The organism is Chitinophaga sp. 9-1-y (assembly GCF_059511905.2).
Genome location: NZ_CM197955.1, coordinates 690696 through 748366, shown reverse-complemented (window position 1 = coordinate 748366; position 57671 = coordinate 690696). Strand labels below are relative to the sequence as shown.

Annotated in this window: 36 protein-coding genes (2 of these 36 cut by a window edge); 8 read left to right on the top strand and 28 right to left on the bottom strand. The window is 43.2% G+C overall.

The features are described from left to right. Positions 1 to 447, bottom strand: partial view of a response regulator gene (locus AC5ZC7_RS03000; protein WP_496163051.1) — the 5' portion only. Its footprint begins 270 nt before the window's first position; the window shows 447 of its 717 coding nt (coding positions 1-447); its start codon is at positions 445 to 447; its stop codon lies beyond the left edge, outside the window. Continuing rightward, positions 440 to 1483, bottom strand: a complete 1044-nt coding sequence (locus AC5ZC7_RS02995; protein WP_496163050.1) for a histidine kinase — start codon at positions 1481 to 1483, stop codon at positions 440 to 442. The genes AC5ZC7_RS03000 and AC5ZC7_RS02995 overlap by 8 nt, the downstream gene beginning before the upstream one ends. 157 nt (positions 1484 to 1640) lie before the next feature. Between AC5ZC7_RS02995 and AC5ZC7_RS02990 the strand changes: the two genes are divergently transcribed. The 3 genes from AC5ZC7_RS02990 (at position 1641) to AC5ZC7_RS02980 (ending at position 5640) form a co-directional block, all read left to right on the top strand. Beyond that, the gene (locus AC5ZC7_RS02990; protein ID WP_496163049.1) at positions 1641 to 3836 is read left to right on the top strand and encodes a TonB-dependent receptor domain-containing protein; all 2196 of its coding nucleotides are present in this window, start codon (positions 1641 to 1643) and stop codon (positions 3834 to 3836) included. Positions 3837 to 4267: 431 nt separating this feature from the next. Next, positions 4268 to 4822: a helix-turn-helix domain-containing protein gene (locus AC5ZC7_RS02985; RefSeq protein WP_496163135.1), complete on the top strand. Its 555-nt coding sequence runs from the start codon at positions 4268 to 4270 to the stop codon at positions 4820 to 4822. Further along, positions 4738 to 5640 carry an IS3 family transposase gene (locus tag AC5ZC7_RS02980; protein WP_496163136.1) on the top strand — a complete coding sequence of 301 codons (903 nt, stop codon included), beginning with the start codon at positions 4738 to 4740 and terminating at the stop codon, positions 5638 to 5640. Before AC5ZC7_RS02985 ends, AC5ZC7_RS02980 begins: the two co-directional genes overlap by 85 nt. 301 nt (positions 5641 to 5941) lie before the next feature. Here the strand turns inward: AC5ZC7_RS02980 and AC5ZC7_RS02975 are convergent, their stop codons facing one another. The 6 genes from AC5ZC7_RS02975 to AC5ZC7_RS02950 all read right to left on the bottom strand — a co-directional run bounded on the left by AC5ZC7_RS02975 (position 5942) and on the right by AC5ZC7_RS02950 (position 18773). Further along, positions 5942 to 7336, bottom strand: a complete 1395-nt coding sequence (locus AC5ZC7_RS02975) for a sialate O-acetylesterase (protein WP_496159646.1) — start codon at positions 7334 to 7336, stop codon at positions 5942 to 5944. An 89-nt stretch (positions 7337 to 7425) separates the two neighbouring features. Continuing rightward, the gene (locus AC5ZC7_RS02970; RefSeq protein ID WP_496159647.1) at positions 7426 to 9357 is read right to left on the bottom strand and encodes a glycoside hydrolase family 97 N-terminal domain-containing protein; all 1932 of its coding nucleotides are present in this window, start codon (positions 9355 to 9357) and stop codon (positions 7426 to 7428) included. Between the two features lie 24 nt (positions 9358 to 9381). Next, positions 9382 to 10836 (bottom strand): cellulase family glycosylhydrolase, encoded by a 1455-nt coding sequence (locus AC5ZC7_RS02965; RefSeq protein ID WP_496159648.1) that lies wholly within the window; start codon positions 10834 to 10836, stop codon positions 9382 to 9384. A 331-nt stretch (positions 10837 to 11167) separates the two neighbouring features. Further along, a complete protein-coding gene (locus tag AC5ZC7_RS02960; protein WP_496159649.1) occupies positions 11168 to 12760 on the bottom strand; it encodes a RagB/SusD family nutrient uptake outer membrane protein in 1593 nt (530 codons plus the stop codon). 17 nt (positions 12761 to 12777) lie between these two features. Beyond that, complete coding sequence (locus AC5ZC7_RS02955) at positions 12778 to 15900, bottom strand: SusC/RagA family TonB-linked outer membrane protein (protein WP_496159650.1); 3123 nt, start codon at positions 15898 to 15900, stop codon at positions 12778 to 12780. 20 nt (positions 15901 to 15920) lie between these two features. Further along, positions 15921 to 18773, bottom strand: coding sequence for a TIM-barrel domain-containing protein (locus AC5ZC7_RS02950; RefSeq protein ID WP_496159651.1), 2853 nt, complete (start codon positions 18771 to 18773; stop codon positions 15921 to 15923). Between the two features lie 638 nt (positions 18774 to 19411). Between AC5ZC7_RS02950 and AC5ZC7_RS02945 the strand changes: the two genes are divergently transcribed. After that, positions 19412 to 22684, top strand: a complete 3273-nt coding sequence (locus AC5ZC7_RS02945) for a T9SS type A sorting domain-containing protein (RefSeq protein ID WP_496159652.1) — start codon at positions 19412 to 19414, stop codon at positions 22682 to 22684. A 158-nt stretch (positions 22685 to 22842) separates the two neighbouring features. Here the strand turns inward: AC5ZC7_RS02945 and AC5ZC7_RS02940 are convergent, their stop codons facing one another. From AC5ZC7_RS02940 to AC5ZC7_RS02900, 9 genes are all read right to left on the bottom strand, one after another. After that, a complete protein-coding gene (locus AC5ZC7_RS02940; RefSeq protein WP_496159653.1) occupies positions 22843 to 23187 on the bottom strand; it encodes a hypothetical protein in 345 nt (114 codons plus the stop codon). A gap of 274 nt (positions 23188 to 23461) precedes the next feature. Next, positions 23462 to 24643 (bottom strand): redoxin domain-containing protein, encoded by a 1182-nt coding sequence (locus AC5ZC7_RS02935; RefSeq protein WP_496159654.1) that lies wholly within the window; start codon positions 24641 to 24643, stop codon positions 23462 to 23464. A gap of 43 nt (positions 24644 to 24686) precedes the next feature. Beyond that, positions 24687 to 26114 (bottom strand): PKD-like family lipoprotein, encoded by a 1428-nt coding sequence (locus AC5ZC7_RS02930; protein WP_496159655.1) that lies wholly within the window; start codon positions 26112 to 26114, stop codon positions 24687 to 24689. 20 nt (positions 26115 to 26134) lie between these two features. Further along, a complete protein-coding gene (locus tag AC5ZC7_RS02925) occupies positions 26135 to 26839 on the bottom strand; it encodes a DUF4843 domain-containing protein (protein ID WP_496159656.1) in 705 nt (234 codons plus the stop codon). A 13-nt stretch (positions 26840 to 26852) separates the two neighbouring features. Next, entirely contained in the window at positions 26853 to 28268 is a 1416-nt protein-coding gene (locus AC5ZC7_RS02920) for a RagB/SusD family nutrient uptake outer membrane protein (protein ID WP_496159657.1), read from the bottom strand. A 10-nt stretch (positions 28269 to 28278) separates the two neighbouring features. Beyond that, positions 28279 to 31779, bottom strand: a complete 3501-nt coding sequence (locus AC5ZC7_RS02915) for a SusC/RagA family TonB-linked outer membrane protein (protein WP_496159658.1) — start codon at positions 31777 to 31779, stop codon at positions 28279 to 28281. 138 nt (positions 31780 to 31917) lie between these two features. Beyond that, a complete protein-coding gene (locus AC5ZC7_RS02910; RefSeq protein WP_496159659.1) occupies positions 31918 to 33087 on the bottom strand; it encodes a FecR domain-containing protein in 1170 nt (389 codons plus the stop codon). Positions 33088 to 33172: 85 nt separating this feature from the next. Then, complete coding sequence (locus AC5ZC7_RS02905) at positions 33173 to 33793, bottom strand: sigma-70 family RNA polymerase sigma factor (protein WP_496159660.1); 621 nt, start codon at positions 33791 to 33793, stop codon at positions 33173 to 33175. 291 nt (positions 33794 to 34084) lie between these two features. Further along, positions 34085 to 34591, bottom strand: coding sequence for a hypothetical protein (locus AC5ZC7_RS02900; protein WP_496159661.1), 507 nt, complete (start codon positions 34589 to 34591; stop codon positions 34085 to 34087). 732 nt (positions 34592 to 35323) lie between these two features. Between AC5ZC7_RS02900 and AC5ZC7_RS02895 the strand changes: the two genes are divergently transcribed. After that, on the top strand, positions 35324 to 38611 hold the full coding sequence (locus AC5ZC7_RS02895; RefSeq protein WP_496159662.1) for a T9SS type A sorting domain-containing protein: 3288 nt from the start codon (positions 35324 to 35326) through the stop codon (positions 38609 to 38611). A 94-nt stretch (positions 38612 to 38705) separates the two neighbouring features. Here AC5ZC7_RS02895 and AC5ZC7_RS02890 read toward each other — a convergent pair whose 3' ends face one another. From AC5ZC7_RS02890 to AC5ZC7_RS02855, 8 genes are all read right to left on the bottom strand, one after another. Further along, the gene (locus AC5ZC7_RS02890; protein WP_496159663.1) at positions 38706 to 39854 is read right to left on the bottom strand and encodes a redoxin domain-containing protein; all 1149 of its coding nucleotides are present in this window, start codon (positions 39852 to 39854) and stop codon (positions 38706 to 38708) included. Between the two features lie 93 nt (positions 39855 to 39947). Further along, on the bottom strand, positions 39948 to 40865 hold the full coding sequence (locus AC5ZC7_RS02885) for a redoxin domain-containing protein (protein WP_496159664.1): 918 nt from the start codon (positions 40863 to 40865) through the stop codon (positions 39948 to 39950). A gap of 72 nt (positions 40866 to 40937) precedes the next feature. Next, entirely contained in the window at positions 40938 to 42224 is a 1287-nt protein-coding gene (locus tag AC5ZC7_RS02880) for a redoxin domain-containing protein (protein ID WP_496159665.1), read from the bottom strand. A gap of 108 nt (positions 42225 to 42332) precedes the next feature. Continuing rightward, positions 42333 to 43790 carry a RagB/SusD family nutrient uptake outer membrane protein gene (locus tag AC5ZC7_RS02875; RefSeq protein WP_496159666.1) on the bottom strand — a complete coding sequence of 486 codons (1458 nt, stop codon included), beginning with the start codon at positions 43788 to 43790 and terminating at the stop codon, positions 42333 to 42335. Positions 43791 to 43805: 15 nt separating this feature from the next. Then, positions 43806 to 47363, bottom strand: coding sequence for a SusC/RagA family TonB-linked outer membrane protein (locus AC5ZC7_RS02870; protein WP_496159667.1), 3558 nt, complete (start codon positions 47361 to 47363; stop codon positions 43806 to 43808). A 262-nt stretch (positions 47364 to 47625) separates the two neighbouring features. Further along, entirely contained in the window at positions 47626 to 48831 is a 1206-nt protein-coding gene (locus AC5ZC7_RS02865) for a FecR domain-containing protein (RefSeq protein ID WP_496159668.1), read from the bottom strand. 90 nt (positions 48832 to 48921) lie between these two features. Next, the gene (locus AC5ZC7_RS02860; RefSeq protein WP_168739755.1) at positions 48922 to 49521 is read right to left on the bottom strand and encodes an RNA polymerase sigma factor; all 600 of its coding nucleotides are present in this window, start codon (positions 49519 to 49521) and stop codon (positions 48922 to 48924) included. A gap of 440 nt (positions 49522 to 49961) precedes the next feature. Then, positions 49962 to 50759: a nitrilase-related carbon-nitrogen hydrolase gene (locus AC5ZC7_RS02855; protein ID WP_496159669.1), complete on the bottom strand. Its 798-nt coding sequence runs from the start codon at positions 50757 to 50759 to the stop codon at positions 49962 to 49964. Positions 50760 to 50915: 156 nt separating this feature from the next. Between AC5ZC7_RS02855 and AC5ZC7_RS02850 the strand changes: the two genes are divergently transcribed. The 3 genes from AC5ZC7_RS02850 (at position 50916) to AC5ZC7_RS02840 (ending at position 53346) form a co-directional block, all read left to right on the top strand. Continuing rightward, complete coding sequence (locus AC5ZC7_RS02850; RefSeq protein ID WP_496159670.1) at positions 50916 to 51755, top strand: helix-turn-helix domain-containing protein; 840 nt, start codon at positions 50916 to 50918, stop codon at positions 51753 to 51755. Between the two features lie 128 nt (positions 51756 to 51883). Continuing rightward, positions 51884 to 52399, top strand: a complete 516-nt coding sequence (locus AC5ZC7_RS02845; protein WP_496159671.1) for a DUF2911 domain-containing protein — start codon at positions 51884 to 51886, stop codon at positions 52397 to 52399. A gap of 614 nt (positions 52400 to 53013) precedes the next feature. Next, a complete protein-coding gene (locus AC5ZC7_RS02840; RefSeq protein WP_496159672.1) occupies positions 53014 to 53346 on the top strand; it encodes a hypothetical protein in 333 nt (110 codons plus the stop codon). A 336-nt stretch (positions 53347 to 53682) separates the two neighbouring features. Here the strand turns inward: AC5ZC7_RS02840 and AC5ZC7_RS02835 are convergent, their stop codons facing one another. The 3 genes from AC5ZC7_RS02835 to AC5ZC7_RS02825 all read right to left on the bottom strand — a co-directional run. Continuing rightward, positions 53683 to 54450 carry a hypothetical protein gene (locus AC5ZC7_RS02835; protein WP_496159673.1) on the bottom strand — a complete coding sequence of 256 codons (768 nt, stop codon included), beginning with the start codon at positions 54448 to 54450 and terminating at the stop codon, positions 53683 to 53685. A 136-nt stretch (positions 54451 to 54586) separates the two neighbouring features. Beyond that, a complete protein-coding gene (locus AC5ZC7_RS02830; RefSeq protein WP_496159674.1) occupies positions 54587 to 57262 on the bottom strand; it encodes a DEAD/DEAH box helicase family protein in 2676 nt (891 codons plus the stop codon). Positions 57263 to 57280: 18 nt separating this feature from the next. Then, a protein-coding gene (locus AC5ZC7_RS02825) for a DNA methyltransferase (protein ID WP_496159675.1) crosses the window boundary here: on the bottom strand, positions 57281 to 57671 show its end. The gene runs 1268 nt beyond the window's last position; the window shows 391 of its 1659 coding nt (coding positions 1269-1659); the start codon falls outside the window, past its right edge — the gene reads right to left on this strand; its stop codon occupies positions 57281 to 57283.

The following is a 57671-nucleotide window of genomic DNA, read 5'->3' as shown; positions in this document are numbered from 1 at the left end:
AATGATCTCACCTTCCACCTTCAGCATCAGGCTACCTGCCATTGCCCCCAGAACGGTGTTCAATGCTGAGGTTACAGGTTTCGGGCGGATTCTGGAAATGACGGTATCAATAGCTACCATGAAGCGTTGCAGATTAAAAGGCTTTACCAGGTAGTCCGCTACACGATACTTATATCCTTCCAACGCGTACTCCCGGTAAGCAGTGGTTAAAATTACCAATGGTGGATCCGACAAGGTTTCCAACATCTCCAGGCCGCTGAGTCCCGGCATATTGATATCAAGGAAAATCAAATCTACCCGGTCTTTGTAAATGTGCGCCATCGCCTCCATAGCCGTATAGAAAGCACCGGTAAGTTCAAGGTATGGAAACTGGCCTATGTACTGTTTCAGCACCAGGTGGGCTCCTTCTTCATCATCTACTATGATACACTTTAAAGCATCAGCCATGTTCAGTTGCATTTAATTTGAGTTTAAGCATCGCATGGTATTCCTGTTCTCCAGTTGTGCAAACCAAACTATACTGGTATTGGTACAACATTTCCAGGCGTTCCCTGATATTGATCAACCCGAGGCCAGTAGATTTTTGCATTAGAACTGCGTCGGGCAAAGAATTCCTTACCTCCACCACCAGCGTATTATTGAGAAACTGAATGCTAATATCGACGAACCACTTGCGGCTGATGGTCATACTGTGCTTAAAGGCATTCTCCACAAGGTTGATCAGGATCAGAGGGGCTACCCTACAACCGGCAGGCATCGTATCAATTTCCGGAAAACTACAATGAATTTCGCATCTTTTGCCGATACGCTCCCGTTCCATTGCTACATAGTTATCAATAAACTTCAACTCCTCCCGGATAGGAACCGCTGGCCTGCTGCCACTCTCCAGCTGATAGCGCATCAGTTCCGAAAGTTTCAGAATCAGATCAGACGCACGGCCTGGCTCAGTAAGGCTAACTCCATAGAGGTTATTAAGCATATTGAAAAAGAAATGCGGGTTCAATTGGGCGTGCAGATACTTTAAATTCATTTCATTGAGCTTAAGCTGCACCTCACTCCTTTTCTGTAACTCGTTCGAGTACCGGCGCAACAGGAACATAGAAAGAATTGTGCCTGTACTGATTATGCATAGTACAAAGTGATACACAATACTCATAAGTATAGACATGTCGGCCTCCTGATATAACTGCGGCGAAATCCAGTAGTAGTCCAATGCCAGCAACAGCAATGCACCCAGCAGCGTGGATGCTATAAAACTCAAAATGCACCAGGCATACCTCCTGGCCAGCAGTAATGGAAAAATAAACTGAAGATTGAGTTGTGCCTGTACATATAGTACAACGAAAAATGTCAGGCCCTGCAAGAACGCCATGAAGGTATCTAACCTGATCCATTCGTGCAGCATCGTCAGCACAAACATCGCCAAAAATATCACCACTTCCTGAAAAAGACGGCTTCGGTACCAATTCGTCTTACTCTTCATCTACGCTAAGTTTAATTAAAGAAAGGTCTAACATAAATATATAAATTTCAAAATGGGATGATAAACTTCGTTTATCAGTTTTTTTGCCAATTTGGTCATTTACATTTTCTTCCCGGATCAAGGGGACGTTTTTTTGCAGACATATCAATTTTGAAACATGTCTCCATCAATTCTGTTAAGATTTTCAATTATTATCCTGACCGTTTTAAGTATCCGTCTTCAGGCACAACAACCGGCTGTACCTACAACCGACAGTACCATCATCAACAGGAACGATACGCTGAAGGGCATTACAGTTACCAGAAAGAAGAAACTCATAGTTACCAGGGGCGACAAGCTTGTATATAATGCCACCGCGGATATCAGTAATAAGGCCGGTTCCGCAGCAGATTTATTGAAAAAGGTGCCAATGCTGACGGTTAGCCCCAGCGGGGAGGTAAAAATGCGGGGAGATGCTAACATAAAAGTCCTGTTAAATGGCCTTCCATCTGGCTTCCTTGCTAAAAATCTTAAGGAGGCACTAAGAATCATACCGGCAAACAGCATTGCATCCATTGAAGTTATTACTTCGCCTTCGGCAAAATACGAAGCAGAAGGTGCCGCTGGCATCATCAATATTATAACGAAAAAAAAGATCAGTGGCTCCAGCGGCGAATTCACACTCAGTGGCGGCAACTTGGAACAATCTGCCAGTGCCTCCCTCAGCAATGTGAAGGGCAAAACAGAATTAAACCTAAACGTGAATGCAAGCAATCAGCGGGAAAGAATAACTTCCGTACTCAACCGAACCTCCCTGTTGAATGGGCAGCCTATTGGAGAGCTGCTTCAAAAAAGCGACAATACCAAATATGATCGTGGCATTTTCGGGGACCTGGGCCTTACTTACCGGATTGATTCCCTCCAAAAAATCAATTCTACCCTGACATTCTGGAACGGCGTCTGGCCTTCCAACAATTCACTTTACAATTTTTACCAGGATGCCAAAGGCACTTCTGCCTACAATCAGAAGAGCAACGAAGCCAATCGCTCCGGATACTATGAATTTTCTACTGTTTATCAAAAGCGGTTCCGCCGGAAAGGCCAGGAACTGCAGACACTGGGCTCTGTGAGCTTCAGCAACGATCGCTCAAGCTACACCACTCGGCAGTTTACATTAGCGGGCGAACCCTACTTTCTCGAAATAGGACCCAATAACAGCAAGTCCTGGGAGCTGAACATGCAGGCAGACTATGCGCATCCATTGAACCGTTCCGGTAAAAGTATATTTGAAACAGGTATTAAATTCAGCAGAATGAACGCCATAAACTTCTATGGCGCGTGGAATAATGAAAAGAAACCCGGCAGCGACGACCTTACTGAAATTCCTTCCAGGACAGATGAGATGAAGTACTTTCAAAATATTTATGCAGCATATGCAAGCGTGAAAATTGAAACCAGGAACAAATGGACAATCCGGGCCGGCTTAAGATACGAGGGGACCAAACTCGGAAGCGACTTCCAACGATTATCTTCAACTTTCCGATCTACTTTTTCCAGCCTGGTTCCCAGCATATTGCTGTCCAAAAACCTCAATGAACAACATGACTTAAAATTTGCCTACACCCAACGTATAAGGCGTCCCTGGATATGGGATCTAAATCCCTTCATAAATGCCAGCGATCCGCGCAACCTTACATCGGGCAATGCATCACTGCGTCCGGAAATTACCAGAACATGGGAATTAGGGCATACCTACAATGCTACATCAGGGCTATCTCTCGTTAACAGCATCTATTTCAGTGCCAACAGCAATGCGATTGAAATGCTGACAACCGTCGACAGCACTGGTATTTCCAGAACATCTCCCAGTAACATCGCCTCAAACAAACGGTTGGGCGCAAATTTAAATGCTGCCATGGAACTTGGCGATCTCACGATTAATGGTGGTCTGGAATTGTACCAGGTATGGTTCAGCAGCAATGCTTTACAAGTCAAAAACAACGCAGGATTTTATTCGCTAAACCTGAACCTCTCCTATACGCTACCAAACGATTTCACACTGCAGGCCTCAGGCGACTATAGTAATGGTTTTATAACTCTCCAGGGCCGAAATTCATCTGCCTGGTCGTATAGCTTCACTGCCCAGAAAGAATTTATGAATAAAAAGGCTTGTATTATGGTCGGCGCATCCAACCTCTTCCACAGAAGCCTCCTGCAGCACATGAACGCTACTGCGCCAAGCTTCCGGAGTACCACATCAAGCCAATATTTTAACCGGAACCTTCACATTACCTTCAGTTGGAAATTTGGAACGCTCAAAGCACATGACAACGACGAAGAAAAGCGAATGTTGCCGCTCAGAGGCAGGCATTAAGAATTCCTTATTTATCTGCGACGAATAATTCCCACCTTATAATGGTTTTAAGTATCTGGAGGGACTTAAAACTGCGGGGTGTTGGTTTTAAACTCGACAGCCCGATTCAATACCTGGAATGTATTCTTGAAGCCGACAAAAGTTATATTCAACATTTTGAATTGCTGTACTATTTTAATAGCCCCTTCGCGGATTAACATCCGAAGAATCTGTTGGAAATGTTCCCTCTCAACAGGAAATAACACCGGTCCTTGCATCTGTCCAATTTTCATACTCTTGCTTTCCATAATTTTCTGAATTCATCATCAAATATGGTTTTGTTGGCAAGAAAAAACAGGTTAAGTATACTTGTTTTTGAAAATAAGACATAAAAAAAGCTGGATGACTTGAAGTGCCCCCTAAAAGTTAGACACTTTTAGGGGGCATTTTTTATGAATAAAAGAATCAAATACAGTTATCAACAAAAAATATGTGCAGTACAGTCGGTGATCTCTGGTAAGGATTCTCTGGCTTCTGCAGCACGTAAAATTGGAGGAAACGACAAGAGTATTCAGCGCTGGGTAAATCTTTACAATCAGTTTGGGAAGAAGGGGTTGTTGCTTCGCTCTGGCAGCTATGAGGGCGAATTTAAAGTTCGGGTTATAAAATATATGCTAAAAAAGCACCTATCTTTATTGCAGACATCAGCACTCTTTGGTATTGCTAACGACAGTGTAGTAGGCCGTTGGTTAAAGATATATGAAAGCCAGGGAGTAGGCGGTTTACTGATGGAAAACAGAGGTAGAAAAAAGTCAGCAATGCCTAATAAGAAAAAAAAGACCACTAGAATAGCGTCTAACCCCGAAGCGGAAAAGCTTGCTGCCTTGCAGGCAGAGAACGAGTATTTGCGCACAGAGCTTGCATTTTTAAAAAAGTTAGACGCCTTAATTCAGCAGGAAAAAGCTGCCAAAGCACAAGCCAGGCAGCAAAAGCCATCCAGGAATTAAGGCGGTCCTACGATCAGGAAATATTGCTAAAAGTAGCGGGGATGGCACGGAGTACTTTTTACTATTACTTGAAAAAATCGGTACAACCTGATAAGGATAATCACGTTAAAACGTCAATAATAGCTATTTATCGTCAACATAAGGGTAGATATGGTTATCGCCGAATAACGGATGCTCTAAAGAGCAGTGGGATGCAAATCAACCATAAACGTGTTGCCAGACTAATGAAAGAGTGCGGTCTAAAAAGCCTTGTTAGAAGGAAGAAGTACAAATCTTATAAAGGGCAGCAAGGAAAAATTGCCCGGAATCTGCTGAATAGAGATTTTAACGCCCGGAAGCCTAATCAAAAGTGGGTGACCGATGTAACGGAGTTCAGTGTGTCAGGTAAAAAGTTGTATTTATCGCCAATTATGGACCTTTACAATGGTGAGATAATCAGCTACACCCTATCGAAACGGGCAACGTTCCATCAGACTATGGATATGCTTGAAATGGCGCTAAAAAAGTTGCCTGAAAAATCCAGACCGATCCTCCATTCTGATCAAGGATGGCAATATCAAATGAAAGGGTATCAACAAAGGCTGCGAAAAAGAAGAATAAGGCAAAGCATGTCAAGAAGAGGCAATTGCCTGGATAATGCAGCTATGGAAAGCTTCTTCGCCATTCTGAAATCTGAAATGTTCCATCTGAAAAAATTTACATCAATCGAAACGCTTAAAAAGAATATTGTCAATTATATTCACTATTACAATAACGACAGAATCAAACAAAAACTTAACGGCTTGAGCCCAGTACAATACCGAACTCAAGCCGCTTAATCAAAAAAGCTGTCTAAACTTTTGGGTTCACTTCAACTTCATCCAGCTTTTTTAAATTCACTCTGCTTAATTTGTACCAGGAGTCTTCTTTGTCTCTTCAAATTACCAGCGTATCAATATCTTCATCTCTTGTTCATTTAAAATGATCACCCTTTTCCAGCCAAACATATATCTATCCTGAAGAGATCCCATAGCATAACTCTTTTAATACTACATCTAATCTGATAAGAATATGTATCGCTCTCTTCTTCACCCCGACTTTGAAAACAAGCTTTCAGCTTTTCCCAATTTCTATTTTCATTTACTGTGCAACTGGCCAGCTATCAGTACGGAAAGCACCAACAGGCAAGCCTTCAGAAGAAAAAATATTACCGATAGCAGCGTTGGAGAAACCGTATCTTATCGATTGTGGTTTCTCTACGTTTTTACTCCAAACGATCAATGCATCTTTTTCCACCTTTGCGGATGCTTCATAGAAAACATGATCCGCTCCGGCTATATATAGCGCAACTGGTGCTTTACCATTAATCCGGAGAGAGGTAGGAACGTTGACGAAACGGAGCACTGCTTTATTTTTGCTGATGCTCATTTCTTTGAATACCGGACTTTTCCAGGTAAACCCTGTTTTGTCATAGTTCTCCCCCAGGGCCCAGGCGGCCAGCCTGTTACCAACTGTTCTCTTATCCTGTGGGTGAATATCTTTCACATTTTCTGTAATGTCAGATACTACAACCATACCGGTTCCAGGAAGGACGCTGCTGCGTGCCTGCGCCTCCCGAAGGAGTGCAGCCTGATATTCCTTTTCGTAGGTAAATGGTGCTATCTGAACATAGTAAAAGGGCAGCGGCTTATGCCACGCCTCACGCCATGCCTGTATCATGCCGGTGAACAATGGCGTGTAAGTATCGGCGGTGTTCACATTGGCTTCTCCCTGGTACCAGATAACTCCCTTTATGTTAAAATGGATAAGAGGAGCTATCATCGCATTGTAGGCATAACCTGGTTTATGCGGCCACCAGGCGGCCGGGGCCAGCTTCGCAGCGGCTGCAGAGAGTTGCTGTTGATCGGCTACAAGATGCTCCGGCGCCCATACTTCTGCTGGTGTTCCTCCCCAACTGGCATTGATCAGTCCAACAGGTACTCCCAACGATTTCTGAAGTCGTGCTCCGAAAAAGTATCCCACTGCACTGAAGGGCTTCAGGCTATTGCTGTCGCATACTTCCCAGCTTCCCGGACAATCGTCCTGGGGATATGGCGCGGTAGTTTTGGGTATGTTAAAGAACCTGATGTTATTGTTACTGCAAACAGGCAATTCGGCTGCTATCTGCCGGATACCGTTATAGTAGCTGTATTCCATGTTGGACTGCCCTGAGCATAGCCATACCTCGCCGACCAGGATATTTTTCAGTACAATCTCATTGGATCCTTTCAGTCTTATTTCATACGGTCCTCCTGCTGCAGGTGTATGTACTTTTAAAGCCCACTTCGCATCTCCACTGGTGGTGACGGTCGCTGTTTTGTTATCCCAGCCCGTAAATACCGTAATCTTTTCTGAAGGGCTTGCCCATCCCCAGATAGTTACACTGTCATTTTGTTGTAGCACCATGTTGTTGCCCACGAGTGCCGGTAACCTGATGGCGGCCTGAAGTACCGCAGGCAACAGCAGCACAAGGCCGTAAAGAAGAAGTTTTTTCATAATCGCGTTTAATACGTTGGGGAGTTAAATATAACATCCGTACCTGATAAATGGAAATGTAACGGCAGTGGGTGACTTCATCACCATTCTTATAATATTGGTTTAGCTGCCGCCACAAATCCACCACGGCGAAGCACATCAACTTCTACTGTGCTGGATTTATCGACCACTAAATATTTTATAGTAAATGCTTTGTCGTGTTTTCCATCACTAATTAATGTCAGTGTATACTTAATTCCTTCCGGTAAAAAACTGAAACTGATCTTCTCTTTCTTTTCATGCATTTCAGCATTAATGCCACCAATAAACCATGTATTGTTCTTACGACGCGCCAGCATCACATCTTTACTTGGATAACCAGCCAGTAGCCGTGTATCATCCCATGCAGCCGGCACTTCCCGTATGAATGCTTTGGCGGCATCTGGTAATTGGCGATAGCCCTCCGGGCGGTCCGCAAAATGCTGAATGCCGGATTCAAATACAACACTCAGCGCCAGTTCGTGCCCATATGAGGTGACATGTGGATATTGGGAATTGGTAAAAGTAACTGGTGTATAATCCATTGACCCAACTACATTACGAGTAAAAGGCAGAATGGCATTGTGTGACGGCATAGCCAATGTCGAATTGGGATCATAGTTATACCACTCCGCTCCACGTACGGCTTCGTACGTCATCAGGTTCGGATAGGTTCTTGCCCAGCCTCTCGGTACCAGGCAACCGTGGAAGTAAACCATTATTTCAAATTCAGCAGCATCTTTAAGTATATCGAGATAATATTTGATCATATCCTGCTTCTCGCTTTCAAAAAAATCAACTTTTATCCCTTTTACACCCAATTTCTTCAATTTTGTAAATTCTTCCACTCGTTTTTCATGCGTCAACATCCTGTCCCGGGGTGTCGCGCCTACATCTGTATGAGGGCCTCCCGAATTGTACCACATCAATGGCTTCACACCTTTTGAATGAATGTATTGAAGGGCATCTTCCAGGTTTCCTCCATTACTCATAGCATCCCATTCCCAGTCGAGCAAGGTATAAGGCCAGTTCATTTCAGCGGCCAGGTCAGCAAACTCACATACCACTTTATAATCCATGGTACCATGATTATGGGACCAATAATTCCAGGAAGCAATGCCAGGTTTAATCCAGTCGGTATGCTGTACAACAGATGGGGAGGCAACATCGTCTGTTAATGTAGATGCCACCACATCCGCAAGCGAACCTGCCATGATTACGCGCCAGGGAGATTGCCAGGGCAGCGTGATAGTTGGCTGCGAGGCTCCCAGCCCTTTTCCGTCCCGCTGATCGGGGAAGGTCAATTTATAAATTGATTCATCGTTTGTGTTACTGAGTTTAGTACCACAATAGGTTCCTGTTACATCGGCTTCATGTAACAGGAACCAGCAGGAATTATCTTTTAATTTAAAAAGCGCCGGGTAGCCCCATTGCTGTTTTTGAATGCTGCTGTCGCTCATGGAAGTATAAAATTCTTCATTGGGTGTATTCCACTTTTCCATCCAACGGCTTGTTTCATTGGGAATAGCATAAGCAGTCAGTTCATCCTTTACTACAAATGTTCCTGATTTTTCGGGGAACTCATACCGGAAAGCAATACCATCGTTGTAAGCCCTGATAACAACATTCATTTTGGCTTTGGAAGGATTTTCAAAAGAAACAATGACTTCATTTCCGTTATTGGTACAAACCGATCTCTTTCCATGCAGCAAGGTGTATTGTTCATGGATCTCCCGGGATTTGCCTGCGTTAATGAACTTCAGTTCCTTTGAAAATTCCTGATCGCTGCGTACCAGTCCGATATCAATACGCGGAATCACTTCCACCATCTTTCCCTGGTTGTTGTAAAATGCTTTGAGATACCATCCTCCTGCACCATTATCCTTTGCAGATAATAAAGCAATCTTTATCCGTTGATCCGGCGATTGCACGGTTACCTTTTGGGCAAACGATGACAACGCATAAAAAGAAAAAAAGAAGAAAAAGCCAATCGAAAATTTCATATTTACCATGTTTGTACTGAATTGTTAATTACCGCCAGCTCTGAGTGCATCCATTGTGCGTTGGTCACGCACGGTATTATTACGCCTGTCAAGCGCTCCGCCGGTATCCCAATAGAAGGGTTTAGCGCCATTGGCAATTGCCTGTCTGGTTACATAGGTCAGCCAGTAATCCACTGCATCGTTGTGAGTTGCCAGATCTTTAGGTACATACCTGCTGTTATCGCGCCGGTAAGTGCCATATTCGCCTAATATCACCGGGATTTGTTTATCGGTAAATTTGGTTTTCACCAGGCGGAAGGACTTGTCTACGTCGCTTTCCTCGCCCCAGGTGGCATTTCGTTCCGGCTCAATGGTGGAATGATGGCCGGCGCCCCAGTAATAAAACATTTTGCCCCAGGATGCGTCGCCATCCATCAGGATACAAAACTGGGGAGGAGAGTAATAATGCACCTCTACCATCATACGGTCTTTCACTTTATCCTCAGGAAGTGTATTCATCCAGTCACTACTTTTTTCAATATTCGTTGACGGTCCCTGTACTACCAATACGCGGTAGTTGTTACGACCGCCGGTAGACCGTACTGCCTTGACGAAGGTTTGATGATAGCTGGCCAGCACCTCCATTTGTTCCTGATTTTCTACGGCGGGTTCGTTAGCGCTGGCAAACATCAGGTGCTCATCAAAGTCGCGCATGCGGGTAGCAATTTGTTCCCAGAATGCTTTTTGTTTTGCATTGACGGAATCCTGTTTAGCTTTAGTGATATTATTCTCCAGCCAGCCGCCGTCCCAGTGAATATTCAGTAAAACGTACATATCGTTATTTACGCAGTATTGCACCACTTGTTTTACGCGGTTAAGCCAGTCATCCTGGATCTTAGCAGTAGCCTTATCTGAAAACTGATCCCAGGCACAGGGGAGCCGGATCGCATTAAATCCCTGCTGCTTTACAGCCTTGATATAGCTTTCAGTGATCAAAGGATTTCCCCAGGCGGTTTCCCCGCCAATAGCTTCTAAAGTATTCCCGATATTCCAGCCAAGTTTGAATTTGGCAGCGAGTTGCACAGCATTGCTTCCCATGCCGCTCGCATCTGCCGGCGCGGGTGATATATTGTAACCCGGATATAAGCTACTGGCCTGCTTTATGTTAACCCTGCGTACCTGGCTGCTTCCGGCGTTAATTATTAACACTGCTGACCGGCTTGCACCCGTAGAATTGGATATGGCGCTTACATGAACAATCACCTTTCCACTCCCACCTGCTGCCTGACTTATCTGCAACCAGCCAGAAGTAGGATTACTCATATTCCAGTCGACGTTACTGGTAACAGCAATGTCGACGTTGCCCCCTTCTGACTCGAAAATGATTTCCGATGAAGATACTGACAGATCTGGTGCAGCAGCACTTTTCTTACTACAATAAGCAGCTGTAACTGCAAAAACGAGCAGGCTAACAATTGTATAACCTCTGTTAATTTTCATATACAATTAATTGGGTTAAAATTTACTAAGACTATTTAATCTTCACTACCCTGATATTATTACATAATGCCTTGCAACCCTGAGGCTGAAGGCGAGCCGGAATAGTTTTCAGTCTGAATATTTACTTCCCCATTTGCCCCTTTCCAGGATTCATAATACGCTACGTAATTAAAGGAATAACCTTTTATAAAATAATGTCCTGTCACCGAAAATCAGGAAAGCCGGGAACACGGTGTTTGCATTCATCCAACAGCTACAAATTCCTTCCACCCGGCTTTCCTGATTATATTATTAGAATGGATGATTTAAATTAAAAGAAAAGACAAGTAGCTTACCATCCTGCATTTTGTTTCAATACATTGTTAGACAACGTAATTTGCGTGTTGGGTACTTGTACCAGGCCTTTTGTCTCCACCACTTTGGATGCCAGAATAGTTTTAGTGGTATTTACACCTCCATTTTGAACGGTTGTTGATTCAGCAATAGCTGCGGCAGCCACATTTATTCCCTGGCGAAGCAAATCCCAGTAGCGGATCCCTTCTGCTGCGAATTCCAGTTTTCTTTCGTTCATAATATTTGCCTGATTTACCGGAACCTGAACAAAAGCGGCGCCCAATGCTCTTTTACGAACATCATCAAAATATTTCTGTGCATTCCCGGCGCCTAATTCAGCTGCCATTAACAATACATCTGCATAACGAATAGACACATAGTCCTGGAACTGACTGATCATAAAGCTTGTACCTCCCATCTTTTCTGCCAAACTTCTCCCGGCTTCATCTGCCATAGGGCTATATTTTTTAATCGTGTAGCCGGTATATTCTCTCTGATCTTTTATATTCTGAAAATTGAGTTTCTCATCGTTTATGGAAATAATAGAAGCGCTTCTGCGGGTATCGTTCGGGGCAAAGGCATCCCAGAGCTTTGGGCTCACTGTTGCAGCTCCCCAGCCCATTCCATAAGGATAAATACTTTGAATCCGGATGCCATACATTACCATCCAGGTGTTTCCATCCACATTTCCATTCCAGTCACTGGTATAGGTATATTTGATGGCAAATACCGTTTCTTTATTATCCTCGCCGACATAATTATTCAGCGAAGCGGCCGGCCATAAGTTGGCAAATTTGTCGACCAAACCAAAGCCACCATTAGTAATAACATCTTCCAGGTAAGCCAGGGCCTGTGCTTTTGATACCGCTCCTACCAGGTCTGGTTTGTTATAATAACCGGTGTAGTAAAGGAATACGCGACCCAGCAATGCCTCAGCAGCCCATTTGGTTACCCGTCCACGGGTGGACGGATCCTGGCTGCCATAACTGGTAGCCGCCAGATTAGCAACAGCAAACTTCAGATCATCGCTAATCAGCTTATAAACATCATCCGGATTAGCCTGTGGCACATTATCAGTAGTAGGCTTAGTAATTAACGGAACATTCCCCCATAACCTTACCATATCAAAGTAGCAATAGGCACGGATAAATCTTGTTTCCGCTTCGTAGGTGTTACGCAAACCGGGATTCCCGCCCCAATTCACCCCATCCAGGTGCGACAACAACATGTTGGCCCGGTAAATCGCTTTATAATAAAGGCTCCACGAATCACCAAACAAATCCTGATCTGAAGGAGAACGGAGCTTGTCAAATTCATCCATCATCTGAATGCCAAATCCATCGGCATTGCCTCCACCACCAAACGCTTCATCAGACATAATAGTAGCGGCCACCGGCAGAGCAAACCCACCAGACCAAATCCGCTGTAATCCATCATAAACACCCACCTGTGCTTTCCAGGCGTCATTTGGTGTTTTATAAAAATTCTGTTCTGTAGCAGAAGTTACATCTTCTGTATCCAGAAAGCTTTTCTTACAGGCTGCCAATGATAGCAGGGCTGCAACCAGTATATAAGATTTTAAGTTTTTCATCGCCAATTCATTTTAAATTAAAAACGGATGTTTGCGCCTACCAAAAAAGTTCTCGGCCGTGGATAATACCCTACATCCACACCGGATGAAAAGCCTTCATTGTACCCTACCTCAGGGTCCATGCCTTTATATTTGGTGAAGATGAAAGCATTTTGTACAGAGGCATATACTCTCACTTTGCCCAGGTAACTTTTCTTCGCCAGGCGGGCAAAATCATAGCCTAAAGTAATATTGTTGATACGAAGAAATTTGCCGTCGTAAACGTACAGGTCGGAGAACTGGGCCCAGTTGACACCATCTTCTGTTACTCTCGGAATTCTATTGGATGTGCCTGCGCCATGCCAGCGATCGAGGATCTCAGTGGAGTAGTTGGCAAAACCACCGGGGCTTCTCCATGACTGCACCAGTTGATTACCTGATACACCGGATGCCTGTACGGAGAAATCAAAACCTTTCCAGCCCAGGGTGATGTTAAAACCAAAGGTAAAATCAGGATTAGGATCTCCGATCTTTGTTTTGTCAGCAGCGTCAATAACACCGTCGCCATTTAAGTCAACATAACGAACATCTCCAGGTTTTGCATTAGGCTGAATAGGCGCGCCCGTTTTACCTTTATAAGCCTGTACATCCTCTGCTGTCTGGAAAAGGCCGGCTGTTTTATATCCCCAGAAGTAGCCAACAGGTTCTCCGTTTGCTGCCCGGTAAAACTCGCCTGCATTGGCATACAGCGAATTGGTGCTTCCATGAATGATATGATCGTTGGTTGGTATGTTTCCTATCCTGTTTCTGTTATACGCGCCATTTACCCCAATGGAGTAATTAAAATCTTTACCAATACTGTTGCTATAGCTAAGCCCCAGTTCAACGCCTGTATTTTTTACATCACCGCCATTAATAAGTGGTGCATCTGCTCCGGCTGTAGCCAGGATGGGGACTCTGATCAACCAGTCTTTCGTTTTTTTAACGTAATAGTCGAAAGTCACATTCAGACGCTGTAACACCGTAGCGTCAAAGCCGATATTGGTCTGTTCCGAAGTTTCCCATTTTACATTAGGATTGGCAATACGGCTTGGGAAAGCTCCCTGTGTATTTACCCCTTCAACAGGTCCGAATATATAACTGGCATTGGCAAAACTGATAGGGGATAAAAACTGGTAAGCATCTACATTCTGATTACCTACTTGTCCCCAGCTACCACGTACCTTGAGGAAATCAAGCCAATGCACTCCCTGCATAAAGTTCTCCCTGGAAACTACCCATCCTGCTGATACCGAAGGGAAATATCCCCAGCGCTTATCTGGTGCAAATCTCGATGATCCATCTCCTCTGAAAGTGATATTCAATAAATACTTCTCCTGGAAATCATATTGAAGCCTTCCGAAGTAAGACATCAAAGCACTTTCGGTGGGGCCTCCGCCAACGCTCATATAAGGTGCTCCCCTGTTCACATTCTGGGCAACAGATAAGTAAGCATGCTGCATATCGGCAATACGCAGATCCCAGTTACTGCCGTTCATGGCCACCGTTTGCTGTTTCAGCGCAGAACTACCTGCCATTACGCTGAAATGATGATCTGCGTGCACATTGAAATCATAACTGAGTAAATTATCAAACTGGATAGTCCGTCCATTACCCATAGACTGCGTCACCTTGGCCGTGTCATTAAAAGAATAGATAGACAGGTGATACACCGGTGTATAGCCATGACTTTGGTTTGAATAATAATTTAAACCGAGGCTTGACCGGAACTTTAGCCCTTTAATGGGTTCCACCTGTATATACACATCGCCAAACAAACCCTGGCTACTGTTCCGGTTCCTCGTGGTATAATCCATAACGGCATAGGGATTGGCTTCTCCATTATTCCAGGACTGGTCAGGCTTTCCCGGATACCAGCCTTTTTTGTCGCTGCTGAAATAATTACCAGCAGAGTCATACATCGGCAGGAAAGGACTGACGCCAAAGGCGCTGCGTAAAGTATTGTTGTATTGCCCATCTACCAAAATACCATGACTGTTCTGATAATTGAACGTAAGATGTTCTCCTATCTTAACAATATTCTCATATAAATTATGTTCAGAATTTATTCTGAAATTGTAACGGTCGAAATAAGAAATATCGGAGCCGCCAACAATACCACCCTGGCTGGTATATCCAAGAGACATGGAATAAGTAGAATTAGCTCCTCCTCCCTGTACGCCCAGTACATAGTTTTGAGTGGGGACGTTACTTTTGAACATCTGATCCATCCAGTTGGTATTTACCGGCAGGTTGTTGACTACGTCGTTGCTGAAGTAGGGCGCCTTACCGGAATTGGTAGCTGCTTCATTGATAATGGTAGCATACTCTTTTGCGTTCAGCAACTTTGCTTTACGTGCTACGTTCTGCGTACCATAGAAAGCATCGAGGGTTACCTGTGGCTTCTGATTCACTTTTCCTGTTCTGGTAGTAACCAGTATAACGCCATTTGCTGCCTGAGAGCCGTAAATAGCAGCGGAAGCTGCATCTTTCAGGATATCTATTGACGCAATGTCTGCCGGGTTCAGGTAAGAAATATCACTGGTTTGAACACCATCCACAATATACAGCGGGGAAAAATTACCTATGGTACCTTTACCACGAATAATCACATTCATACCGGCGCCGGGTTGTCCGGAGTAAGTAGTAATTTGTACACCTGGAGCCTGTCCCTGTAATGCCTGCAGTGCGTTGGTGGTATTTTGTTTCTGAATATCAGCGCCTTTCACCTGCACATTGGCGCCGGTGACAAGCTTTTTCTTCTGTACTCCATATCCAATCACCACCACATTTTCCAATTGACTTTCTGCATCCTGCAATTGAATTTTCAATTCATTAGAAGTTACTTTCACTTCTTTAGGGATAAAACCTACCGAAGAAATAACAAGTACATCACCGGTGGATGCCGTAATAGTAAACCTTCCTGCTTCATCTGCAATTGTGGAAGTATGGGAACCTTTTACCGTGACTGACGCAGCCGAAACCGGGAGCGATGTGATCAGACTGGTAATGGTACCACTCACCTTCGCAGTTTGTGCAAAAGTGTTTTTGCTAAGGGTTAAAGTTAAAATAGTACCCCATAGCATCAATATTCGCAAGCGAATAATTCTGGTTGAGTTCATACGTGTGAATTTAAAATTGGCTACTTTTTAATATTTAGATGTTTTCCTTCATAAATCACTTCTTTGTCGCATGTGGCATCAAGATCCAGGCCCCTGGTTACATTGGGTGATATCATATTGATACGAAACGTTCTTTTCTGTAACATGCTGTTAAATGAGCCTTTCCTGTCTCCTATCGTAAGGGTTCCTGTTGCTTCGTTATATTTTATAGGAATGACAGAGAATGCACCTTTTTCATAATTGTAATTGGCGCCCTCATCTTCGTAAAGGTTAAAAGAGGCGTCTGCACCGGTATAAATATTTAAGGTAATGGTATCGGGTTGTTTTTCTGTAGTGTATTGTAATTCAGGGCCGAAGGGAAGTATAGATCCGGCTTTTACAAATAAGGGTATACGTTCGTAGGGAGCAGCCGCCATCATTTTTTGACCACCGGCATACCACTTTCCCGTGTAAAGATCATACCAACCGGCACTCTCCGGCAAATACAGGGCACGTTGGGTTTGTCTGTATTCATAAACCGGGTTTACAAGGATGGCAGGACCAAACATATATTGATCCGCGATATTTAACACTGCGGAATCTTTTGGAAAGTCCATAGCTAGACCACGCATGATAGTATAATCATTATGGTAAGCTGATCCTGCCAGTGAATAGATGTAAGGGAGCAACCGGTAGCGCAGTTTATCATAGTAAAGAAAACTTTTGTAAGCAGGATGATCCTCCGGTGCGGTATTAAATATTTCGCGGTACGGGAATTGCCCATGGGAACGGAACAAAGGAACAAAGGCGCCAAACTGTGACCAACGGGTCATTAGCTCCCTCCATTCCTCCAGGCTTTCGCTATCCGGGTTTTCAAATTTTCCCGGCACCACAAAACCACCAATATCCATCGTCCAGTAAGGGAGTCCGGACATAGAGAAATTCACACCTGCCGTTATCTGCGCTTTCATATCAACCCAGGTGGAACCAATATCACCACTCCATATAGCCGCAGCATAACGCTGTGACCCCGCAAAGCCGGAGCGTGTGAGCAGGAAAACCCTTTTATCGGGGTCTGTAGAACGCTGTCCTTCATAAATTCCTTTTGCATTCTGCAATGGATACGCATTCAGAAATTCAGCTGCGCTACCTAAAGCAGTAGGCGTCATCTGGAGTTTTCTTTTCTCCGGGCTTACATTAGAAAGGATGTCCGGCTCACTGGCATCCATCCACCATGCGTCAATTCCTTTACTATAGATTTTTTTGTTGATCAGATCCCAGAAACCTTTCCGGGCAGATTTATTGAAGGCGTCATAAAACGTAGAGATATATCCTTTGCCTATCCAATCTCTTTGCTGATCGGCAATATTTCTTTTATAGAGCCATCCATTTTTATCAAACTCTTTATAGGCCGATATGCCGTCGTAAAATTTCGGCCACACCGATATCATGATCTGGGTATTGTATTTTTTATGCAACACGTCAATCATACTATCGGGAGAAGGGAAACGTCTTTCGTCGAACTCCTGGCTACCCCATTCAGCTTCTTTCCAATAGCTCCAGTCAAGCACAATATTGTCGATAGGAATTTTTCTTTTGCGGAATTCATCAACAGTGGAAACAATATCCTGCTGCGTCTTGTATCTTTCCCTGCTTTGCCAGAAGCCCAATGCCCATTTGGGCACAATAGGCGCTTTGCCGGTAAGCGTTCTGTAGCCGGAGATCACTTCATCCATATTATCGCCATACACAAAATAATAGTCTACCTGTTTGCCGGCTTCTGAGCAAAAGCCAAAGGAGTTTTGCTGTTCCTCATTCAATGGTTCCTGCCATTTCAAAGAAAGATAAGATTCACCTTCAGGTTTCCATTCCATCTTCACAGGTACTTTAACACCTTTTTCAAAATCAAAGGGAATAACTGCTGACGCGGGATTCCACGCTTTTCTCCAGCGATCCAATACCAATTTTCCATTCAGCCACACTTTTAGTGAACCACCATACACGAAACGGAGTTGGTGAATACCTACCAGGCTGCTGGAAAGCATTCCTTCCCAGGTAACCATCCCAGTGGCGGGTGTAAATTCTGCTGGAAGCTGGAGCTTCGACTGTCCCAGGAACTCCATATTAATACTTGCTTCTGGCCGTTCGATACTTACTTCCTGTGGTTGATGCCAGTTATTGGCATAGGAAGCGGTTAGCCATCCCGGCTCCCCCTTCTTTGAAAAAAGTTGCAGGGAAGACAGTGGCTGAAGCGGCCGAATGTCACCAGCCCGCGTAAGGGAATAGTTATCCCACAGAATACCATAGTTTTTATTGGAAATCAGAAAGGGAATAGCTACTTCGGTATTGTTCTGAAAGAAAGTAACCTGGTGCCCCCTGTAATTCATAACACCGTCCTGGTGCTGACCGAGTCCATACCAGGCATCGCCTTTGGGCGCCTCAAATGATTGTGTTAATGTATAATATCTTGTGCCATCAAAAACTACGGGTTGAAAATTCCGTCCGAAAGACTGCTTTTCTGCCAGTATTTTTTTGCCGTTCAGATCTGTGAAAGTGACCACGCCGGTTTGGCGGTTGACGGTGGCAATTAACTTTTTTGTTTTCAGTACCAGATTTTCCTTCGATGGAATGACTTCCCAGGTAAGCCCGGGTTTTTTCTGATAAACGGTAACGAGGCTGTTTCCCGGCATTATTTCTTTACCCGGAGCAGCAATCACCCTTATAATATTATCCGCTATTACTTCTAGTTTAACAGCATGTGAAGAACCCGTAAATACAGAATCGGTAAAAAGTAATACTCCGTCTGGCAATTTAAAATAAACGGGCGGCGTCGCCAACGAATCATTCATCAAGCCCCAAGTCAGCAGGCTAAGCAGCAACAATCTCAGTTTCATATACGTGGATTAGATGCCATAAAACTATAGCTATACTGGCAATGGGGAGGAACCCAAATGATTCAATATAGGGGCCCAAATGTTACAAACAGGCAGATCCAATGCCGTTTTTGCTGTAGGTAACTCATTCCACATTTCCATTTTGAATATTCTATGTGTATTCTGAAAGGGGGTAACCTGGGCGCTTCCTTAAAGAGCTTAGTGAATACTTTCGGGTTAATAAAACCAACCTGATAGGCCATCTCTTACAACTGAGCGGCTCTTTTCAAACGAACGGAGCGGATAAAGTCTGATGGCAATTTGCTGGTAAGGAACAGGTTTTTAAAAATAACGGGAGGGGTAAAAATCCAGTTCGGCATGGCTGTATCATATAAGCAGTTTACCTGGAAGCGCTTACAAAAGACACGAGTTGTAACATTTCAACCCATAATCTGTAACATTTAAATACCCTTTTTTTTAGCACATCATGGTAACTTCATCCTATTGAGATAAGAGAAAGATTCCTGTTATGAAAATACTCCTGCTGTGCTGCCCTTCCTGGATAGCCTGTGTGTAATGTTATGTCGCCAGAGCTTTCAGTACAACCCGTCTTTTAATGTTGCATTCCCGTTTTGATTTACTTAAACCATCTACGCTTTATGAAAACAAAGTTACCTCTAATGCTATCGTTTGTTGCCGCCCATTTTATGTCGGCGAAAGTACGGTCACAAGTCCTGCAAAAGACGCTGACCCTTTTCTGTTTACTTTCTCCTGCCATTGTATTTCAGCCACACCTGGTGAAGGCCCAAACCGGTTATGTCTGGAAAAATGCCCCCGTTGGCGGCGGGGGATTTGTAACAGGCATCGTTACCCACAAAACCACCGGCGACAGGTATTGCCGAACGGACGTAGGTGGCGCTTACCGCTGGGACGGGGCAAACAATAAATGGATTCAACTACTCGATTGGATTAATGAATCGGAAAATGGATTTATTGGTGTGGAAGCCCTGGCGCTGGATCCGCAAAATGCCAATAATGTTTATATGCTCTGCGGAACTTCCTATATAAACGGTGGCAGAACGGCGATATTAAAATCTACAGACAAAGGAAATACTTTCACTTATACAGATGTAACGGCTAAATTTAAAGCGCACGGGAATGGCAATGGACGCGGCAACGGAGAACGACTGGCAGTAGATCCCAAAAACAGTAATATATTATTCTGTGGAACGAGGGCTAACGGACTTTGGAAAAGTACGGATGGTGGCGTAACCTGGAATCTCGCCTGGAACGGCGTAACTACTACTACCAATGAAAACGGAATATGCTTTGTCGTTTTCGATCCTTCTGGCAGTGTAGCAGGCGGAGCAAGCCAAACCATCTACATAGGCGTCTCACGCACAGGAAGCGCGAATATCTATAAGAGCACCAATGGCGGCGCCACCTTTACCGACATCTCCGCAACCACGAACTTTATGCCGCACCGGGCGGCACTCCAGGGAACTACGATGTATGTTACCTATTCTGATGATGCCGGTCCGCAGTCCAGCGGAGGAAATGGGAAGGTATATAAGCTCAACACCGCTACCGGCGTGTGGACCAACGTTACCCCCGTTTCTTCGAAAGATTATGCCTATGGAGGAGTAAGTATAGATCCTACTAATGTTAACCGGGTCATCGTTTCTTCCTGCGGCTTGTATTGGAACAACCAGTTCGGTACCGGCTGGGGAGACTTTGTTTTTCTCTCTACTGATGGTGGATCCACCTGGGCACTTAAGAACGGCACGAACGCTACGTATGATAGCAATGGCATTCCATGGACTAACGGTGGCGCCGTTAACTGGATGGACTGTATCGAGTTTGATCAGTCTAATCTGTCGAAAGTACGGGTCATTGGCGGAGGTGGTGTATATACCTGCTCCGACATTACCGCCACAAATCCTTCCTGGAAATATGATGTAATCGGCCTTGAAGAAACGGCGTTCCTTGACGGCATCAGCATTCCCGGAGGACCATTTATTTCCTCCTTTGGAGATGTAACAGGCTTTGTACATGAACCGCTGACTTCTTATCCCTCAAAAAAGCTTTCTCCTTCAGACGGAAACAACCAGAGCATTGCCTATGCAGCAGGTAACACCAACAAAGTAGTAAGAGCTTCCAACGGAGGAAACGTTGTTTACTATTCGAACGACAAAGGCGCTACATGGACGGGAGCTGCAACCAATAAGGGTGCGCAGGGAAAAGTTGCTGTCAGCGCAGACGGAGGTACCATACTGCATTGCCCAGGAGGTTCTACCACGACTTACTATACCACGAACAACGGCGGCAGCTGGTCTGCCTGCTCCGGTGTATCTCTCGGAGATGCTGCGCCGGTAGCCGATCAGGTAAACTCGAACTATTTTTATATCTATTCTCCCTCCAATGGGCAGCTGCTAAGAAGCTCCAATAAAGGCGTCAGTTTTTCTGTAGCAGGCACGCCGGGTGCGTCAACTGCGAACTATCCGTGGGAACCAGCCCAGATCCGGACAGCGCCGGGCTTTGAAGGGCATGTATGGGTACCCCTGGGCAGCAATGGGTTAAAATATTCAACTAACTATGGAGCTGCCTATACGACTATTGCCAATGTAAGTTATTGTAAAACGATTGGCATAGGAAAAGCCGTGTCCGGATCTAACTATCCTACGGTGTTCATTTGGGGAACCGTATCCGGCGTCACCGGTCTTTTCAGATCAACCGATCAGGGAGTTACCTGGACCAGGTTGAATGATAATGCTCATCAGTTTGCAGGTGCTCCGCTGCTGATTGGAGACATGAATGTTGCAGGAAGAGTATATATGAGTGCCGGCGGAGGAAGAGGTATCATTTACTGGGAACCTGCTGCCTGTACACCTACAGCTATCACCCCCTATATACAGGTTAATGGCGGAACATGGCAGCAAACAGCCAATGCCACTGTAACTGCCGGGAACAGCATACAGTTTGGCCCTCAGCCTACACAGGGAGGGTCCTGGAGCTGGAGCGGACCCAATAATTTCAGTGCGACCACCCGTGAAATATACCTCTCAAATGTCCAGGCCAACCAAACAGGGAACTATGTAGCCACCTATACCAATAGCGGAGGATGCCAAAGCACACAAACATTTAATATCAGCCTTACAACCGGTACTATATTGAGAGAAGTCTGGACAGGCATTAGTGGTACTACCATCAGCAGCCTCACCTCCAACAGTAACTATCCTAACAATCCTACCAGCAGAGACCAGCTCACCAGCCTGGAAGGCCCAACAAACCAGGCGGATAATTATGGCGCCAGGATACGCGGATATATACATCCCCCTGCCACCGGAAGCTACACATTCTGGATTGCAGGAGATGACAACACAGAGTTATACCTGAGCTCCAGCGACAACCCCGCCAGCAGCTCCAGAATAGCCTATGTGAATGACTGGACCGACTCCAGGCAATGGAATAAATACGGCACACAGCAGTCTTCTGCCATCAACCTGACTGCGGGTCAGAAATATTACATAGAAGTACTTCACAAGGAAGGCAGCGGTGGTGATAATGTAGCGGTAAGCTGGCAAGGCCCGGGCATTTCCCAACAAGTCATCAGTGGTAATTATCTTTCTACGTTTGTTCCCGGCGCAGGCACCGCATCATTTGCCAAAATAGCATCGGACGCCGGTATGAGTGAGGATGCTGTTAGCTTGTATCCGAACCCTTCAACAGCAGGAAAGTTTACCATTCTTCTTCCGAAAATTTCAGAAAATACGGTGGTAAGAATTTTTGATAACCAGGGTAGAATGGTTTATCAAAAGAAAGTTCGGGGCGGTAATCAGATAGTGATTGATTCGGGACTTAAAACAGGGTTCTATATTGTTATGATCGATTTGAAAACAGGCAGTGTCACGAAGAAGCTGATTGTTCAATAATACGCATACCATCGCGCATCAAACATCCTGACTTGACAGGACAAATGAGATTTACGCTCCTTTGTCCTGTTTTTGTTTTAGGAAAAACCATTGCCTGGCACTTGAAACTACTCTAAAAGTCATGAAGAGCTCCAACCTGGTATCCAACAAAATGATGGCTATTTATTAAGCGATTCCCAATCAAAATTATCTTTTGCCCATTGCGCTGCAGAAGTTGTTTCAATTCCATGTTGAAAATTAAAAGTCTTCTCAAGCTCCCAGGAAACACCTCGTCCTGCTCCGAATATTGAACGATACTTTTTAACAAAATTGGTGGGATCGTTTTTAAGATCATCCTGTATCTCCGTTATGTTAGAGAGTGTGCGCTTAAACTTTTGTCCTGATAATGATTCAGCGATATCAGCTAATTGTCCATATGTAATGGTATCTCCTCCGATATAAACGATTGCATTCTCTATCACCGGTTCTGCAAAAAAATAATAACGTTCAGGGAAGAACGACAAGACACCATATTATCATCAAGAATCAATAGTGAATTTAATGGCAAATGAGTAAATATTAAATATATCTGCGTTAAACAGCACACCGGCTGCTATTTTGAAATACGTTGCTTTGAATAAAGTGTTATTAAGCCCGTCTTTTGATATACGCATAATTACCTGTGAGAAAGAACTTTTCTCACAGGTAATATTTGACCAAACTTTCCGGCCCGGCAGTTCTAACCGGGTACCTGATGTTATTCAATTTTGCCCTTAACAGGGCTTTGGGACATCATATTTAGTTAAAAATATTTTCCAACTCTTTATACAATTGCTCTCCACGTAAACCCTTGGCTATAATTTTTCCACTGGGGTCAATCAAGAAATTTTCCGGAATTGACTGGATCATATATTTGCTACCGGCTTCATTTTTCCAGCCCTTCAAATCGGAAACCTGTAACCAGGGTAGCTTGTCTGCCTTCACCGCCTTCAACCATGCTGCCCGGTCTTCATCCAATGATACGGATAATATTTCAAGGCCTTTTTTATTAAAAGTGTTGTAGGCTTTGAGCACATTGGGATTTTCAGCACGGCAAGGGCCACACCAGGACGCCCAGAAATCCAACAGCACATATTTGCCGGCATAATCGGACAGTTTAATGACCTTGCCATCAACACCAGGTTGACTAAAATCAATTGCCTGTATACCGGGTCCAATTTGTAACCGCTTTCTTTGATCAGCTATTGCGCTGATAATATTTTTTGCCAGGAAAGATGATTGAAGTTGTTTATCGAACTTCTTCAATTTATTCTCCAGTTCCGTCAGCCCGCCTTCTTCACGGGGTATGTAGTCACTTAAAAGGTACAGATTAACAAAACTGGCAGGATGCGTACTTGTGTATTCTTCCATATAATCAGTATACTTTACCATCGCTGCTGTTCCTTCCTTTTCGAGGGCGGCAAGTTTCGCGGTATCATTTTTTTTCATGGCTACTTCATACTGCCTCCTTATTTCTGTTCTTCCTGAAATGTTGTTCGCATTTTCAAATAACCCGGCATATTCATCCTGTACTGCAGATCCTTTTATTTGCGGATCCTTTACTGAATTTTCATCCGGGCTGTATTTGCCGGTAACAGAGATATTTGAATTTTCAAGAAACATCGTTAGGACAACAGGGAAATTACGTTCTCCGGGCTTACAGAAAATATAGGCCATGGAAGGTTCATCAACATTTCCCGTGAATATAAAACGGCCATCAGTTAGTTTGGCGGAATCCGTTGTGTAGGCACCGTTACGCACTATTCCTGAAAGGTAAACATACCCTGCTGTAAAGTTCTTCCCTTTAGCATATCCGGCCTTACTCACCAGGCCTTCAATATTACCGGTTAAGGTATATTTTGCATTTTTTACCTGCTGTCCGGACGCGGTCAGGGAAAATAATATAAAACCAAGGAAAAAAAATAGTCTATTGCTATTCATACTTTTAGTTAATAATAGAAAGTGAAAAAAATTATTGCCTATCTCAGTTGGCTGATCTGTAGCTGAGATTTATAATCTCACCAAACCCGGTGAATTTCTTAACATAGGTGTGATTGATAATATCTCCCAGATTATCCAGGTCGAAATAATATACTTCCCCCGCAGTTCCTGTGTTAGTAGCCACCACAATTCTTTTACTGGTGATGGACAACATTTTCAGGTCTTTTATTTTTACGCCATCGGGAAACGTGTATACCATTTTCGAAGAATTCGCCAGTATATCATAGAGATAAATTTTATTACCTGCAGCATAATAAAGATGCTTTACAACCCCGGAAGCAGCAAAAGCGGAGGCTTTCTCTATGTCCGGACTATTGCCGATCTGCTGGCTTAATTCCGGGATTGCCCCTTTAAGCGAGTACAGGTAGCGGATACCGGCATCATCCTGCATAACAAAGTAGATTTCATCAGATGAAATTACAGACTGCGTTCCATAGTCCCAGCCAATCATCTTCTTTCCAACATCAGCCATATTGAAAACAGCGCCCGGACTCGCAGATACAGGACTCAACATTCTGTCGCCCAGCGGAACAGACATAAATCGCCTGTACTTATTATCATAAAATAAGGTGACAGCAGTGGCGGAGTTTATCACCACCGGGAAAAGGGTATAATCACCTGTTAATCTTTCAGAATAAGGCTTCAACACATCCTGGGGATAAAACAAAGGTCCGATGCCTGCATACAGTCCTCCGTCAGCGACAATATACTGATCGTAAGGTATTTTACTCATGGCATACGCGCATGAAGCAGAAAATTGCTTCGGCTCCGGAAAAATATCTGCTGTAGTACCATTCTGAATAAAATTGTCGGCATTGAACCTGTAAACACCCTGGTCAGTATAAAACATCACCAGCGCAAGATTTGCATAACTACTGGTAATACCGGCATTGACCCCCAGGGCCTTTCCAGGGTAAGTAGTCTTGTTCACATCTTCCGCCGGAGAAAAAAACACGGAATCGTTTGCCCGGATAAAAGACAACCGGGCCTTCCCATCCTGGTTTGCAGCCACCAGCCACCCCTCATAAAATGCTCCGTTTACAGTAAGCGGATACAACATAAAAGAAGATATACCCGTCTTCACACTTGTTACGGTATATATCAGGTCATATGAGCCTGGTGACAGGTTAACTGCCACTTTCAGGTCTTTCTTATCAGATAATATCACGGCATTTTCTCCTACCATATAGGCCTTCCACTCATAAGTATAACTATCCCCTGAAGGTATAGACTCTGTCAGTTGTGTTTGAATACTAAGTGTATCCAGTTGTGTTATCACAAATGACGAATCAGCTGTTTTGATGGAAACTGTGTTTAGTTTATCATAAACAAACCGCTGATTATCCTTTTGACAGGAAGCCCAGGCCAGCGCCAATATTGGGAGGAATGCTCTGAATATATATTTACGCATGAACTTAATTTTGAGTTGAACTAAAAGGTGACCACGTTGCCGGATTCATCTATCAATGGCCCATTGACGGCTTCATATTCGGCAAGGGCATTTCGTAATTTAACCGGCAAATTGTAATAACCATCCACGCCGATTGCATCGGAAGAAAAATCAGAAAGACCGGTAACTTGCACCATAAACCTGAACTTACGCTCACTGAATGCTCCGAATGCACTCTCTACCTCGTCCCAATAAGAAGGTTTAATGATCTTGTTACTTACGTCAATGATAATTTTTTCGAGGCTGGTTGTTCCTCCGGTCTCACGCCCTGTGGCGCCTACCTGAAAATCTTTACCCGGGGCAACCTGGGCAACAAGCCGGAAAGTGGTGGTAGTCATCTCCGGTGAATTCAGCAGTACCACAGGATACAGCACAGTTAAAGCGCCGGCTGGCAACGTAATTTCCGGTAGCTCGTAGTCTTTACCCTGCCTGGCTGTTGACCCCGCGCCTGCTGTTACTGAAATAACCCGGGGATAGTCGGCTGCCGCGCCTACCACACGCATTTTAAGAAAAACGGTATCCCTGTTTTTGGGAACCGGGGAATACGCAAAGGAATAATTGAGGCTGTCTGCTTCATACTCATCTACATAAAATGTAATCCCGTCGGGACCTTTATAGGTTGATATATTCTCCTTTTTACAGGCTGCCATCAGAAACAATATGTTGAGAAATAACAGGTACTTCATAAAACAGGATTTATCAGTTGTAGTTAGGATTAAATTCCAGTTCAGACTCAGGTATAGGAAGCACATACTTACTAAGCGGAATCTCAGCGGTCATAAACAGCATTTTGGTTATCTTTTTTCGTTTATAGTAAAAGAATAACTGCCCTTCCGCGTAAAACTCCTTCTGATACTCTTTAGTGATTTCTTTCTCCAGTATTTGCTGGGTAATGGTACCTGCCTGGAGCTCAGGCAGCGCCCTGTTTTTCCGCACTATATTCAGATAACCGGCGCCTTCTTCCGGTGTTACAGCCGCTTCCGCCATGATATAGTACATTTCAGATAAACGGATGGCTGGTACATGCTGATCCAGCCTGTTTGAATCCAGTGTATTAAACTGATATGTCTGCCAGAATTTAGAAGGAAAGGGGACGCCTCCGTCCTGTTCAATACGGTAAAGAAATCTGAAATCAGTGGCGCCGCCTGCTGCAGTTTCATAAAGTGTGCTAAAGTTGCTGGCACTTCTTGTCAGCTTCTGGTTGGCGCTTCCGTTAAAGCGGAAATATTGCCGTTCCGCCCAGTTCTTTATATCACGCACACGGATACAAAATATCTCTTCATCAATATAAAGACGATCCCGGTAACCTGCGGCGGATGAAGCGGCATAAGGGGTTACAAACGGGAATTTACCGGAGTTCACTACCACAGCAGCTGCCTGGAAAGCGCCCTGTTTGTCTCCTGCGTAAATGCGGATCCTTGCCTCCAGGGCCTTTACAGCAAAATAATTCATCCTGATGCGCCTGTTCTGTGAACCCGTTAAAACAGGATCAGCATCTTTCATCAGATCTTCCGCCTCGCTAAGATCTGCGAGCGCCAATGTCACTACTTCCGACGTAACAGAAGGTATTTTTGCGTATTGGTCAACGGTGGTTTTATAGGGGATAGCCTTCATCGCTGCGCCTGTGGTATACTCAGGACCAAACATTCGCAATACTTCAAAGTGAAGGAATGCCCTGAGCGCAAGCGCCTCTCCCCGTATAAGCGCATAGCTGGTGGCAGAGAGAACATCTTTTCTTTTTTCAGTGCTGACAATGATCTTGTTTACACCGGCGATGGCAGCATATGCCGTATCCCAGATATTATTGGTATATCCAATTACTTCTGCAGATGCAAAGTTCAATGCCCGTGTTTGAACAAATGGCGCGCCGGCTCCGGACACTGCGTAGTTTTGCGCCAGTGCTGACACAAACCCCATTGACAGGTTATCACCATATAATGCCCTGCTGGCCAGCTGGGAATATACACCGGTAAGCGCCTGTTGGAAACCAATTTCAGAAGCGAACAGCTGATCTTCCGAAATAACGGATTTAGGCTTTACGTCCAGGAATTTTTTACAGCTGCTGAACACCAGAGATGCGACCAGGCATATTATTATAGTCAAACTCTTTTTCATATTCATAATTTTAAAAGCCGGCTCTGAGTGAAAAGGAATAAGTACGGGCAAATGGATTGCTGGTACCACGTTCTATCTGAATACTGCTTGCACGGAAAAAGTCATTGGTGATGGCTGTTACCTGTAAGCTCCGCATGCCAAGTTTTTTTATAAACGGACTCCTGTAAAAGTTATATCCGAAGGATGCCGAACTAAGTGTCAGGTTGTTATCGTTTTGAACAAAACGTGAGGTCAGGCGGGTAGGTTGGGTGGAAACACCGATACGTGTATATGGGCTTACATCTCCCGGGCCGGACCAGCCGAGATCATATGCCCTCCGGTCTACGTTAAACGCGGGATCCACTGATTCAACACGGTCTATCAGTGTCTGATTATAGAGCTGGCCACCACATTGGTAATTGAAGATGAGGTTGACCTCAAAGCCCTTCAGCATAAAGTTGGTACCGAAATTACCATTCCATTTAGGCTGATTAATGCCCACCGGTACTTTATCTGCTGCATCCCAGGTGAAAGTTCTTTTTCCGTCTTTTGTAAGATAGACTTCCGAACCGGTTGCAGGGTCTACACCTAGCGAACGAACCGCATAAATGGTGTTAATAGATTCTCCTTCTTCAAACTGTATATTGGGAGTGACCTGATCACTATTAGCCACATTGAGTTTGTTATTGGAAGCCTTCAATTTATTGGATAACTCTTTCAGAATATTTTTATTGGTGAATCCATTTACGTTCACTGACCATAAGAGACCCTTAGCAGGCTTCTCCAGGATTTTATAGCGTACAGAGAATTCGAGCCCTGTATTCTGTATCTGGCCTAAGTTCTCCGCAAAACTGCTAAAGCCTGTGGATGGAGCAAGGGTGATCTGTGTCAGCGAATTTTTGGTATTCTCACGATACAAGTCCAGCCGGAGATCCAGTTTCTCTCTTAATAATACGGCATCCATACCAACATTCGCCTTATACACATTCTGCCAGCTCAGGAACTCGTTGCCCAGCCCGATGAGGACTGCTCCCAGTTCTCCGAAATAGCTGGTATTTACACCAAAGTTATACCGGGATTGGGCGCTGTAAGCCGGAATATTGAGTGAACCCGTAGAACCGTAACTGGCTCTCAGTTTAAGCCTGTTCACCAGGCTGCTTTTATTGAAAAATGCTTCATTATGGATATTCCAGCCAATACCTGCCGACCAGAATGTTCCAAATTTCTTTTCAGTTCCATATTGTGATGATCCGTCCCGGCGGGCGGAAACATCGGCCAGGAAACGGTTGTCATAACTATAACTTCCACTGTATACCACACCCACTCTCCTGATGGTGCTCTCATCACCGGTTGGTCGCCCGTTTGTTTCATATTGTGCCGCAAACAACAGGTTATCCAGCTTATCAAAAGGAAAACCCTCCGTCACAACAGAGTAATAGTTGCTATTACTGCTGGAAACATTAAACCCAAGCATTGAAAATAACTGGTGAGGTCCCCGTGAGATATTGAGGTTAGCGGTTGTCAGGCTCTCATAGTTAAAACTATTTTCATTTCTTACGGTATAACTTCCCTTTCTGCTGAGGTCCGTTATCTCTGCAAAACGGGAATCCTGGGCGGAATAAAACTGATCTCCCGAGGCATTCTGTTTATTAATACTCAGGCTTGTTTCCATATACAGGAATGGTACCGGCGTATAACGCATCTGGAAGTTATTGGAAATACCAAAGTACTGGTTGCTATTCACAGAATGAAGACCTGCATCATACGCGGGATTTGTTTGCCTGTAGTAGGTGTTATTTATCCACAGATTCTCCAGCATTTGCTTGGGTTTTCCTTTCTCATCGTAAGGCGCCCAATACGGATTCATTGTTACATATTCACTGAAGTTGCCGTAAGGAGATTCATTTGACTTATTCTGGAAGATGCGGACAGAGTTTTTAAACTGTAGTTTATTGACTACGTAGTTAAGATCAAACTGCCCGGAATAATTTTTCCGGTCTTGTCCTTTCATCACGCCTGATTGCAAATCGGCGGAAAACTGTAACCCATAGCGGATCGATTGGTCTCCCCCCTGCAGATACAATGAGCTGCGGTTACTGATGCCATCCTGAACCGGGATCCTGAGCCAATCAGTATTCACGCCGCTTTTCATGGCTTTATACCTTTCATTGCGCAGTACATTCAGCTTGTGCTGAGCCTGCGCACTGGAGGAAGTATAAACTCCTGCCCGCAGTTCAAAATCGAGTTTTTCCGCAGCGTCTAAAAGATGATATACAGACAGGTCAGGAGTCGTAAACCGGAAATCATTGTTGAATGTTACCTGTATCCTGCCTGGCTTTGGTGTAACCGTAGTAACCACCATTACGCCGTTTGCTCCGCGGGAACCGTAAATGGCGGTAGCAGACGCGTCTTTCAGCAAGGTGATACTATTGATCAGGTTCATGTCCAGGTCCACGATACGTTGAAGCGTTACTTCAAATCCATCAAGGATAAATAAAGGGGCATTAGGATTGGCAGAAAGCTGACCGGTGAGATTGGGAAATGAGTTCTGCCCGCGCATCTGGATTTCAGGAAGCTGGTTAATATTGCCACCGGCTACATTATTGGGCACAATCCTGAGGGAAGGATCAAGTGCAGATACAGCTGCGAATACATTATTGGCACTTACCTTTTTCAGTTCTGCACCGGAAATTGTTTTCGATGCGCCGGTAAAATTATTACCCGAACGTTGGAAAAGTCCTGTTACCACTACCCCCTCAATGCCTTTGATCAGCCGGGCTAAACGGACATTTACCATACCGGAAGACAGCATGCGAAAATTGCTTTGGGCATTGCCTTCGGTTTGATCTGGCTGCCCGTTGCCTGTAGTAAAACGTACCGGATCAGGCATAACAGTATTATTGGCCGACAGTCGAAGCCCCATTGGCATATAACCGATAGATGATATGACAATGCTGGCATTGTCCGGTATACTATTCAGCAGAAAACGCCCTTGCCCGTCGGTGGAAGTAGCAATCGCTGTTTTCCATACCATTACTGTGGCTCCCGGAAGCGGGTTTCCATCAATATCAGTTACCTGCCCGGAAAGAGAAGCGGCGGGGACTGTTACCTCCTTCTTTGCCTCAACCGGTACCGGACCTTTCATCTGCAATGCGATGGTATTATCACCCAGCTCATAGGTGAATGGCGTTTCTTTAAGCAGCTCGTCCAGGAATTGCTTAAGTGGCATATTCTTCGCAGCAATGGTGATATTGCTGGTTTCCGTCAGCTGCTGAACATCACGGCTCTTAAAAAAAGTATAATAACCTGTTTGTCGTTCCAGCGCATCGAATGCTTTGATCAAGGATACTTTTTTTGCAGAAAAAGTAACCGATTGCGCCAGCCCGGATGCAGACACCTGTAGAAAAGCTCCTGTTAAAAGGAGAATGGTTAGTTTCATTACCAGCAATGTTTGGTTGACAATCTTTTTTTCCCGGACCGCAGCGATATGGCATGCGCCGAAAATGCTTAGCTGATAAGCAGTTTTTTGCATAATTTGCACGTGTTTGGTTGATAAATTGAGCGGCACGCTCTTTAATAACTAAACTTTACACCGGAAGTGGCTCCAATCACTTCCGGTTTTTCTCTTGGTTGGCCTTGTCCTTCTTACATATATTCTTTTATCTGAAATTTATTTTCTTTCTGTTATTATCAGCTTGCGGCCTTCTGTGAGGCGGAAATTAAGCCCTGTACCATCCATTAACCGGACCAATGTTTTCAGGCTGACCTTCCGGCTTACTTTCCCGCCAAACGGTACCTGTGAAATATGATGATCATAGGTCACCTCTATATCGTACCAGCGCTCCAGCTGTGTAGCCAATTCTTCTATAGTTACATTATTGAAATCAAAAGCACCGTTTTTCCAGGCAATCGCTTTATTGATATCTGCATGATCAGCCACCGTAATATCGCCGGCTATACTGGCTTCCTGCCCTGGTAGCAGGAGAGCTTCGGCTTTCCCGCTACGGATATTTACCTTACCTGTTACCAAGGTTGCTTTCACTCCTGGCTGGTCAACGTAAGCGTTTATATTAAAAGAAGTACCTAACACCAACACCTGGGTTCTATCATTAACCAATACCCTGAAAGGTTTGGATGGATTCTCTGCAACCTCAAAATAAGCCTCTCCTGTTAGCTGCACCTGGCGTTCTTTTCCCGAAAAGCGAACAGGAAAACGGAGTGAAGACTCCGCATTCATCCAAACCTTTGAACCATCGGGTAAAACAATGGAGAACTGTCTTCCCCGTGGAGTAAGAACAGTATTCAGCGCTTCTGCAGCCACATCTCCTGACGTGGCATGTGCATAGGCCAGCGCGTCCTTGTTCAGCACGATGTCAACACCTGCCTGGGAGGCGACTGTTCCGTTACCTGCGGTATCCAGCACTACCCGATTCCCATTTGCCAGTATAAGCACGGCGCCGGGGCGACCAGGGGTAATGTCCTGAACAGCGATCTGGTCTTCATGGACCGGCTTTGTTTTTAACCTGTTAACGGTATACCAGCCGATAGCCAGCATGGTAAGTACGGCAGCCGCAACAGACAACCATTTCCGCCGTTCCGGCATAAACCTTTTCACTGGCGTTTCTGCCTCAATCTGCCGGAGTATTTCTTTCAAAACAACCTGTTGCCGCGTTTCATCCCACAGCTGTGCTGTTGATTCAAGCGAGCCCTGGATAGACGCTTTCACGGTTTCATCGTAAGCGCCTGTACCTATGGCTTCTGTAAATGCTGACAACTCGCCGGCGGAAATTTCGTTCTTACGGTATTTCTCCAGTAAGGATTGGAAATAAATCTCGTCCATAAACAGTTTTTAACGCGATACAATATAAAGACGACCACCACGCTAAAAGAGGGTAGTTAAATTGAAAAAAAATCTGTGTTGACTATTATTGCATCAACAGCACCAACAAAATCATTAAAATTTCGGGGTCTTCTATATGAGCCGTTACATAGTGACGAACTGCCCGGGTAGCTAATTTCAGATGGGTTCGTACAGTCTGGATACTGATCTCCATTCTTTCTGCGATTTCAGCATGGGAAATGCCTGATTCTTTTGCCAGCTGAAATATAATACGCTGCTGCGGGGTAAGGGACTCCACTGCTTGTTTCAAAATCCCTGTATATTCTTTGGCAGCCAGGATCTTAATAGGCGAATCAGGGCCGTCGTGAAGCAATTCTCCCAGCCGTAGCTGGTGATGTAGCTGGCGTGCACGCGCTTTAAAGGTGTCGAAAATAATATTCCGGGCGAGTATGTATAGGTAATGTTCTGGTTTTTTTAGCGTTCCCGGCTTTGTGCGGTTTTCCCACATACGCATAAAAACAAGCTGCACGATATCTTCACATAACGACTGATCCCCTTTGGTAAAAACCATAGCGGTATTATATACTGCAGCACTATATTTATCATAAAAAATAGAAAACTGCCTTACATCTTCATCCGGGATCTTTTTATCACTGGCTATATTGATATTAGACTGCTGATTGCCCAACCTTTCGCGTTTGGTCAAATTTAGAAAAAAACCACGAATAGTTCTAATGGCGAGTCGGGCCCTATCATCAAGCGATATGATTTTGAACAACTGCAAAAAATCGGCAGACAAACTTTTCCGGGAACATTTTCAGCAAGAAATACGGAGGAGAATAAGAGAGCTATAAGCTTTTATAAGTATACCCAACAGTTTCGCCACTAACAGCGCTTCGCACTTAATTTCTCCGGGCTGTTGCTTGTTGTGCATGAACATTATTTAAAAAAAACATGCCACTCAAAAGCGCAACGCGGAATAAAAAAGTTTTGCTCATTATTTAAAAATGGTTGTTTGTGATGGACCAATGACCCAGTCTGACAGCCCCCTCTGAACCTCTCCTAAAAACAGTAGGGATTTAAAGGGGCTGTTTACGCTGTTCCACCAAATTGTAATTTTTAATACGGTCGCCCTGACCGCTATTTCAGATAAACCGGCCATTCGATTACTAACGCCTTGCGCTATATTATAAATTATTCTATTTTTTACAACGCTGAAATTATCAAAGCCAACATAAAAGCCGGTAGAGGTAGCTGATGTGACGTAATTTTTAATCCTTACATGACAACTGGTTTTACCGGTGCCTGATAAACCTGAGAGTGAAGTAACGGGAATACCCCTTCCTTCACCAGGTGTAGCATCGGTTGATAGTAGCAGTGCTGTATAAGAACCAGTGAAGATCATTACCGCGCTAGGGAAGGTGATACAGGAAGATGGTACAGCTACCAACTTTTTTGCTAATACAAAATTCAGCATCCCTGATAGCAACGGTCGCAATTTCATACACGTGGATTAGTTGCTGTAAAGTTAGTGCCAGACTGCAAAAGGCAGGGAGGCAAATGATTCAACAACAGGGCCCAAATGTTACAAATGAATGAAATATTAATCTGCCGGAAAACCAATGGCAGAAATTCCTTATGCTAATGACCAGGGTTCCATGGGTCCGTGTGTAACAGGTATAATAAATGTCAATTTGACGCTTATATATTCATTGTTATAAAAAAAACGACTGACTCTATCGAATCGTCATCATTGACTTGTTAGCCGGAAAGATTGTTGGATGGTACATGGCTATGTTATGAAAGCCGGAGAAATTATTGCAGCACGGAATATGGCTATCTGCGTATAACAGGTATCTGTATCATTTCCTACCCTAATCTGCGACATTTGAGTACCCTGACCCGGGGGTAATCTTTGTAGTTTTATAGTATTCGATTAAGAGAAAGATTCCAGTTATGAAAATATGTCTGTTGCGACTAATCCTTCAGGGCAGGCCCCTGTGTATTGACATGTTGTCAGCATCATCGTCATACACCCAAACAAAGGTTAGCGCTAATCGTTTTACCAATTTTTCTCCACACAAGGTCAATTTCTCTTTTCCATTCCAAATTGCAGTCCCCGTTCTAAACCGATGGGATGCTGTGTTCCTGTAGCCATTATGCACTCAATTAATCTGTAAACTATCCTTTCTATTTTGCCTTTTCCGGGCTTAATTTACTTAAACCATTAACCTTTATGAAAACAACATTACTGACACCATTTAAACAAACGATTAAGCTTCTTTTGGATTTCGGATTTTTTAAATCCATCGGAACATTTTCGAAGCTCAGGCAAAAATCACTTGCCATCCTCTATTTACTTCCCGTTGTTATTATGTTTCATGCCTATGAACTGAAGGCCCAATCCACAGCCAGTTATACCTGGAAGAATGTAGCTATTGGTGGTGGCGGATTTGTTTCCGCTATAATTCCAAGTAAAACTGAGCAAAACCTGGTTTATGCCCGGACAGACGTAGGAGGAGCTTACCGCTGGAATGCATCCACTTCAAGTTGGGTGCCATTGTTAGATTGGGTATCGGACGATGAAGTCGGGTATCTTGGTGTCGAGTCTCTGGCGACAGATCCCCAATCGCCCGGCAGGGTCTATATGCTGGTAGGTATCTCTTATTTCAACGGCGGGAAAACAGCCATACTCCGGTCTACCGATTACGGCAATACCTTTGCCGTTACAAACGTTACTACACAATTCAAGGCCCATGGCAATGGTATGGGCCGGCAAACCGGAGAAAAGCTTGTAGTAGACCCCAACAACAGCAATATTCTATATTGCGGTACCCGTTGGAATGGATTATTCAGAAGTACCGACGCTGGTGCTACATGGAGCAGGCTGAACTCACTGGATGTAACCACAACTCCTAATGAAAACGGGATAAGCTTTGTGGTTTTAGACGGAAGCAGTGTTTCAGGAGGAGCTACCCAAAGGATCATTGTCGGAGTTTCACGCAGCGGGAGTACCAACCTGTACAGAAGTGATAATGGCGGACAATCTTTTTCTGCTATTTCCGGCGCTACCACCACTTATATGCCACATCGGGCAGTTTTAGCAAATAACGGAAACCTGTATCTCACTTATGCCAATGGTGCGGGGCCGACCGGGCATTGGTCGCTACCGGAACCTATGGATAACGGACAGATCTGGAAGTACAATATTTCCACAGGTGCATGGACAAACATTACACCTTCCGGTTTCAACAGGGCATTCGGAGGTATCAGCGTTGACCCCAATAATCCCAACAGGATTGTGGCTAGTACTATCAACACCTATATGAACCAAAATGGCGCCTGGGGCGACAGGATGTTACTGAGTACAAACGGTGGTTCAAGCTGGGTGGATGTAGTAGACAGGGGATTTAGCATGGATCCGGATGGTATCACCTGGGTTAGCGGTCATGCCATCCATTGGGCAGGCTCAATAGAATTCGACCCCTTCAATACCGAAAAGGTTTGGGTCACTTCAGGTAATGGTGTTTTTAGAAATGATAACATCAGCTCCAGCGGCACCTGGCGGTTTGCAGTAAGAGGACTGGAAGAAACAGTACCGCTTGGCCTGGAAAGCATCCCCAATGGCCCTGTAATTTCTGTTATTGGCGACTACGATGGGTTCAGACACACCACCAATGTTAGCCAATATGCACCAATTCATAACCCGCAAATGGGGACCACCAGCGGATTGGCAGTAGCTGCTCAAAATACAAACAAAATTGTCCGGGTAGGAAACGCTATGTATTATTCCAATGATATGGGGGTAACCTGGACGCAAAATAGTATGAATGGCTCTCACGGACAGGTGGCATTATCAGCTAATGGTAATATGGTGCTGCACTCCCCGAAGGAATCTTCTGCTACATACCGGTCAACTAATAATGGATCCTCCTGGTCTGCGGTAAGTGGTTTGAGTTTTAATGAAGCAAGGCCGGTTGGCGATCCGGTCAATTCCGATAAATTTTATGCCTATAATCCCGGAAATGGAGCGGTAATGGTGAGCACCAATGGAGGATCTTCTTTTTCCCAGGCAGGTTCAGTTGCGGGTGGTGGCTCCAAAATCATCCGCCTGGCGCCCGGAAGGGAAGGGCATGTTTGGATAGCTTTGAACGATGGAGGACTCACACGTTCAACTAATTCAGGGCAATCATTTTCCACTATAAGCGGTGTCAGTAATTGCGGCGCCGTTGGTTTCGGGGTGGCTGCAGCCGGGGCAAATTATCCTACGATTTACATTTGGGGAACCATCAATAATGTCAGAGGCGTTTATCGCTCCACAGACCAGGGAGCTTCATGGGTTCGTGTAAATGATGATACGCATGAATACGGAGGTCCGGGTAACGGGCAATTCGTACAGGGAGATATGAATATCTTCGGAAGAGTATATATGAGTACAGCAGGAAGAGGTATCGTTTATGGAGATCCCTCCGCCTGTACACCTACAGCTATCACCCCCTATATACAGGTTAATGGCGGAACATGGCAGCAAACAGCCAATGCCACTGTAACTGCCGGGAACAGCATCCAGTTTGGCCCTCAGCCTACACAGGGAGGGTCCTGGAGCTGGAGCGGACCCAATAATTTCAGTGCGACCACCCGTGAAGTATACCTCTCAAATGTCCAGGCCAACCAAACAGGGAACTATGTAGCCACCTATACCAATAGCGGAGGATGCCAAAGCACACAAACATTTAATATCAGCCTTACAACCGGTACTATATTGAGAGAAGTCTGGACAGGCATTAGTGGTACTACCATCAGCAGCCTCACCTCCAATAGTAATTATCCTAACAATCCTACCAGCAGAGACCAGCTCACCAGCCTGGAAGGCCCAACAAACCAGGCGGATAATTATGGCGCCAGGATACGCGGATATATACATCCCCCTGCCACCGGAAGCTACACATTCTGGATTGCAGGAGATGACAACACAGACTTGTACCTGAGCTCCAGCGACAACCCCGCCAGCAGCTCAAGAATAGCCTATGTGAATGACTGGACCGATTCCAGGCAATGGAATAAATACGGCACACAGCAGTCTTCTGCCATCAACCTGACTGCTGGTCAGAAATATTACATAGAAGTACTTCACAAGGAAGGCAGCGGTGGAGATAATGTAGCGGTAAGCTGGCAAGGCCCGGGCATTTCCCAACAAGTCATCAGTGGTAATTATCTTTCTACGTTTGTTCCCGGCGCAGGCACCGCATCATTTGCCAAAATAGCATCGGACGCCGGTATGAATGAGGATGCTGTTAGCTTGTATCCGAACCCTTCAACAGCAGGAAAGTTTACCATTCTTCTTCCGAAAATTTCAGAAAATACGGTGGTAAGAATTTTTGACAACCAGGGTAGAATGGTTTATCAAAAGAAAGTTCGGGGCGGTAATCAGATAGTGATTGATTCAAGGCTCAATCCAGGGTTCTACATTGTCACGATAGAATCGAAAAGGTTTAGTTCCACTAAGAAACTCATCATTAATTAACAAATTTTTCACCAATGACTGGGAATGCTTCGCTGGAGCATTCCCAGTTTCTTTCATAGCTGGTTCTCTATAACCAGCTTTTCCCGTGTCGGCGTCAGTTAACCGTGTGCGTCGGATAAAATATTTTGCTTAATGTTTCCTCCAACACTTTTCCTGACAATGTTTTTCCAACTATAATTCCATCAGGGTCGATCAAAAAATTCTGAGGAATTGCCTGGACACCATATGATTTCGCAGCCGTACTATCCCAAAATTTCAGGTCAGAAAGCTGAAGCCACAGAAGTCCATCATTTTTAACTGCTGCCAACCACAACGCCTTGCTGTCAGACTTATCGAGGGAAATGCCAACAATTGTGAAGTTCTGGTCCTTAAATTTATTGTAGACTTTAACCAGGTTTGGGTTCTCTGCCCTGCATGGCCCACACCAGGAAGCCCAAAAGTCGACCAATACATACTTACCACGAAATGACGAAAGTTTAACCAGCTTCCCTTCTGCATCGGGTACTTCAAAGTCCGGCGCCGGTTGCCCTATTGCAGTTACTCTCATTTTATCCAGGTTAGTGGCCACTTTTTTACCTTCCTTACTATTTTTAATTTTGAATGATAAACCGTCGAACAAGGGCTTCACTACGTCATAGCGTTGTTCATAGGCGATTTTGGGAAACAATTCCAAGCTAAGCATTGATGCCGGATGGGACCTGATGAACTTAATATAGGCATCTTTGGTCATGTCACTAAACCGCTTTCGAAAGCCTTCCAATTTGGCCTCGTAATCCTGCGTGGCCTGTGGCGACAACTGCCCTTTCATGAATAGCCTGTCTTCATCGGTCAATTGTGAAAAGCCGGCATCAACCAGGTTATTTAGATCAGTATAATCATTATTCCTGGGCGTTCCGGTTACCTGCACTCCTTCAATTGTAGCTCCATTCGTTTTAATATGAATGTTACCCGGCTCAAGATAAACCGTTATCTGCTCAAGGCTGTTAGTTCTCCCTACACCTTTCGTATCAAAGGTTAATGTAGCGGATACCGGCGAAGTAGACACCGCACCGGCAAATTTGAAAACGCCATCCTTTAACCCGACAGAATCAATGATGGACTTACCTTTCATCGTATACTCCAGGTATGCCTTTTCAGGAGCGTTGCCTGTACCATATTTGCCATTGATAGTAAATTTATTATTACTCTGGGCAAAAGCTGTCAACGGCATTATTGACAAACCGGCTATAATTAACTTTCTCAATTTAAATAGGATTAATTTGGATTCAGAAATCGAATTCCGGTATAAATGGCCACCGGCGACTACTACGTTGCCCTAAGGGAAAACGTCTTTCATTTAGTTAAACAATTCCATCAGCTTTGCTTCCAACTCTTTTCCATGGAGATCCCTGGCAACAATTACCCCTTTGTTATCGATCAGAAAATTCCTGGGAATAGCTTTAATCTGATATTTTTTAGTAACAGGAGAGTCAAATCCTTTCAGGTCCGCCAGGTTTGTCCAGGTATAACCATCCTTCTCTATGGCCTTTTTCCAGGCAGCAGCATCCGTATCGAGGGAAACGCCAATTACGCCCAGCCCTTTGGCCCTATACCTGGCATAAAGCGGAACAAGCGCTTTCGCCTGCATTCTGCATGGCGAACACCAACTGGCCCAGAAATCAATAAATGTATATCTGTTCCCGGAGATGATTGTTTTGGTGGAGATTTTTTTTCCTTTTACATCCGGCAGCGAAAAGTCCTCATACTGTACTGCTTCCTGGATACCTGGCACCTGTACATTTTTTTCATTTTCAGCAGTAACAGTAATACCGTTGGCATCATTTACAATCAGTGTATACTCCTTTGATGAAGGAGGAAGACACATTTGATTATTGCATGCCATGTATTTGATTCGGAAATGCAATATTGTCTTCTCATCTGCCCTGAGTTTGATAGTTTGTGAAAACGTAACCCCCTTCGCGTAATAAGCCACAGTTTCCCCGGCAGAAGATGCTGCTCCTTTTTCCTCCATCTCTCCTATCAACTGAACATTCGGATTTTCTCCCCATGTAATAGTAGTAGGCATTCCCATTCCACCATCATAAGACTGTGGATAAATATGAAACGGTTCGTTGATAGCCGCCACGAAGGCAATCTTAAAAGTGAGTGGCGCTATTGAGTCACTGCGGAACTTCCACGAAACCGGGTGGTTGTCCTGCGCAATGCCGGACAAAACTGCCAGACTGGTCAATATCAAAAAAAGCAATCTTCTCATAAATACATTTTGCAGGGCAAAAGCCACATTCGTTTAAATTCAGTTATTATCATCTAACAGGCGCAAATTGCATTACCCTTTATACCTGGATTTTGTGATCTCTACCATAGACTTCAGTTTATAATACTCCCTGTCTGTGGAACCGGCGTAACCAGAACTAAAGAATCTTATGTTACCCAATGGGTCAAATATGATTTTAGTGGGCGTTCCCTGGACATCAAAGAACTTGTTTTCTTCATCCTGTAAAACATCGAGGGTAATCCCTTTTTTCTTCACGAAAGATTTCACGGTAGCCCTGTCTTCAAACAGGCTTACCACAAACATTTGAAATACATCTTTTTTATAGTCTGCCACCACACGCTCAAATCCGCTAAAGGCAGCAACGCATGGGGTACATCCGGTAGACCAGAAATCAAGGGCCAGCACCTTGTTCTTATAGTCGCTCAGATGAACGATTTTTCCGTCCAGGTCCAACAGCGATACCTCTTTTACAGGTTTCGTGGCGTGAAAAAGCGTAAACATTTTACCATCTCCTCCCTGGCTGGGTATTGCACCGTCGAGCGTTGTTTTCGGTGATGCTATGTATAACTTTTCCACTTCCTTATAACAGTGATGGTATGCTTCCTCCTTCAGGGATTTAAGATATTCCTCAAATCCATTTTCGGTACCCTTTACCTTTTTATATACCAACCTGAATGTATTAACCATAACCGGGTTTGACTCCGCCTCCCTGAATGCTTTACTTAAGGTATCGAATGCCACCTGATACTTACCGGCAGCAAACATCACTACGCCATACCGGTTCAGGTAATTGGATTTTGCATCTTTGAAATAGTGCATTTCGCGCATACCATCTTTTACTTCCGAAGATTTCGCTAATAACTGCAAGGCAGTATCTATATTTCCCAGTTGAGCATTAGTGGCAGCATTTATCTCCAAAACGGTCTGCGTTCTGCCAATTCCATCTTTCAGTACGCCTGTGCTTAGATCTTCCAATATCCCGGCCGACACCTTTTCTACTTCGCCCGGATTCGTATTTGCATCAAAGAGGTTGTCCAGTGCATAAGTCAGATACAGGAATTGAAGTACGTTGAATTTCGGTCTGGTGTTTTTATAATACCAATAACGTTCAAAGTTTCCTTTGGTAAGCCATCCCATAGCCAGCTGCGCGCGGTATTCCTCATACATGGATGGTTTGGCAGGGGCTATAGGATTTGCTTTCAACATTTCATTGTATTGCTTCTCCTGGTCTTCCACGTTTACTATTGAAGTAAAATCCTGAAAGTTATACTTCGCAGAGGGCGATTGCTGCGCGAAGACGGCCCCTGAAATCAGCAACAGCAAGATTAACATTTTCATTTTCATCAGATTCAGATTAAGCGGTATTAAAAATTTTGAATTATTACGATTGAAATTTCCTGCCACGTAAATGTGGCATCACTGCATGCTGCCATTAACTTACCAGTTCTATTCATTTTCCACTAACCCCTTGTTCGCGGCCAGCATCTTTTCCCCGAACTTCAGGGCAAATCTCGCAGGCTTGAGCGTATAGGTTGCCACTACGTTGCCGGCGTCATCATAAAGTTTATGAGTGTACTTAACCGTATTGCTATAAACCGGGTCAACTGAAAGCCGGCGCATATCCCACCAGCGCATGCCGGAGGTGGCAAATTCACGAATACGTTCATCAAGGATATAGCGAACCAATGCCTCTTTGCTTGCCGCTATATTTGCAGGTACAGTTGCGATATTGGCAGGCATTCTTTTGGACCGCAGCATTTCGAGATCGCTCTTTGCCCCTGCAAGGTCACCTGCCCTTGCTTTAAGCTCTGAGCGCATCAGGTAGAGATCAGGCAATGAGGGGCCGATTTCCAACCCCGAAAAAAGTGATGCGGAGTAGCGCCTCATTCCTCCCGGAAAGGTTTTGTCGGGATTGAACATTTCAATTCCTGAGAACAGTTCCAGGCGTTTATCTGCCGGATCATATAAGGCAGCCGTTTCCGGGGAAAACACATAGGTATTGGCTTGTTGCAGCTGAAAATTAATCATACTGAGATTGTATATCACCTGTGTATTACTGGCAGCCAACGGATAATTTGAAAGTCCGAAACCGAAGTCAGGGAACCATGAATTATCGTTATTGGGATCAAGCACTATGTTATAATCGTATAACGCGAGAGGTATTGCAGCTTTGTCAAGCTCCGCGAATGCAGCATCCACATGTGTGCGGGCCTCGTTAAACTTTGCCATATACAGATAAACACGGCCCAATATAAATTCTGCCGCCAGCCTGGAAAATTTCCGCCTGTGTGTTAATGGGCCAAGATCTGGCAAGGCATCTGTTAAATCCTTTATGATAAAATCATAACATTCCTGTACAGAGGCCCGTACAAATGTTGTTTGCGTTACATCTGCCTTTGTAAGCAGCGGCACCCCCAAATCCGTAGCAGCAGTAGCCGCATTATAGGGCAACGAAAAATCATTCAGAAAATAAAGATGACAAAGCGCCCGTCCAACTTTAGCCTCCGCGAGGATGGCACGTTTTTGCTGATCGGTTCCTCCCTCTGATTGCATTACTTCGTTTATGACCTTATTAAAGGTATAAATGTTGGTTAGTGGCCATGTTTCATTGGGAAGCTGATCTTCATCATATATCCTTGCTTCAAACCTGAACAGCCTTTGTGTTCTGATCTGGGCCGCATCCATGTAGGTTGCCTGGGCTGCCATTTCATCACCCATATACAAAGAGGGAGGATAGGAAACCTGCAGGCTCACTGCATTCATTAATTGCTCGTAGTCCAGCGTTATTTTTGCCACACGGGAGCCTTTAGGTTCAATTTCCAAAAAGCCTTTGGAGCATGAAGTCTGCAGCATCAACGATATAAACAGGATGGGTAATAATGCCCTATGAATGAATTTCATCATCTTAAGCAGGTTTAATTAAAGAGTAATGTGTGCGCCAACTGTGAATGTACCTTGTCCTATACGGATATTTCTGACACCTGCCGGTGATTGAAACTCCGGATCGATGCCGAGGTGGTTCTGCTTCCAAAGCATGAGATTAGATACCTGTGCCCTGAAAGTCAATCCTTCCGCATGCAGTCTCCGAACCAATGACTTCCCTACATCATAGGAAAGTGTGATCTCCCTGATCTTTGCATAAGACGCATCGAATGAATTCAGGTTGGAGTAGGTATAGTAATAGATATTTCTGCCGTTATCGATGGTAGTGTTATAGGCATACCTGGGGATATTGGTTTTGTTTTCATCTCCCGGTGCCTTCCAGCGATTTGCAAATTCAGGTTGAACGGTGTTCTGATAAAGGGGATCTTGCCAGAAATTATTAAAATCACGGAACAATACATGTCCTAAGTTAAAGCTGATATTAATTCCTAATTGAAACCGCTTGTAATAAAATGTATTGAATAATCCGCCTGTCGCGATAGGTTGAGAAGTTCCCGCCAAATGAACGTCTTCTGGCTTGGAGCCATTTTTATCCGACAGTATTTTTCCGTCGGCCTGGATGATCTGTGGATCTCCCACGGCGTTAAGTCCACCGTTGATGAATTCAAATACAGCGTATGCAGGTTTGCCTTCCACGAAGGAAGTTCCAATCATTCCTGTACCGGTGGTGATGGCAGTAGCTGTTGCCATTCTTGTTATCTTATTTTTGTTGTACGACAGGTTTAGGACAGTATTCCAGTTAAAATCCCGGGAAATGACATTAAGTGAGGTCAAACTAAACTCAAACCCTTTATTTTCAAGGTCTCCATAATTACCGATAACAGTGGCATATCCAGTCAACGGCGCCGTCATCAATGAGCCGATCAGGTTACTGGTCTTTTTTATATATCCGTCTATCGAACCACCCAGTCTGCCACCCAGCACTGTAAAATCCAGTCCTGCGTTATAGACAGTGGTTCCCTCCCAGGTAAGCTTGTCATTGCCGGGGGTTCCGATAACCAAACCAACTCCTGTTACATAGTTTACGTTCGATGAGGATTGCAGGATATCGAATGATGCTGCCTGAGCGGGTTTGGGTGCATTACCTGTTATGCCATAGGTGAATCTCAGATGGAGCCGGTCCAGCCATGTAAATGATTTCATGAAGTCTTCCCTGTTCAGCAACCATTTACCGCCTATGCTATAAACGGGCCTGTTTTGAGCAGATTTGGCAAGGCCAAATAAATTGCTCTCATCAATCCTCCAGCTCGCATTCAGCGCATACTTCCATTGGTACATGTATCCCAATGTAGAATAGTAAGAGGTGGTTCTTGCGATAGCCCCTTCTCCTCCACCCACATTATTTGATGGCAACACTCGTCCCAGCTGACCGGATACCGTTCCTGTAATCCCTTTCATGAGTGTATCAATATTTACCGGACGGGAAACCTGCAACTGATCATCCCATCCATAGTAGGTAGCGGATGATGTCAATGGTGTGGAACTTGTAGCTTCCTGTCCTGCCATTACAGTCAGCTGGTGTGGATCCCAGTTCCGATCAAATATCAGCTGATTTCTTACCGTCCAGTTTTTCTGAGACGCATTATTTACACTGAGCATCCCTCCATCCTTTGGCAACCAATACCGGGGCGTGCTGTTTACCGTTGGCGCCTGTGTAAATCCTACCAGCTGGTCTCTTACCGCGTAACTTTCCTGGTACTGAACTGTCCGGTTGTTTCTTGCAAATGTCTGGTAGCCATAAGTACCCTCAAAGCGAAGGCCTTTCAATAATTGTAATTTCGCGCTTCCCACCACTCTTCCGGATATACTGCTACTCTTTGAATATCCCCTGTTAAACTCATCAAGCGGAACGTAGTCCAGGTTAACCCGGCTCCTGGCAGCATAATCAAGTCGCAGAGAATCGCTGTAATTTCCCAGGAAATTCACTGCCAGCGGATTTCCTGCATTATCGCGGAACCGCTGATAAGGTACGAAGGAAACATCCGGGGCCAGCACTCCTATACCCAGATTTGAAGTACTTGCTACGGTATTGGTAAGATCAGTGATTACCGATAACTGCAATCTTTTATTGAAATTGAAATCCTGTCTGACATTCACCTTATACGAATTGTTCCGTTCACCAGGTGTGCTGCTTTGAATACCGGTATAGCTCAGCGATCCATAAAAACTGTAAATGTCGCCGCCCCCTGAAAGCGAGACCGTATGATTAGTAGCGGCTGCATTTCTGTAAAAAATGCTGGAAATTTCACCCCTGTTATCGATGGCAGCCAGACTATCCAGCGCCTTATTCGCCTGTGCACCGCTGATTAGCCCCCGATATTCATCATATTGAATTTGCAGGTGCGGAGCAACCGGAGCAAAGGCCTGTACTGCATTCCAGCTATAATAAGGCGCAAATTGAGGAAAGATTTCCTTTGCGGTAGCAATAAAATCCCTGCTGTTCATTTTCGGGATATAGGACCGATCCGGTTTACCCTGAAAATTATAATAACCGTCGTAATCGACCCGTAATTTTTGTCCTGTTTTACCTTTTTTAGTAGTAATAACAATTACCCCGTTCGCCGCTTTTGCGCCCCAGATAGACGCTGCGGAGGCATCTTTCAAAACAGTTATATCCTCAATATCCTGCGGATTGATGTTGGCAATGGGGTTAGAGGTGTTCATAATATTATTACGGGATGCCTCACTGGTATTATCACCCGGTAATTCTACGCCGTCTACCACGATCAATGGCGACCTGGTAGCGTTGAGGGAAGTCAACCCCCGAACCAGTAACGGCTCTCCACCCGGTGCATTGTTTACCGCCAGGCCGGGTACAAGCCCATCCAGTCTTTGGAGAATATTGGTACTGCTGGATCTGCTGGCAACAGTACCCATGTCCACTTTTGCTACCGCCCCCGTATTTCGTTCCCTGGTAATATTCTGATAACCCGTAGAAACAATTTCAATAGATCCCAGCTTTTGTTCCGAAGGCACCAGAATAACCGAAATCATTTCTGCATCGGTCACCTTCACCTCTTTTTCATTGAATCCTATGAAGCTTATTATTAGCACTGCGCCTTTTTCCGCTTCTATATGAAACATCCCCTTTTCATCGCTCACAGCTACTACCTGGCTACCTTTAATACGGATAGTAGCCCCGGGCAAAGGATTTTTATCAGAGTCAGTAATTGATCCCGACACTTTTGTTTTGGGCTCCGTAGCAGCAGATAAACTTCCATTTTTCCCGGATGCGTCAATATCTTTACGCATCACTACTACATTACCCTGCTTTATCTCGAAAGTAAGTTTCTCCGGCTTCAAAATGGCGGTAAGGAAATCATCCAATGGCATCTGCTGTACCTCAATAGTCACAGGATGTGCATTCTTAATATGTTCATCATTGTAGAAAACAGTTACTCCCGTCTGTTTCTCAATAATTTTAAACACATTACGCAAAGGCTCTTTATATAGTTTGGCAGTGATAGATTGCGCCAATCCTATGGCTTGTGCCTGAACTAAGACGACAGTTAATAATACAAATGTTAGTTTCATCGCGAACCTTATTTTGGTTGATACTAGACGACAGGAGAAGCCACGCCAGGCTAATCCTAGCCTCCACGGCTGGTTTAAAGCAGAAAAACGCATACTTTCTGAATAATTTTGGTTGGTTTCTGATGATCCTGAACAAGACACTTTATTGGCATACCAGGTCATTACCGGAAAGATTTCCGACATCTTTGATTTTTACCAATTGGCCTGCTCAGTGCATTATTTTGTTATCCACGACACTTGCTGAATGGCTGGTCAACCGCCATCAGGGAAGTATAATTAATGTCCTGTTTCCTTCCAGTTTGTAATGAAGTCCCACATTGCTCAGAAAATACAGCACATCAGTAAAGGGAAGGCTTCTTTTAATGGTACCTCCCAACTGTACCTTCGGAATTGTTTGCTGATAAACTACTTCAATATCATACCACCTTGCAAGTTGCCGCATAGCCTCCTCCAGCGGAACATCCTCAAAGTCAAAGACACCATTTTTCCAGGCAACAACCGAAACAGCATTTACATCGTCTAAAACCTGGACAGGCTTGTTTCTGGTGGTTGTGAGTGCCTGTTGTCCGGGCTTAAGCAGTTTGTAGGCGGCCCCTTTCATTGCAACCCGTATCGCTCCAGCCAGCAGCGTAGTTCGAACGGATTGCTCATTGTTATATGCATTCACATTAAAACTTGTTCCGAGTACTTCAACAGCAGTCCCCCCGCTAACCTCCACCCTGAAAGGAATGGAAGGGTTTTGAGCAACTTCCATGTACACTTCTCCTGTAACACTAATAAGTCTTTCCTTTCCTGTAAATACTACCGGGTATTTACAGGAACTTTCCGCGTTCAACCACACGCTGGTTCCATCAGATAACCTAAGCTGGAACTGCTTTCCCTTCGGGGTAGATATGGTGTTATACTGTACTTCCGAACCTGTTCTTTCGTACTCTAATGTCCCATTGGTGACTTTGGCTACTGTGCCTCCCTGCAATGTTATCCGGCCATTTTTAACAGTATCCAAAAGTACCTGTGATCCGTCTGATAAGGTAAGTAAAACGCTACTTTCCCCCTGTTGCCCATTTGTTATCGACTGCACAACACCAGTTGGTGTTTCCGTGTGTTTTTTCTGATATAAATAATAAATACCAACCCCAATTATCAATGCCACAGAAGATGCTACAGCCCAGCTCCATTTCCGTATGAACGAATTCCTGTAACCAACATGCATACCCTTTCCTGTTTCCTTATCAACAGGGAACTCTCTGCCGGGATATCGATCCAGGATGTTTTTGATCATCGTTTGCTGCTGAGCTTCACTAAAGAGGCCTTCATCCTGTATTTTTTCCCACATGTCTTCCAGTACGGGAATAATTTCCTGTTCAGTAGAAGCCGATTGCAACATATCAATAAGCTCCTGTCTTTCTGCTTCTGTAAACCGGTCATCGGACCATCGTTCCAATAGGTGCTGTAGTCTGCTATTCACAGTCAATCAATTTATATCAACGGATTTGATCCACCTTTATCTTAGGAGAAGGCTTTTGTAAAAAAGGGGGTATTCCAATGGAAAAAAAATTTACAACTTTATAATCAGGAAGGAAATTACGATTGGCAGGCCATTATTCCTGATGTAGTCAACAATAGATGAAGAGGAAATCTGGAGGTATTTTTTTACGGTTTCCCGGCTAATCTGCATTTCGGCGGCTATTTCAGCATATTTTTTTCCTTCTAACCGGGCCAGCATCCAAACCTTCTTTTGCTGCGGCGGGAGCCGATCTACTGCATTTTTCACCAATATATCGTACGCCTCCTTTAAAGAGGCTTCGTCCTGTGCCTCCAGGCCGTCGGCAGCAGCTTGTGTAATTTGATGCCACTCCTCCCGTTTTTTGTACTCTCTGTCGATGTTCTTCAGCATCCTGACTGCATGATGCCTCGATATTACGAATAACCAGGAACGAAAGCTTTCCACTTCTCTCAGAGATTCCCTTGTTAGCCATAGCTGGGTGAAAATTTCCTGTACCACATCGGAAGCTATATCCTGATCTTTGGTAATTTTGACCAGGTATGTAAAAAGAAGGCCGGAATACGCTTTCACAAGCATAGCAAACGCCTGCTCATCCCCTTCAGAGACCTGCAGTAGCAGTTGACGGTCACTATTATGTTTAATACCTGACAATTAATAAGTTGATTGATCCGAATTAGCCACAATGTTATTAAAAAAATCACACAGTTAGTATTAGTTTTTGGCTCATATCATAATATCTTTCTTCGGCAGATCAAACCTGTAATCTTAAAACAAATAGTGATTTTTTCCGGGCTTCTTCTCACTCAGCTATCAATTGAGTTGCTGCATCCTAGATGGTATCTACCTTAATTTCAGAAGATTTTGAATGCTCCATTTTTTCGACTTTTGAATGTTATCAATATAAGTGCAAAGTCAAAATAATAGATTTAATTCATAATGGAATCCTGAAATTCTATTTAAGTGTCAAAATAACATTTTTTAATAATAATTATAAACATTTACCTACTTTCACAGTAATCCTTACCGCCAATAACCTTCTGCGTGCTAAATAAGCATAGCGCATATTTACAACGATTGTTCGATCTATAACCTCACTTTACTTCATTATAAAGCTCACTCCTAAACCTTTTGGCCAATACCCCGGTAGCCAGGGTAGGGTCAATATTTGCTACAATTACTCCTGGGTTTCCATAAGTTTCATGTACAATACAAGTTCCATCCGGCCCTATTACAGAACTGGCTGAATCAGGATAACGGGAGGCATAATTTGAACTCGCAAAGTAAATGGTATTTTCAAGTGCTCTCATCATCATTGCTTTTTCATAATAAGGATTATCCTTACTGCCCCATTCCGTAAGCAGTACACCACTTGTATTACTCCCAACAAAATGTGGATGAAAAACAATTTTAGCATCATGACGGGCTGCCCACCTTACTGATTCAGGATACCGGAATCCTTCATGACATATCGTGATACCGAACTTTACATTATTCACTTCAAAAATACTACGCTTCGTACCGGCAATCCATACACTATCTTCTGTTGGGTCTAACTGGTTTTTTGTCTGATACCCCAATACCTCCCCCTTACCTGATATCACATAGGCTAAATTTAAAAGGCCGTCAGCATGATGCCAATCCATAGGTAAAATAATTGCGATGGAATTTTCAGCTGCCAGTTTACATACGTTATCCAGTGCCCATTGTAGTTTCTCATGTGTACGCTCTTCTGGACCGGCTCCCATTCCAGGATAACCAGGAATATATGATTCAGGAAAACAGATAATTTCAGCATTTTCTTTGACTGCATCTTTGACGAGTTTTTCGATCCAGAATAAACCGTCATTGATGGATTTAGGAAACGGAGGGGACGCTAACGCTATTTTCATTTCAATTTTCTTTTAATATCAGAAGGATAATCAGCACCTTTTTTTACTGCCTTTAATATGTCATAAAAATAATTAGAATTATCAGAAATCAGTGATAAAGCCGTGCCAGCTCCCTTTTTTTCACACTTTTACACTTTATCGGTAACTTCATGTATTATGGCCAGAGAACATTTATATCATCTTTTCGAAATCAGCTTTAAAGAATTGGATAAATTTCCTCAAATTATTTACAAGAATAATTTCTTTAAACTGATTTATATCATGGAAGGAACCGGTGTACAATATATGAACAAGCATAGCTTTAACTACCGGAAAGGAAATATGTTTTTAATTACGCCTGCAGACAGTTACTCATTTTCCATAAATACCACAACTACCTTTTTCTTTCTAAGCTTCAATGATATTTATATACGTCCCAAACAAAATAAAGACAATGATTGGGTGCAGCACATGGAATATATTCTCCGGAACGCCAGTCACAGACCAGGATGTATTTTAAAAAACACCGCAGATAAACCATTAGTGGCTTCATTGGTTGAATGCATTCATAAGGAATATATTGATGAACAGATATATCACAGCAAAATAATACAACAGTTCGTCAACACCCTCATACTTGTAGTAGCAAGAAACATAGCCCTGAAACTACCTAAAAATATAAAGGAAAATACCGGGGAAGCCGTATTGGATATTCTACATTACATACAGGAAAACATATTTGATCCTAAAAAATTAAGAGCGGAAAAAATTAGCCATAGCCTTGGAATTTCACTAAGCTATCTGGGACGCTATTTTAAAAAACAAACAGGCGACACATTGCAACAATATATTTCAAATTATAAGATCAGGCTGATCGAAATGAGACTTTTGCATAGTGACATGCGCATAAGTGAAATTGCCTGCGAACTAAATTTCACGGACGAAAGTCACTTGAACAGGGCTTTTAAAAAGCAAAAGGCGATGAGCCCATCAGAGTACAGAAAAAAGTATGCTTAGTTATCCCCATATCCTCAAAATTACAGAATAAGTGAAAAATAGTACAGGTGCTGGCTAAACGTGCCCTTTAATTTTGTACAGATCCTTATTAGAGGATAAGAATAATTAAATGGCATAAATTAAAAATTATGAAAAGACTAAAAAGCATAGCAGTATTATTTGTAGCAATTAGTATTTCAGCAGGAGCCTGGGCACAAAACAAAAAACCCAGGATAAGTCCGCCTGAAACAGCTACAGGGATGATCAGGCATGCAAATATCAGCATCCACTATAGCAGCCCATCTGTAAAAGACCGTAAAATATGGGGAGGATTGGTTCCCTACGACTCTGTATGGCGGGCAGGTGCAAATGAAGCCACAACTTTTGAAACGGATAAAGATATTAAAGTAGAAGGTAAATTATTACCGGCAGGGAAGTATAGTTTCTTTCTCATTCCGATGGAGAACACAGGATGGACAGCCATCTTTAATAAGGAACCTAATCAATGGGGAGCTTTTAAATATGATCATTCAAAAGACCAATTACGGGTAAATATAAAGCCTGCCACCTTAAAGAATAAGCAAGAAATGCTGGTATACCATATCAATGCAAAAGGTTTTTCTTTAGATTGGGACATGGTATCACTACCTGTTTCGGTTAGATAATCTCCAGCCACAAACTCACGACAATGTTCAAATCTGTCATCAGCAGGTTCGAACATTGTCCTCTCCCGCCCGCAAAATCCCGAAGAAAGTAGTCAATTTTTTCTCTTATGGTCGATTAGTTAGTCGATCTGCCTTTAACTTTCCCCGCTCAGTTTGTATTACTTCACTCAAGTAAACGTTCATTTCCTAAGTAACCAAAATTCGTTTTTAACCTCATTGAAACATTTCCGTTTAAATCATAACGAGGGGCTAACCACCATGATTTTCTATGTGAATAGGTGAAATAAAAGCACCAATACCCTGTTAGGATAGCTAATAATATTTTTTATTTCTAAACATTCTCCTTATTTTCATGCAGATATTAATCGATAGTATAGAACTCGAAATCAAAATAACCATGGTATAAAATCCTGAAAACCTGATTTGTACCTCTCTATTTTTTGACTATCACTATTGTAAACTGCAAGGTGTACCCACTTGGCGGTAATGTTGATAGTTTCCTTTGTTAATCATGAAAGTAAGCTGAGGCGCTGCCATTGGCTGCTAAACTTGTATTCTGCAGGATTGTCTGTTAATTATATATATTTATTCACTCTCTCAAAATTTAATCTATTATGGGCATTATCGTTTTTTATGAAGGTAACAATGGCACTCAAAACATTGTGCAGACCGTGGAAGATGTACCTGGACAGAATTTCCGCCCGGTAAAAAATGACGAGATCAGATCCTGCAAATTGTTCGGTGTAAGACCAGGTTGCGAGATGACGTTATATGATTCCCCTGACGGCGCTACGTCCGATGATTTCACTATCATCAATGTAAAAAGGAGTTCTCCTGAGTATACTGTCGATACCTTCGAACGGAGTTATGAAGACGAGTACGTGGTGGTTTCCTTTATCCGGAATAATGGTATTGATGGTAAGGTATCCCGTATCAAGATCAACTAAGACATCCACAACAGGTAACAAGAACAGCCGGCTCCCCGGGAGCTGGTTGTTCTTATACCAATATACTGTTTTAAATACTGTACTGGATAAAAAACAATACAAGTGCCATCCCCGCCTACCTTGTTCTTGCGGAAAATTGGTTTGACTGGTAACGACGTAGTTAGTCGATTTCAATGTTGTTAACCTGATTAAAGGCACTGCACACAAAACGAGCAGAGACGCTATTAAACATTAAAAATCAACACATTAAATAAAAACAAAAAGGAAACATAAGGTTCGTACCCCTGGTTGCAGTCCAGTCCCAAATAAGAAGCTTATTTTTAGATAAATTAAGGCCTATTTTAAAGTTTCAAAGGAAATACCTAATTGAAGAGGCGCGCGCCACATTAACTTATTAAAACCAGCATGGTAGGAACTCCAAAGTCGCTTATTCTCTGGCAATGAATTAGAGTAGCTTATCAATGACTGTCTGGGAGCGGCTCCTGATAAATAGCATTCGTTATACCTCTCCATTAAATTTAATTTTTCAATTATATCATTTATCCTTTTAAGCAACACATCTTCCATAGTAATAGATAATCCCTCATGAAACCTACTTTTACTCAATTGGAAATACACCTGCACTTCAAAATCAGCAGTTAAATCATCATCTATAGAAATAGAACGTTTAAATATTTTAAAATCTCTTTTATTTATCGCCACATTAATATCATCTCCGTCGGCTTCCGGAATTCTTGAGGATTTAATAGAACACGAATATGCATGCTTTGGTTTAATCTCTATATTACTTGCAGTTTCTACCCAGTTTTCTAAGCTTTGATGACTTATAATTATATCCCAACCGGGATCAGGCTTCTTGTAATCATCTCTTCTAATCTGATCATATGCTACAACATTTCTGCCATGATCAAATAAAAATTGCATCACTGCAGCGGATGCTATTTCTCCCATTACTCCATCGTCTACTTTTTCAGAGATGGTCCTGGAATTCATCTCATTGCGATCAATTGTAAAAGCAACTCGATTACAAACCCACGTTAGTGCCATGCTCATTATCTCACGACGGACAGTAACTTTAACAGGGGCATTATTTATTGAGGGCATGTATAATAATAATGAGAGGTTAATTATTTCAATAAAATCCTTTCACAGTCTGATTAGTCGATTTGCCACAAACCCTTATAATCACCAACAGATAAATATAAGCAAAAAATACCATTCAATATCTATACAGCGTGACTTATGTAACTATGTACTGTGAGACAATTCTTTTAAAATCACTATTCTTTGCAACTTTATCATGAGGTATTAAAACATATCTCCAAGGTTTGCCTCCATATTCCTTAGTATATTCCGTTGCATAATTACAATACTTTACTGCAGCTTGCGCCTTCGCCTGAGTTTCCTCAACGTTAATATCTTTAACCGCTTTAATTTCTATCATATAAATCCCATCATCGGTCTCAGCAACAAAATCAGGTTCATAAAGCCTACTATTATGCAACCAATATATCCAAAACTGATTAGGCGCCGGTCGCAACCATTTTATAACATTTTTATCGCTTTCTAAAATAAAAGAAAAGGTTTGTTCTGTTCTACTATCAAACTTGTATTCCGGGTGACAACTTTTTTCAAACCCGCAAAAAACAAATTTTGGTACTTGTCCAGCCAAAAAACTTTCATCGCGGTAGTCTTTTAGTTCCGCATTACTAAGCGTTACAAAATTCCAGTTCTCAATTTTGGTGAACGGTCTTACTTTGGGTTTAACATAATCTAGTTCATACAAAGTAAAGTGTTGCATCATTTGATTATATATTCTCTTTGCAATTAAAGCCCTCCATTGAAAAATAAGCTTGTCAATATCCTCCCCTTCTCTGAGGTCAATTTCAATTTTTGCAATAGCCTGCCGTGCCAACTTTTGCAATAGATCGGCATTTGAATCGTAATCTATTTCCGGAAAGTTTAATAACTCTTCAATTATTAATTTCACAGGGCTTCCAAAGCTCACACCAGCCTTGACTTCTATAACATCATAGCTTTTATCTTTTAATCCCACTCTCACAATTTCATCATTTAATTGTTCAAATGAAAAGTCATCAACACTTAATTCAAAATCCTCAAAGTAAGCTTTTACTTCCCCTTGCACTAACTCCATTCTTGGAATTTCAATAATATTCTTCTTAAAATCAGCCACCAAGTCGCCATAAATCATTTCAGCCTCTGCCAAAATACTTCCAGCAAATAAATTACCTTGGCCGGTATTCAATTCTTTTTTCACTAAATCAAATATCTGTTGTTTGACCTCTGATTTATTAAGATCATCTATTCTCTTAACAGATGAATTAGTATTGAAGAATGGGAATGTTTTTATCAAAATACTTTTAGCATCAACCTGATTTTGTCGCTGTTGCTTCTCTGCTAAATCTATAATATTGTTAACCTGTTCCTGTTCAATTTCTAACTTTTTTAAAATAGTGCTTTTAACTGTTATTACTTCAATTTTTTCTGCAAGAAAGGTTTCATCAATTTCAGCAAATTTCAATCTGTTTAGAATTGAGCCAGGATCTTGTGCCTCTGCAATTACCTTACTAAATTGATCATGTGCAACGACAGTAAGCTTATCAAGCTTTTCGTTACCCGTTCTTTCTCCATTGAAAGGCAATCTTAAACCTCTGCCAATAGTTTGTTCAACCAATACAGACGCATTAGCAGCGCGGAGAGGCACAATAGTATATAGATTGGTAACATCCCAACCTTCTTTTAGCATATTTACATGAATGACAATCTCTATTTCATTTGCATCTTGCTCTAAAGAAAGAAATTGCTGCTCAATTAACTCCTCATTCCGTGTAGTACTATCTATCTGCAATACCTTATCAGCAAATATGCCTTGATAAAAATTTGTTGAAGTGATAAAATCATATACAGACTTAGAATGCGAGGTATCTTTACATACAATTAATATAAATGGCTTAACTATTTTCTTCCCAGAATTTAATGCGTATAGTTTTAGCTCTTGCTTTGTATTTTCGTGAATGCTTACTGCATCCTCCAACTTTATTTTTTCAATTTCCTCTTCACTTCTCCCCTGTGTACTAAAATCCTTTCGTGTGGCAATAGTGGGATTCTTGACATATAATCCGTCTGTTAATGCCTGAGCCAAACTATATTCATATACAACATTTCTAAATTGATTCCCTCTTTCGTCAATTGGTGTTGCTGTAAGTTCCAGCCCCAGAATTGGCTTCAATTCATTAATAGCTTCCTTACTTTTATCTGCATGATATCTATGTGCTTCATCCATTAATATTACCAAGTCGTTCAAACCACTTAAGTACTGCCAGTAACTTTGTCCCAAATATTCGGATAACCTCTTAATTCGCGGCGCCAAATTTTTTCCGGCCTCCTTAACAGGTTTAGTTTCTCTCGCAAATTTGGAAATATTGAAAATATTTATCCGTACTTCTGTTTCATTAAATAAAGAACTCGCCTGATTATAATTATCACCTGTAATAATCACTGGCTTATTATATACGAAATCAGCAATCCCTTTAAATACGTATTTAGAGTTTGTATTGTTGCCAAAATCCTCTATTAGCTTATTATAAATAGTAAGATTAGGAGCTAATATAAAAAAGTTCCTAATACCTTTCTGTAAATATAAATACGCTATAAAGGCGCCCATAAGGCGTGTTTTCCCTACACCAGTTGCAATGCTAAAACAAATCGAAGGAAAATCTCTCTCAAAATCAACACAAGTTGGGTAAAGGGCATGTATTTTCTCAAGCTCTATTTTCAAATCAACCTCTTTCTTCAATTCCAATTCATCCGAAAGATGTGTTAAAATATCTAATGCTTCCTGCAAAGGTTTTCGAAGGGACAGACGTTGTTTAATGTTTTCAGTTATTGAGTTCATCGGGCCATACCATTTTTACTAAAAAAGGGACGATTGCTTATCATCTTCAGACTTTTTCTTTTGCTTTTTTTTGGGGGTATTTTTTAACGAAATCTCTGATTCTTCTGCTGACTCATCCATATCACGCGAATTATTTATAATATTTAAACTATAATCATCTTTCCCAAATTCACATCTTCCTAATAACATTTGAGGAATCTTCTTTATAGTAATATTACTGTACCTGCCTTCACATTCTCTTGCAAAACTTTTACAACATACTAATAAGCTTTCATCTGGCCTTAGTTCCTCTACTAATCTATCCAATATTTGTAATGTAATAAATTGCGTAGTAGTAAAGATGAAGTCTTTACCACTACTAAAGCCTTGCTTCCAGTAATCTTTTTCATCTGGCGAATATTGAAACCCT

Excerpts from the sequence above, each read along its gene's own strand:
- AC5ZC7_RS02995 (WP_496163050.1), bottom strand. The coding sequence starts at position 1,483 with ATGAAGAGTAAGACGAATTGGTACCGAAGCCGTCTTTTTCAGGAAGTG.
- AC5ZC7_RS02990 (WP_496163049.1), top strand. The coding sequence starts at position 1,641 with ATGTCTCCATCAATTCTGTTAAGATTTTCAATTATTATCCTGACCGTT.
- AC5ZC7_RS02985 (WP_496163135.1), top strand. The coding sequence starts at position 4,268 with ATGAATAAAAGAATCAAATACAGTTATCAACAAAAAATATGTGCAGTA.
- AC5ZC7_RS02975 (WP_496159646.1), bottom strand. The coding sequence starts at position 7,336 with ATGAAAAAACTTCTTCTTTACGGCCTTGTGCTGCTGTTGCCTGCGGTA.
- AC5ZC7_RS02970 (WP_496159647.1), bottom strand. The coding sequence starts at position 9,357 with ATGAAATTTTCGATTGGCTTTTTCTTCTTTTTTTCTTTTTATGCGTTG.
- AC5ZC7_RS02965 (WP_496159648.1), bottom strand. The coding sequence starts at position 10,836 with ATGAAAATTAACAGAGGTTATACAATTGTTAGCCTGCTCGTTTTTGCA.
- AC5ZC7_RS02960 (WP_496159649.1), bottom strand. The coding sequence starts at position 12,760 with ATGAAAAACTTAAAATCTTATATACTGGTTGCAGCCCTGCTATCATTG.
- AC5ZC7_RS02955 (WP_496159650.1), bottom strand. The coding sequence starts at position 15,900 with ATGAACTCAACCAGAATTATTCGCTTGCGAATATTGATGCTATGGGGT.
- AC5ZC7_RS02950 (WP_496159651.1), bottom strand. The coding sequence starts at position 18,773 with ATGAAACTGAGATTGTTGCTGCTTAGCCTGCTGACTTGGGGCTTGATG.
- AC5ZC7_RS02945 (WP_496159652.1), top strand. The coding sequence starts at position 19,412 with ATGAAAACAAAGTTACCTCTAATGCTATCGTTTGTTGCCGCCCATTTT.
- AC5ZC7_RS02935 (WP_496159654.1), bottom strand. The coding sequence starts at position 24,643 with ATGAATAGCAATAGACTATTTTTTTTCCTTGGTTTTATATTATTTTCC.
- AC5ZC7_RS02930 (WP_496159655.1), bottom strand. The coding sequence starts at position 26,114 with ATGCGTAAATATATATTCAGAGCATTCCTCCCAATATTGGCGCTGGCC.
- AC5ZC7_RS02925 (WP_496159656.1), bottom strand. The coding sequence starts at position 26,839 with ATGAAGTACCTGTTATTTCTCAACATATTGTTTCTGATGGCAGCCTGT.
- AC5ZC7_RS02920 (WP_496159657.1), bottom strand. The coding sequence starts at position 28,268 with ATGAAAAAGAGTTTGACTATAATAATATGCCTGGTCGCATCTCTGGTG.
- AC5ZC7_RS02915 (WP_496159658.1), bottom strand. The coding sequence starts at position 31,779 with ATGCAAAAAACTGCTTATCAGCTAAGCATTTTCGGCGCATGCCATATC.
- AC5ZC7_RS02910 (WP_496159659.1), bottom strand. The coding sequence starts at position 33,087 with ATGGACGAGATTTATTTCCAATCCTTACTGGAGAAATACCGTAAGAAC.
- AC5ZC7_RS02900 (WP_496159661.1), bottom strand. The coding sequence starts at position 34,591 with ATGAAATTGCGACCGTTGCTATCAGGGATGCTGAATTTTGTATTAGCA.
- AC5ZC7_RS02895 (WP_496159662.1), top strand. The coding sequence starts at position 35,324 with ATGAAAACAACATTACTGACACCATTTAAACAAACGATTAAGCTTCTT.
- AC5ZC7_RS02885 (WP_496159664.1), bottom strand. The coding sequence starts at position 40,865 with ATGAGAAGATTGCTTTTTTTGATATTGACCAGTCTGGCAGTTTTGTCC.
- AC5ZC7_RS02880 (WP_496159665.1), bottom strand. The coding sequence starts at position 42,224 with ATGAAAATGTTAATCTTGCTGTTGCTGATTTCAGGGGCCGTCTTCGCG.
- AC5ZC7_RS02875 (WP_496159666.1), bottom strand. The coding sequence starts at position 43,790 with ATGATGAAATTCATTCATAGGGCATTATTACCCATCCTGTTTATATCG.
- AC5ZC7_RS02870 (WP_496159667.1), bottom strand. The coding sequence starts at position 47,363 with ATGAAACTAACATTTGTATTATTAACTGTCGTCTTAGTTCAGGCACAA.
- AC5ZC7_RS02855 (WP_496159669.1), bottom strand. The coding sequence starts at position 50,759 with ATGAAAATAGCGTTAGCGTCCCCTCCGTTTCCTAAATCCATCAATGAC.
- AC5ZC7_RS02850 (WP_496159670.1), top strand. The coding sequence starts at position 50,916 with ATGGCCAGAGAACATTTATATCATCTTTTCGAAATCAGCTTTAAAGAA.
- AC5ZC7_RS02845 (WP_496159671.1), top strand. The coding sequence starts at position 51,884 with ATGAAAAGACTAAAAAGCATAGCAGTATTATTTGTAGCAATTAGTATT.
- AC5ZC7_RS02840 (WP_496159672.1), top strand. The coding sequence starts at position 53,014 with ATGGGCATTATCGTTTTTTATGAAGGTAACAATGGCACTCAAAACATT.
- AC5ZC7_RS02835 (WP_496159673.1), bottom strand. The coding sequence starts at position 54,450 with ATGCCCTCAATAAATAATGCCCCTGTTAAAGTTACTGTCCGTCGTGAG.
- AC5ZC7_RS02830 (WP_496159674.1), bottom strand. The coding sequence starts at position 57,262 with ATGAACTCAATAACTGAAAACATTAAACAACGTCTGTCCCTTCGAAAA.